Genomic DNA, 45,689 nt, shown 5'->3' with positions numbered 1-45,689 from the left:
GTATCGGGATCGAGCCGGAGTTCGCGGACAAGATCTTCGTGATCTTCCAGCGGTTGCACTCGAAGGACGCCTACCCGGGCACGGGCATCGGCCTGGCGATCGTCAAGAAGATCGTCGAGTACCACGGCGGCCGGATCTGGGCCGACACGACCGTGGACGAGGGAAGCGCGCTCCGCTTCACCGTTCCCGTACTCCAGACCGGCGACTGCGGCGAAACCGCTGACCAGCCGAGCCCGGAAGGGCTGCCGTACGTGGCCGGTGTTCCGGCGGACGACAGCAGGCGCAGCAGGTGACCGGCACCCCGTTCGACGTGGACGCCTTCCTCGCCCGACCTCTGGTCGCCCGCGTGGCGACGAACGGGCCGACCGTGCGACCGGTCTGGTACCTGTGGGAGGACCGCGCGTTCTGGATCCTCACCGGGCCGTGGACGAAGCTGTTCGTCCGGGTCCGTGCCGATCCGCGCCTCGCCCTGATCGTCGACGAGTGCGACCTGGCCACCGGGGTCGTCCGGCAGGTCATCGTGCGCGGGCGTGGCGAGCTCCTGCCGTTCGACGTCCCACGCGGTAGACGTAAACTCGCCCGCTATCTCGGTGCGGACGAGAACCGCTGGGACGAGAGGTTCCGCCGTTATCTCCACGACGACCCGGCCAGCCGGGGTACCGCGTGGCTGCGGGTGTCCGTTGAATCCATGATCGTCGAGGACTTCAGCTATTCGGTCTGACCTGGTTGGCGTGCCGCCGGCCGGGCGGGGCAGGTGGGTAGGGTGCTCGCCATGATCGAGGACGACGCGTGCCGTTGACGAATCCGTGGCTGACCGGGCCTACGCCAACCAAGCGGCTCGATCGTGAACGGCTTGACGAGCGCATTCTCCACCTGCTGTCGTCGCAGAACATGTGCGTGCTCGCGACCACCGGTCCGGACGGGCCGCTGGCCACCCCGGTCCGGTACTACCCGCTCGGCTTCGCGGTGCTCTTCACCGCCGCGCCGCGTTCGCCGAAGATGCGGAACATCGCGGCCGATCCGCGTGTCTCCGTCGGTGTCTTCGCGCCGCTGGTCGGACTGGCCAGCAGCCGTGGGGCCCAACTGTTCGGCACCGCCCGGTGCTCGACCCGGGTCACCCGGACCGTGCGCGCTACTGGGAGGCGTTCCGGTGGGAGAGCGAGCACGCCGAGCGGGGACGATCGCTGTCCGAGCCGCCCGAGGACACCCTCGTGGTCGTTGACGCGGAGCGGATCGTCTACACCGAGCACTGGCTGCGACGGGAGGGATTCGCGCCCCGCCAGTTCTGGCGTCGCTGAGGACGCCGTTTACCGCGCTCGCCCGTGGGCCCCGGGGCGCGGCGACCGTCCGGTTGCCAGTAGAGAACGGCACCACGGGCGTGTTTCAATTTTCATATCGGCAAACTCCAATGATCACACCTGATCGGCTGGCGACTGTCGCTGACTCCTCGCGCCCTTCCTGACGAATTGCGTCCGGAGCGGATGGTCGGCGACCGGCTCGTCCTGACCCTGCCCGCGAACGCGAATGGGGCTTCTCATGAACTTGCGGGAATACCTGGACTCCCGGAGTTTCACCGTTCTGGTGGTGATTCCGCCGGACATCGACACGTTGCTGCGGTCGGTGAACCAGGTGGTGGTCCAGTCGGGAACGACGGTCACGGGCGTCGTCACGCTGAGCCCGGCGCTGCCCGGCTTCCTCAGCTTCACCATGGCCACCGGACATCCCGTGGTGGTGACCCTCCAGGGGACCCCGAGCAGTTGGCGCGTCGACGTCGCGTTGTCGGGTACGGCCGCGCTGTTCTACCTCCCGACCACGCCGCCGCTCGTGCCCGCGGAGCCGCGTTCGAGCGGTACGGGCGCGGGTCGGCAGGAGTGGCTGGAGCCGGTGGCCGGGCGGCTGCGGGTGGACGGCGAACTGGTCGTGCGGGTGACCGGGGCAGCCGGCCAGTCGGCAAAGATGCGACTGCTGCCGAAGAACCTGGCCGAGAACGAGCTGATCACGGTGCGGCTCAGCCCGTCGGCGATGCTGTTCGGCACGACCGGCGTCGGCATGAGCGTCACCGACGGCGTCATCCTGATCGACGACAACCCGGCGGTGTCGCCGAACGGCCTCGACCCGGCGTGGCGCGGCCTGTCGATCCCGGAGCTGAAGCTGTACGTGCCGCGCGGCGTTCCGCTCGCCGGCGGCACCACGGTCACCGCCAGCCTGGCGCTGACCAGCCCGGCGGGCGTGGACGCGACGGCCACCGTACGACTGCCGGCGGCGGACGGCCGTCCCGAGCTGACCGCTGTCGTCCAGTGGCGGGATCCCGCCGCGACCAGGCTGGGCGACCTGCTGCCCACGCTCATCGAGATCGTCGCGCTGCTGCCGGTCGACGGCATGAAGGTCCCCGCCGTCGGGGAGGAGCTGACCGTCGGCGGGGGAGCCCCGACCCGGCTCCGGGTCCGGTACGCCCGCGACCCCCGGCAGAGCCCGGTGGTCGTCGGGTTCACCGCAGCGCTCGAGGCCGACGGTGACCAGGGACTGATCACCGTACGCGCCGACCCGCAGTCGTCCGTGGCGCCGAAGGCGGTGATCACCGCTGCGGCGCTGGCCACGGCGGTGATGGCGGACGCGCCGAAGCCGCCGCCGCGTCCGGGCGACGACGGCAGCGGCGCGCTCCTGCACGACCTGCTCGTGGCCGCGCTCGGGCTCAGCGCCGTGCTCACGCAGCAGGGTCGGGTCGTCGTGCACGGGGTGACCATCGGTTACTCCACGGCCTCGGTGTTCGACTTCACCGTCGACTACAGCGCCGACATCGTGGTCAAGCCGCTCACGGTCGGTGGCGGCAACGGGTTCGGCGTCAGCATGGACCCGGCCCGGCCCATGCGGGTGCGCTTCCACGGCGTACGACTACGGGTCGACATGAACGCCAGCGGCCTGGACCGCTACACCCTCGACTACCGCTCCGCCCGGGTGGACGTCGAGGACCCGGGCGGCTGGCAGGTCGCGCACCTCGGGTCACTGTTCGACGTGCTGGGCACCCGGTCCGGCAAGGGCTCGAACTGGTTCGAGGTGGATCTGGCGTTCGCGCTGGACCTCGGGCCGGTGCGGGTCGAGGGCGCCACCATCCGGGCCACCGTCAGCGGTGGCTCGCTCGACGTCACCCTGCGCGGGCTCGCGGTGACGCTGGCCTTCCCCGGCGCGGGCGGCGGTCTGGACGTCATCGAGGGGCGCGGCCAGCTCAGGATCGTTTCCGACGCCACGACCGGCCGTCCGATCACCGACATCCGGCTGGCGGCGAGTGTTCCGCCGCTGAACCTCGCCGCCGACGCGTACCTGATGACCGCCGACCACGGGCCCGACGGCAACCAGATCCTGGTCGTGTTCGCCATCGACCTGCCCGGGCCAGTGCCCCTGGGCCCGACCGGCCTCGGCGTCTTCGGCTTCCTGGGCGTCTTCGGCACCAACACCGCGATCACGCTGCGACCCGGCGACGACATCGTCGTCCAACAGCTCTCCTGGGACCCGCGCCGGGCCGGGGACACCCGCTTCGCGCCGGGCAGCACGACGCTGGGGATCGGCGCGGTGCTGGGCACCGTGCCGGACCTGGGATTCACGTTCTCCGCCCGGGCGATGTTCGCGCTGAGCGTGCCGGACGTGGCCGTCAACGCCAGCCTCAAGGGCACCCTGCTCGCGCCGAGGGCGCGGCTCAGCGAGGTCGGCACCGCGCCCGACGGCGACCTGATCAACTACCTCGGCGGTCTCGCGTACGGCGACGACGGGCTCACCATCGGGCTGCGTGGCAGCTACCGGGTGCCGGTGCTGTTCGACCTGACCGTGCCCGTCGGCGCGCACTTCCCCCGGCACAGCCGGGACTGGTTCCTGCGGGTGGGCGGCGACAACAAGCTCGGCCGGGGCGCGCCGGTGCTGCTGACCATCCTGCCGGACATCCTCGACGAGCACGCCTGGGCGTTCTTCATGGTCGCCGGCAACGGCCTGCCCGACCTGTTCGACGACGGCCGCGACCTCGGCGGCTACTCCGTGGGCATGGGTGCCGGTTGGCACCGCGACCTGCGCTTCGGCCCGCTCGGCCTGGAGATGTCCGCGTCGGTGGTCGCGGGGATCGGCACCATGCCCTACCCGGACGAACAGGGACAGTCGCTGGTCCTCGCCGCCGACGGCCGACTGTCCGGCTCGCTCGACCTCGGCCCGGTCTCGGTCGCGGCGAGCGCGGCGCTGAAGGTGCAGGTGGGGCCGGGCCTCCGGCACATGGTCGACTTCCACGTCTGCGGCGAGGTGGACCTCGTCTTCTTCTCCATCGGCGGCTGCGTGGACTTCCACCTCGGCGACGAACCCGGCCCACCGCCGACCCCGCTGGCCAGCCCGCTGACCGGGGTCGCGCTGTCCGACCGCAACGGCCGTACGGTCGCCGAGGCGGCCACCGACCCCGACGACGCCCCGGTGGTGTGGCCGGACGTGGTGCCGGTGCTGGCCTTCAGCGTCGGTCCCCGCACCGAGGGCACGCCGAGCGACCTCGGCCCGTTCCGGTTGGTCGACCCGCACCCCAGCACCGGTGAGGCCGGGACGTCGGAGCTGCGTTACCAGTACGTCCTCACCCACCTGACCATGGTCAGCGTCACCGCCGACGGCGAGACCACGGTGCCGGGCAACCCGGACGCCACCTGGTGGATTCCGGCCGCCGACCAGAACTCGCCCAATCCGCTGACCACCGCCCGGCACCTCAGCCTGCTCTCCACCGACCCGGTCCCGTGGTTGCAGACCCTGGCCGACGGCGGCGTGAGCCTGCCGGAGGACCCGCTGGTCCCGCTGCGCAACCTGTGCGGGCCGGCGTTCACCGCGCAGGCCGGCTGGCTGCTCGGCGTCGATGCCAGACGGACCGCTGCCGGCTGGGAGATTCCGCCGGAGGCGGGGTCGGCCAGCCGGTTCCGTGGGCGGTTGGCGGCACGGGTGACGGTCACCCTGGACGGCGAACCGCTGCGGGCGTCCTGGTTCGCCTCGGTCGGTCTCCCGGCCCCGGTCAATCCCGGCGGGCCCCGCAAGGTCGCCGCCGCCACGCCGGACCGGACGTTCTCCGGCGGGCTGCTCCTGCCGCATCCGCTCCAGGGAGAATGGCGCATCGCGACCGGCGCGCCGATGCTCGCCCTCGCGCAGTTCACCTTCGACGAGCCCATCGCCCAGTTCCGGGTGTGGCTGCGGGTGCGGACGACCACCACCGAGGACACCATCCGGGTGTACTCGCTGGGCACCTCCGCCCAGTGGACCCGCGCGCAGACCCTCAACCCGGACCCCAGCCACCGCGTCTACTGCTACACCCCGCCGTCGAACACGCTGGAGGGCGGCTTCCGGCTGTACTACCACGCGCGCAGCCGGGTCGAGGTGCTGGGCGTACGCGGGATCAACCTGACGGCGCAGAACGACGCGGCCGCGGTCAGCGCGAGCCGGGCGCAGGCCGCCGCCGCGGGCCGGGCGGAGGCGGAGCGGCCGCTGGACGACGGGACGAACCTGCTCCGACCCGGCACCCTGTACAAGATCAGCAACACGATGATGGTGCGCGGCCCGGAGGGCGAGAAGGCCCTGCCGGGCACGGACTACTACTTCCGCACCGCGCCGGAGTCCGGTACGCGAAGCGTGCCACCCCAGTTCGCCGTCAGCGCCTTCGCGCCGATCTTCCGGACCGTCGACCGGTTCGACCCGACCTACCTGGAGCGGTACCTGTTGGGCTACCTGCCCGGCGACGGCACCCGCTTCTGGTACCACGACGACCCGGTGGCGGCCAGCTTCACCCGGAAGCACATCACCGCGCTGGCCGGACGCTACGGGTACGACACCCTGCTCCGGCTGCGCCGAACCGACACCCAGCCGGCGGCCGCCCCACCTCCCGACCTGGTCACCGCGCGCCTGGTCACGCTGCTCGGTGCCTGGCAACTCGCCCGGCCCGACCAGCGGCTCCACACGCTGGCGCTCGAATCGAGCGGGGCATGCCGGCGCCCGGCCGTCGGCGCGTCGCTGGTGCCGGAGGCGTCCCTGGAGCCGAACGCGACCTACGACCTGGCCACCTGGTTCCGCAGGCAGGGGCAGACCACCGGCGGGGTCGGCCTGCCCGGCGTGGTGTTCACCACCTCCCGCTACGCCTCCGCGCTCGAACAGTTCACGGACCTGGGTTTCGTCAGCACCGGCACGGCCGGCCTCGCGGGCGACCTGGCGGTGTCGGCCCCCACGACGCTGCCCCCGCCTGGCGTCGGCGACGGGGTGTTCGCCCGCGTACTGCGCGACCTCGGTCTCGATCTCCGCCCGGCGCCCCGGGCCCGGACGAGCGCGCTGTGGATCCGCAGCGGCTCCGGTTGGCTGCTGTCCGGGGTGCTGCTGGAGTCGCCGGAACCGCTGGAGCGGCCGGACATGGGCCGGGAGCCCGGCGCCGACGGGAACGCCCCGCCCCGGGTCCGGTTGGGATCGCTGAGCGCTCCGAACCCCTTCAACCAGGTCTGGCGGGACGGCTCCGGGTGCCGCGTGCTGCTGCGCACGACCTCGCCCGCGGTCCCCTCCGCCGGGCTTCGGCTGAGCATCGAGGAGAACCGCCCGCTCGCCACCGGCGGCACGACCACGGCCACCACGTACCTGCTCTGCTCGTGCAACACCACCCCCCGCTTCGCCCAGGAGATCTGATGTCGGACAAGGGACTCTCGCGTCGTAGCCTGCTCGGCGGGGCGATGGCCGGCGGCGTGGCATCGGTGGCGGCCACGAACCCGGCCCCCGGCAAGCCGCTGGCGGCGGAACCCATGGCCGCCGGGCAGTCGGCGGTGGCCCCGAGCCACCTGCTGCGCGCGTCGGCGATCACCACGACGAGCGACCCCTGGCTGCCCGACGGAACCCATCTGCGGGTGAACGTCTCGCCCCGGATCGGGCTCCCGCTGCACCCGCTCACGGCGTTCCGCATCGACGTCGTGCCGATCTACACCCGACCGGACAAGCTGGAGACCTCGACGCAGCACGTGTGGCTCAACCCCGACCTCTCGGTCGCCGCCACCGGCGGTGGGATCCGGCACACCGGTTCCGGCGACGTCCACTACCTCGTGCTCCAGGGCTGGCAGTGGACGTTCCGGGCGGTGCGGTGCTGCTTCGTCCGGCTGCTCACCCAGGCGGGCAGCGCCTTCCGGGTCGACGTGCTGGACCCGACGGCCGAGCTGCCCGACGCCGAGCCCCGGGTGCTGGCCACCCGCACCGCCCCGTCGTACGAGTTCGGCGGCACCGACATCACGCTGCTGCGCGTCAGCGGTGCGGGCGTGGTCGACCTGGTCGAGATCGTCAGCACCGAGTCGCCGTACATCGTGATCGACCCCGCCCAGGCGGTCTCCTTCGGCCTGCCGGTCGGCTCCGGCCCCTGGTACGCCCCGGAACCGGCGACCGATCCGGTGGCCGCCGCCCGGACTCGGGTGGAGCAGGGTGCGGCCAAGCGGATGGGCCCTCCGGACCGCCCGGACGGCGCGGTGGTCCCGCTGACCCCGGCCGACGAGGTGAACCGGGTGCAGGCGCTGTCCGGGGCGTCGTCCGGCCTCGACTACTGGCTGGCGCGGGCCTTCACCGACCCCGTGACGCCGCCACTGGACGCGAGGGTCAGTCTGGCGGGCGGCCCGGTCGAGGACGCCTCCGGCACGATCTCCCCGCTCAACGCCCTCCTCGCCGCGGCCGTCGACCCGGCCGTCGCCCGCCACCTCGGGCTGGCCACCCGGGTGAACCCGCCGACCAGCGCGTCGGTCTGCACCCTGTGGATGGTCGCCGGACTGTGGCTGCTGCCGCTGGACCGGCCGCACGACGCCGGCACGCTGCGCTCGCTCATCACCGGTTTCCCACCGCCGACCACCGTCATGTCCGCGCTGTACAGCCGGTACCCCGCACTGTCGGCGCTGGCCACACAGCGGGTGACCCAGCTGCGGGCGGCACACCCCACGGACGGCTGGACCACCGTGCCGCTGATGGTGCCCGCGGTCGCGGCCAAGGCCACCCCGGACCGGCCCGCCGCCCCCCGCACGCTCGCCCTGCCGCCCGCCGCCTGGCGGGTGACCACCGGCGAGCGGCTGTGGACCCAGCGGATCCCGCTGCTCGGCCCGGCGGCCGGTGGCATGCTCGGCCTGGCGAGGCTGAGCCCCGCCCCGGTCTCGTTGCACGGCACGATCCGGGTCGGATCGGTGGACCGGGCCCGCGCCATCGTCGCCCACTGGGACCGGCACCACGACGACGCGGGCGCGGTCACCGACCTCGCGGTGACCGGCCCGTCGAACTCCTGGGGGCTGTGGCGCGCCGACGAGTTCGGCCGGTGGAGCGACCGGAGCACGGTCGCCGCCCCGGCGCCGGCCGTCGCCGGACCGCCCACGCCGACCGTGGAGGCCGAGTTCCGACCCGCCACCCCGGGCGGCGGCCTCCAGCCACGCTCGCCCGGCGCGCTACGGATCCGGATCGGTGTGCCCGGACCGAGCCTGCCGGGTGCGTTGCCGTCCCGGGACGTGACCAGCCCGGGCGGGGCGCCGGTGACCTCCGCCCTGCTGACGGTGGACGGCGTGCCACAGCCCGCGATCCCGGTGCCGGCCGGCGCGACGTCGGTCGTCGCGACCGTGGCGGTACGCGAGTTGGGCGTCGGCGACACCGCGGTGATCCCCGTGATCGCGAATCTGGTGGACGCGGCCGGCCGGCTGTCCGGCCCCGCCGAGGTCGACCGGACGGTGCACGATCCCCGGGCCTATGCGCCGCTGCGCGTCGCGCCGACCCTGCTCTTCGCCGCCGAGCGGAACCCGGTGGGGGACAGCGAACTCGGTCTGGAGTGGAGCGGCGGCGCGTGGGGATACCGGGTGTACCTCGGCGACGAGCGGAGGCTGGGCGGCACCGGCGCCGGCCCGCGGTGCGAGCGGGCAGCCGAGGTCTGGGCGCGCTCCGGTCAACTGGCCGACCGGCGCCGGTTCACCCTCGTCACACCGAAGCCACTGCGGGCCGCGCCGGACGGAGTCGTGCGCTTCACCCACCGGCTACCCGGGTCGCTGCGCAACGTGCAGTTCGTCCGGGTGGTTCCGGTCACCAGCGCCGGCGTCGAGACCGCGTTCGAGACGTGTGGGCTCACGCCGGTCGCGGTGCCCGTGCCGGACCGCCCGCCCGCGCCGGTCGTGCAGGTACGACCGCGCAGCGACGGCCGGGTCGATGTCACCGTCACCGCCACCGGACTCCGCGACGACCTGCTCGCCGGGCTCACCGGGCCGCCACAGGCCCGGCTGCGGCGCGGTCGCCTGGCCAACAGCGACCCCGAGTACATGCCCGTCGTGCAGACCGGCATCCCGCTCGTCGAGGGCCCCGACGGCACGTGGTCGGCCACCGTCGTCGACGGACCGACCGCGGGCTTCCCCGGGTACGTCCGGCTGACCTGGCTGGCCGAGGTCCGCTACCCGGCCGAACCGCACCTGCCGGCTGACGCGCTGCCCGCCGGCAGCGACGTCCAGCCGATCGGGGGTGTACCGGCGGGCCCGCAGGTGTCCGGCTGGGGCCCGGCGTCCCCGCCCACGAACACGGTGCTGACCCCCGAGGTCCAGCTCGTGCCCCGGGCCACCGTCCGGCCGGGCCAGGGGTACAACGAGATCCTCGTGACGAACGCACCGGTCTCCCACCGGTACGCGATCGCACCGCACCAGGTGGTGGTCCACCGGTTCTTCGCGTCCGGGCCCTACCCGAGCGTCGCGCTGCCCCCGGTGCCGATCACCGCCACGACGACGGTGGTGCGCGACACCACCGTCAACCCCCGCCCCACCGGATACATGGTGGTGATCACCGATCCGTTCGGTCGGTCCACACCCCCCGTGTACGTCCAGTACTAGTGCGAGGGGCGCGCGATCCGCTGGTGCGGAGGACCTGCCTCCCACTGCGAACGACACGCTCGACGCAAGTCGGTCACGTCAGGTCCGGGCGGGTCAGTTCGGCGAACCAGCGACCGCCGGACCGGAACACCTCGCCGATCGCCAGTCCCGCCACCGACGCGGCGTCCGCCACCGCACCCGTGTCGAGCCACGCCCAGCGGAAGACCGGCCCCCGGTGCGACCCGGTGGCCACGTGGGCCTGCCCCTGCCAGACGCCCGAGCCGGGTGGTTCGAGTTCGACCAGCACGGTGCCGGACGGCCGCAGCAGCGACCGGCACCGCCGCAGCAGCGCGACCGGATCGCCCCCGATGCCGATGTTCCCGTCGAGCAGCAACGTGTGTGCCCACCGTCCCTCCGCCGGCAGTGGGCCGAACAGGTCGGCCTGCACGGCGACCGCGCCCCGCGCCCGGGTCGACGCCACCGCCCGGGCCGACACGTCCACCCCCACCGCGCTCAGCCCGGCCCTGGTCAGCGCCACGGACAACCGGCCCGGACCGCACCCCAGGTCGAGGGTGGGACCGGCGCAGCGGGCGACCACCGCCGCTTCCGCCAGGCCGGCCGCCCGATGCCACCGGTCCACCGGCAGCCGTCGGCGGGGCCCGTCCGCGGGAACCAGCCAGTACACGGTCCCGGGCCGGTCGCGCAGCGCGGAGGCGAAACCGTCCCCGGTCACGCCCGTACCACCATGGCGCGACGTACGGCCGCGACCTGGCGGGCGAACCGGCCGTCCGGGGCCGCCGCCGCCACGACCCGCGCGTCGGACCAGTCGTCCACGTCCCGCAGCACGGGCAGCGGCACGGCCCGCAGCCCGCGTCCGGCCAGCGCGGACCAGGTCGACCGCCCCGTCTCCGGGGTCGACATCGGCACCCCGCGCAGCACCACCGCCTGTCGGGGGTCGCGTAGCCCCAGCGCCCACCAGCCGCCGTCCTCGGCGCGTCCGAGCACCGCGTCCGCGTCCGCCAACCGGCGTACGGCGGCGGCCAGCCGCGCCGGGGTCAGTTGCGGGGTGTCCATTCCGATCTGCACCACCGGGCGCCCCGGGAACGCCTCGGCCACGTCGAGATGAGCGTGCGCGAGCCGGTCGGCGAGATCCGTTCCCCGCTGCGGCAGGACCGACCAGGTGGCCAGGGCGGCGGTCAGCCCGGCGCCGTCCTCGGCGTCCGCCAGGTTCCCGGCCAACGCCAGCACGGGGGTCACCCCCGGCGTGTCCCGGACGGCGTCCAGGGTGTCGCGCAGCGCGGCGGCGGCCAGCCGGGCGGCCTGACGGGGCGTCGCCGGCGGGCAGAGCCGGGTCTTCACCAGGCCGGGCACCGGCGCCTTGGCCACCACCAGCAGAACCGTCACCGGGGCTCCCGCATGTCGCGCAGCACCGCGGCGAAGTCCCGGGTGGCCCGGAGGGTGCCCCGCACGGAGCCGGAGACCTTGGAACGGGTGCCGGCGGCGCGCGGAGCGTAGGTGACGTCGAGCTCGCGGATGCGCCAGCCCGCCGCCGCCGCCCGGATCAGCAGCTCGAGCGGGTAGCCGAAGGCCCGGTCGGTGACTCCGAGAGCGAGCAGCGCCTCCCGCCGGGCCACCCGGATCGGGCTGAGGTCACGCAGCGGCACGCCCCGTCGCCGCAGCAGCGTGGTGACCAGCGCCGTGCCCACCCGGGCGTGCCAGGGCCAGACTCCGACCCGGACCGGTCGGCGGCGGCCGACCGCCAGGTCGGCCAGCCCGTCGGCGACCAGGGCCACCAGGGCGGGTAGCTCCCGGGGCGCGAAGGACCCGTCGGCGTCCAGCACGCAGACCAGCTCGGTGTCGGCGGCCTCGATCCCGGCGTGCACGGCCGCGCCGTACCCCCGCCGTGGTTCGTGCACCACCCGCGCGCCGTGCCGGGCGGCCACCTCGGGGGAGCCGTCGCGGGACCCGTTGTCCACCACGATCGCCCGGTATCCGGGCGGCAGCGCGGTCAACACAGCGGGCAGGGCGGCGGCCTCGTCCAGGCACGGCAGCACCACGTCGATCGGTGTCGGCATACCGCCGACGCTAGGGCCGACCCGGGCCGCCCGGGCCGGATTCGACCTGACGGACCGCCTACCGAAGCGACACTTCTCACCATCGTGTGACGTGCCGACGACTCGGCTGACGGGGCGCGGGCCGGACCGTACCGTCCGGTCGACATGAGAACCGGTGTGACACCTCTCCGCGCGCCCGGCTCCGACCGCAGCCCGACCCGCTACCGGGGTGACCTGGTCGTGCTGGGCGTCGAGGCGGCCCTGCTGGTCGCCGCCGTGACGGTGGGCGTGGCGCTCAACCGCGCGGGGGTGGGTCTGCACGCCGACGCGGCGCCGCTCTACGCCACCTGGAGCCCGCACGTCGGCTGGGGAACGCCGGTGGCGCTGGCGGTCGCGGTCGCCGTGGTCGGACCCGGAACGCGGTGGGCCCGGACCGCCCGATGGGGCCCTCTCCTCGGCGTCGGCTACCTGGCGGCGGTCGGCTGGACGCTCGCACTCGCGCTGGTCGACGGCTGGTCGGCGGGGCTGACGACGCGGCTGACCCCGCAGGCGGAGTACCTGCACGAGGTGCCCGGGGTGACGGACGTCCGGCGGATGCTGGCCGGGTTCGCCGACCGGATCCTGGACTTCCAGCCCGACTCGTGGTCCACCCACACCGCCGGCCACCCACCGGGCGCCCTGCTGGTGTTCGTCGGGCTGGACCGGGTCGGCCTGGGCGGCGGCACGGCGGCGGCGCTGGCCTGCGTCCTGGTCGGGGCGAGCGTCGTGGTGTCCGTGCCGATCACCCTGCGGGCCCTCGGCGCGGGCGAGGCCGCCCGGACGGTGCTGCCGTTCCTGGTGCTGCTGCCCGGAGCGGTCTGGGTGGGCGCCTCCGCCGACGGTGTCTTCACCGGTGTGACGGCCGCCGGTCTCGCACTGCTGGCCGCGCGGGGACGCGTGACCGTGTCGGCCGGCGGCGTGCTGCTCGGCTTCGCGCTGTACCTGTCGTACGGCTTCGTGCTGCTCGCGCCGCTGGCCCTCGTCGTGCTGGCGCTGCGCCCCGCAGGGCGGGGTGTCGCGTTGCTCGCCGGCACGACCGGTGTGGCCACGGTGGTGGCGGTGTTCACCGTCGCCGGCTTCCACTGGTGGCAGGGGTACGACCGGGTGGTCGAGCGCTACTACCAGGGTTGGGCGGCCGACCGCCCCTACGGCTACTGGGTCTGGGCCAACCTGGCCGCGTTGCTCCTCTCCGCCGGGCCGGTGGTCGGGCCGGCACTGGGCCGTACCCTGCGTTCGGCACGGAGCACCTGGCGGGCGGGAGCCGCACCGGTGGAGCCGCCCGCACCGGCTCCGCCGGTCGGCGGCCCGGGACCGGTCGGCCGCCCGCTGGCGCGCGACCTCGTTCGTCACCGCCGGCTCGCGTTCGTTCCCCGGATCGAGGCGCTCGGACCGACCGTTCTGCTGCCGGCCGCCGCGGCGCTGGCGGTGGCCGCCGCCGACCTGTCGGGCATGAGCAAGGCCGAGGTGGAGCGGATCTGGCTTCCGTTCGTGGTCTGGCTGCTGGTCGCCGCCGCGCATCTGCCGGCCCCGGCGCGCCGCTGGTGGCTGGCTGGGCAGGCGCTCACCGCCCTCGCCGTCAACCACCTGCTGTTCACCGTCTCGTGAGCCGACGGAATCCCGCTTCCGGCCGCCGTCCGGTCGGGGCCGCCGGTGGGCGGACGCCGCTCAGGCCGGGACGGCGGCAGCCTCCCGCAGCGGGTCGGTGGCGAAGGCGGTCACCCCGTCGACGAAGCCGACCCGGGCGGTGTAGCCGAGCAGCTCGCGCGCGCAGGCGGGATCGGCGACCACGTGCCGCACGTCGGCGGTGCGGGTTCCGCCGACCACCACCGGCGCCGGCCCGCCCATCGCCGCCGCCAGGGCGGTGGCCAGGTCGCCGACGGTGTGCGGCTGACCGGAGCAGACGTTCACCGGCACCAGACCGTCCGGGGTCGGGGCGGTCAGCGCCAGCACGTTCGCACGTGCCACGTCGGTGACGTGCACGAAGTCGCGTCGCTGCCGGCCGTCCTCGTAGACCCGGGGCGGCCGGCCGTCGGCCAGCGCCGACCGGAAGATCGACGCGACCCCGGCGTACGGGGTGTCGCGGGGCATCCGGGGGCCGTAGACGTTGTGGTAGCGCAGCGCCCACACCCCGGCCCCGGTCTGCCGGCTCCACGCGGCGGCCAGATGTTCCTGGGCGAGCTTGCTGGCCGCGTACGTGCTGCGGGGCTCCAGCGGGGCGTCCTCCGGCACGAGCGCGTCGGTGAGGGTGCCGGCGCACACCGGACAGGTGGGGTCGTACCGGCCGGCGGCCAGATCGGCGTGGCGACGGGGTGCCGGTCGGACGATACCGTGCCGGGCACACGTGTAGCGGCCCTCACCGTAGACCACCATGGAACTGGCCAGCACCAGCCGGGACACGCCGGCCCGGTGCATCGCCGCCAGCAGCACCGCCGTGCCGTAGTCGTTGTGGCTGACGTAGTCGGGGGCGTCCGACGGGTCCAGCCCGTGCCCGACCATCGCCGCCTGGTGGCAGACGGCGTCGACCCCGGCCAGCAGATCGTCCAGCAGCCCCGGATCGCGGACGTCGCCGACGACCGGATCGTGCCGGCGGAACCACTCGGGCAGCCCGCCCCCGTGCGTCTGCGGCAGCAGCGCGTCCAGGCACACCACCCGGTGCCCCTCCGCCACGAGCAGGTCCGCGACCTGCGATCCGATGAACCCGGCGGCGCCGGTGACGAGTACCCGCATTCCCGTCACGCTAGGACAGACCGGCGGCCACCGGTGCCGGTTCGGCCCGGACGTCGGCAACTCGTGGCAAGCGGACGGTACGCCCCGGCTAATGCCGCAAAGTCCGCCTGCGACCGGCGTTGACGGCTAGCGTCCTGAACCAGAGCCCGTCGCATCCGGTTCGACGCCCTCACCTGGAGGATCCGTGCCCGACCCGCCGTCCCACGATCCCGCCGGGGGAGCCGACCACGGTGAGCCGGGACGCGCGTCCGACACCTCCGGCCGGTCGGCCGAGATGGCCGGCACGCAGGTGTACGCCTACCCGGCGCGGCTGTGGCGTGCGCTGGACCGGCACCGCCCGCCGGGAGCCGCCGCCACCGCCGACGCCTGGCGCAGCCCGGTACGCGGCCCGTGGTTGACCTCCGTGCTCGGCGTCGTCCTGCTCGCCGCGCTGCCGCTGGTGATCGTCACCGGTCTGCTGGACTGGATCGCGTACGGTCCTCGGCTCGGTCAGGCCCTTCCCGGCGACGTTGGCTGGCTGCGTCCTCCCATCTTCGACTGGCCGACCCGTCCCGCCTGGCTGTTCCGGGTCACCCAGGGCCTGCACGTGACGCTGGGCATCATGTTGGTCCCGGTGGTGGTGGCGAAGCTCTGGTCGGTGGTGCCCAAGCTGTTCGACTGGCCGCCGGCCCGTTCGGTGGCCCAGGTGCTCGAACGGCTGTCGCTGCTGCTGTTGGTGGGCGGAATCCTCTTCGAGATGGTCACCGGCCTGCTCAACATCCAGTACGCGTACCTGTTCGGGTTCGACTTCTACACCGCGCACTGGTACGGCGCCTGGGTCTTCACCGCCGCCCTGGTCACGCACGTGGCGATCAAGCTTCCTCGGACGGTCTCCGCGCTGCGTGGTCCGGGCATGGCGCGTACCCCGGTGGGGGAGACGACGCCGGAGCCGGCGGATCCGGACGGGCTGGTGGCCCGACGGCCCGGCCCGCCGACGATGAGCCGGCGTGGTGTGCTCGCCCTGACCGGGGGCGGCGCGTTGCTGTTGGCGGCGCTGACCGTCGGGCAGACCCTGGACGGCGTGCTGCGCCGGACCGCGCTGCTGCTGCCCCGGGGCCGGCAGCCCGGCGAAGGGCCGAACGGCTTCCCGGTCAACCGGACCGCCGCCGCGGCCGGTGTCCGACCCGCCGACACCGGGGCCGAGTGGCGGCTGACGGTGCGCGGCGGCGACCGTACGGTCGAGGTGGACCGTGGCGGCCTGCTCGCGATGCCGCAGCACACCGCGGACCTGCCGATCGCCTGCGTGGAGGGCTGGTCGACGGAGCAGACCTGGACCGGGGTACGGCTACGGGACCTCGCCGCCCTGGTCGGCGCACCCGGCGACGCCCTGGCGAAGGTCGAGTCCTTGGAACGGGCCGGGCTGTTCCGTCAGGCCCGGTTGCACGCCGACCAGGTCCGCCACCCCGACTCGCTGCTCGCCCTACGGGTCAACGGGGTCGACCTCTCGGCCGACCACGGCTACCCCGCGCGGATCATCGTGCCGGCGCTGCCCGGCGTGCACTGCACGAAGTGGGTCCGGAGAATCACCTTCGAGGAACGGCCCGGTGACTGAGTTCCGGCGTGGCTACGGTGCCGCGCCGTGGCACCTGCTGCTCCTGCTCGGCTGCTTCGCGGTGACCGGCTGGATCGCGCTGCGGCTCTCCGGGGAACCGGCCGCGGGCCGGATGCTGCTCTGGTTCCTCGGCGCGGTCGTCGCCCACGACCTGATCCTGTTCCCGGTCTACGCGCTGGCCGATCGGATGCTTCGCGCCGGGATGGGGCGTCCGGACCGCCGCTCCGCGCTGAACCACGTACGGGCACCCGCGCTCGCCTCCGGGTTGCTCCTGCTCGTCTACCTTCCCGGCGTCCTCGGACTCGGCGGGGACACCTACACGGCCGCGAGCGGCCTGACCCCGCAGCCGCTGCTGGCCCGCTGGCTGGCGGTCAGCGCGGCGATCTTCGCGGTCAGCGCGATGCTCTATGTCTTGCGGCTTCGTCGACGCCGGGAGGCGGGGTCCCGTCCGGGAACGCGGCGTTGACGGCGGCTTCGACGTGCAGTCGGGAGGTCGGGAAGACGGCAACGGGGCTGTCGGCAGGCGATATCAGCAGTTCGATCTCGGTGCAACCGAGGATGACGCCCTGTGCGCCGGATTCGACGAGGCGGTCGATGACCTGCTGGTAGGTCTGCCGGGACGTCTCGCGGACGTCGCCGAGGCACAGCTCGTCGTAGATGATGCGGTGCACCTCGGCGCGGTCCTCCGGTTCGGGGACGATCACGCGCAGGCCGTGGCGGGTGAGCCGATCGCGGTAGAAGTCCTGTTCCATGGTGAAGGCGGTGCCGAGCAGTCCCACGGTGTGCAGGCCGGCGGCGGCGACCGCCTCGGCGGTCGTGTCGGCCAGGTGCAGCAGCGGAATGCTGACGGCGGCCTGGATCTGGTCGGCGACCTTGTGCATGGTGTTCGTGCACAGCAGCAACAGGTCGGCCCCGGCGGCCTGCACCGCCGCGGCGGCCTGGCCGAGCAGGCGACCCGCCTGTTCCCACTCCCCGGTGCTCTGGAGGCCCTCGATGTCGGCGAAGTCGACGGAGTACAGCACGCACCGTGCCGAGTGCAGGCCACCGAGACGGTCCCGGACCAGCTCGTTGACCAACCGGTAGTAGTGGGCGCTGGACTCCCAGCTCATTCCGCCTAGCATCCCGATCGTCAGCACGTGCCCTTCCTACCACCGGCAGTCCGGGCGTCCGTGCTCGGGCTTTCTCTACGTCGGCTTGCGCTGGGCGCGTCGTGCCAGCTCCACCACGCGCGCAGGCACAGGAAGAAGCGGTCAGAAGTAGTCGAGCAGGTGGGCGGGACCACCGACCGCGAGCAGGTCGAGGAGGCGGGGATCGGCGCCCGGACCGTGTCGCAGCTGACCGGCCTGGACGAGGCTCTCGGCGTCGGTGGCGCCGGCATAGAGCCGGGCGAAGCCGGGCACGCTCAGGTGCAGCGCCGGTTCGCCGGTGGCGCGGGACAGCTCGGCCGCGCCGTCGGCGACCTCCAGCCGCCAGGCACCGGTGTTCCAGTCCGCGAGGTCGTCGTCGAGGGTGAACTCGACGCTGCCGCGCGCGTACGGCGGCCAGCCGCGCTCCCGAACGGCCCGGGTCACCTCCACGGGCCGGTGCATCCAGGGCTGCTGGCGGTGCTCCCGGAGCGTCTCCAGGGGCAGCTGGGCGGTGACCGCGTCGCCGTCGAGCAGGCGCATCCGCAGCGTGGGGGCGACGCTGCGCCAGCTGGCGAGGACGCCGACGAGTTCCCGGGCCGCGTCGGGGGTGGTGGCGAGGACATCGAAAACAGTCAGCACGGAATCCGGGCCGTAGCCACGCCCCCGGTCCCAGCTGACGTAGCCGACCAGGTCGCCGTCGTGTTCGACGAGGGTGACGCCGTCAGCGGGCAGGTCGGTGGTGGCGCCGAGGTGGTCGAACAGTTCGCCGCGGCGGGTGAGCAGGCCCCGGCGGTGGCGGGCGACGCGCTCGTAGAGGTCGGCGACGGCGGGCATGTCCTCGGCGGTGGCGGCGCGGACGGTCAGGTGCGGAGCGGGCCGGTACCGGGGCAGGTTGGCGGTGACCAGGTCGACGGTACGCAGCGCGCCCGCCACCTCCCAGCCGCAGGCCCGGTAGGGGCCGATGATGGTGGGGAACAGTGCGCTGACGGCGGCCCCCCGCTCGCGGGCGCCGCGCAGCAGAGCGGTGAGCAGGGCACGGGCGACGCCACGGCCACGTGCCTCGGGAGCGACGGCGACACCGGCGACGTCGGCGGCGGACACGGCCCGGCCGGACCACCACTGTTCGTGGTGCAGGTCGACGGCCTTGCCGAGCAGACGTCCGGCCGGGTCGAACGCCCCGTAGCGGGTCGTGCCGGGCGTGGTGGGACCGGCGGCGTCCGGCGGGGGTTGCGGGTCGTAGCCGAAAGCCCGCGCGCCCAGGGCCCAGGCGGCGGGCATGTCGTCGGGGGTGAGCTCGCGGACGGCGACGGTGGACTGCACCAGCCGACGATAGCCACCGCTCATCCGGCGTCGAATCGATTTTTCCCTTGCCGTGACGGTCCCGGTGACGGGCCGGCTCCACTCCACAGCGCAGGCCACCACGGCGTCACGCTGACCTGGCCGCAGTGCTGTCGGCTGTCGACCCGGACAGCCTGTCCGATCAGAACGACGGATCGGGTGCGGCGTCAGCCAGTTGATGTCGGGGCGAGCAATCGCATCGGCGTCTGATCACGGTGCACGACGGCAGCCGACATCCGGTCCGTGCCACTCGACGGGTGCGTCCAGCCTGGTTCGTGCAGCCCCTAACCGGCGACCGGATCCTGCTCGTCGCTCACGTGACGCGCTGGTCACGCCGCCTGCGCGGCCGGCCTGGGCAGCTCGCGCGTTGTTCGTAGCGGAGACAGCAGCGCGGGAAGGAAGGCGACGGTCATCCCGGCTGCGCCGATCCACAGCACCGCAGGCGCGCCGAGCAGGCCGCCGAGCGTGCCGCCGAGCAGCCCGGCGATCGGCATGCCGCCCCACTGGACGAAACGAACGGTGGCGCTCATCCGGCCGAGCAGCCGTTCGGGTGTGACGGCCTGCTGCAGGCCCACCTGACCGATCAGGCGGACCACGCCGCCTGCGGAGACCAGAGCCAGCCCGGCCACGGCGAGCCAGAGCGGCCAGCCGGATTCGGCCGCCGGCATCAGGGCGGCTGCCGGTGCCGTGCACAACGGGGCCATCCAGATGGACGGGCCGGCGCCGATCCCGGCGATCACGCGACGGGCCAGCAGCGCGCCGGTGAACCCGCCGCCGGCCATCACGGACAGCACCAGGCCGATGCCGAACGAGCCCAGGCCCAGATGCCGGGAGAGGAACACCAACAACATCGTCTGGTACGTGACGAGGAAGAGGCTGAAGACGCCGTCGGTGAGCAGCATCGGCCGCAGCAGCGGGTGGCCGAGTACGAAGCGCAGTCCCTCCGCGACCTCGCGCGCCAGGTGCCGGGCAGCGCCCGCCGGTGGCCGCGCCTCCGGCGTACGGATCCGCAGCACGCCCAGGGCGGACAGCAGCAACCCGGCAGAACTCGCGACCAGCGTCAGCGGTGCTCCCAACCAGCCGACCAGCGGCCCGGCCACACCGGGGCCGCTGATGCTGACGGCGGAGCGGGCCGCAGCGATCTTCGCGTTGCCCTCCACCAGGTGCTCGCGGGCGACCAGCGCCGGCAGGTAGCTGGTGTAGCTGACGTCGAACAACACGGTCAGCAGGCCGTGGGCCAGCGCGACCGTGAACAGCAGCCAGATGGTCAACGCGTCCGCCCACCAGGCCATCGGTACGAGCAGCAGCAGCGTCGCCCGCAACAGATCCGTGTAGACCATGACCGGGCGCTTGCGCCAACGGTCGATCCACGCCCCCGCCGGCAGCCCGATCAGCAGCGATCCGGCCGTGGTCATCGCGGTCAGCACCCCGACCTCGAACTCGTCCGCGTCGAGCCAGACGATCGCCACCAGCGGCAGCGCGAGGAACACGAAGCGGTCGGCGAGTTGACCGGCCACGGTGGCGCCGAAGAAGCGACGGAAATCAGGCTCGCGAAGCAGGCCTAAACCGGCTGATCGAGGACCCTCTCCCTGAGTTCTCCGCGTCGGCACGCCGATTTCTATCACAAGGAGTCACGGTTTGCCTCCTCTGTGGACACTAGCGGTCTCCGGTCGTACGAGCGTGGTGCGAGATGGCCCCCGGGCCGTCGGTGGTTGCCCGCCCTCCGGTGCTGGTCTGAGGGCGGGCGCTCATCCGTGGAGTACGGTGGGCCGGGCTGCGGTCAGCCCGGCCCGGGGAAGCCGTGGGTCAGCAGTAGAGGTTGGCTCCGGCCGGCACGCCGAGCATGCCGACGAACTGCTGGTACTTGGTGACGCGGCTCTGCACCTGGCCGGGGTTCCCGCCGTTGCATTCGATCGAGCCGTTGATGCTGCGGATGGTCTCGCCGAACCCGGCCCCGGTGACCATCGCGTTGTGGGCGGTCATGGTGCCGGGCCCGTTCTGGGTCATCCAGTACCAGATGGCGGTCTTCCAGGCCACGGCAGCGTCGTTCTGCACCAGCCAGGGGTTGGTCAGCAGGGGCAGCCCGAGGGCGTTGCCGGCGGCGTTGTAGTTGAAGTTCCAGCTCAGCTGGATCGGCCCGCGCCCGTAGTAGGCGGCCTGCCCGGCGGGGCATCCGTAGGGTTGGCCGGCGTCGCAGTAGTGCGGGTAGTTCCCGGTGTTCTGCTCCACGATGTGGACGAGTCCACCGGTCTCGTGGTGCACGTTCGCCAGGAAGGCCGCCGCCTCCTGCCGCTGGACCGTGGTGCTGCCGGTCCTGGTGAACGCCGGGTAGGCGCTGAGGGCGGCGACGAGGCCGGAGTACGTGTAGAAGGAGTTCCGGCTCGGGAACATCTGGTTGAACTGCGCCTCGGTGACCACGAAGCCGCCGGGGTTGGGGGGCGGGGTGGTGGGCGGCTGGCTGCCGCAGGTGTACGGCTCCCAGTACCAGGTGCTGATCACGGGGTCGTAGCCGGGATTGTCGTGCTTGGCCCGGTAGTACAGGCCGTTGGTGTACCGCACGATGCTGCCGGCGGGGTACCAGGTGCCGGCGACCCAGTTCGGGTGGTTGCAGGTCCCTCCCGGCGGTGGCGTGGTACCGCCGTCGCAGGCGCCGAGATCCTGCCAGACGCCGGTGGTGCCGGGCGGCGCCTCGTTCTGGGTCCACCACTTCGCCTGGTAGTTGCGCCTGTTGTGGGAGACCTGGTCCCCTTGCCAGTAGACGGCCGAGGACTGCCACGACGCCGCGCAGGCGGCTGCCGACGCAGGGGTCGACGGGATGATCACCGTGAGCCCACCGGCGACAACCAGTGCCGCGAGCGCGACCATGGCGCGCAGTCTGGACATGCGGTCACTCCTTCCTGGGGTCAGCGGGCCGACGAGAGGGCCACATAGATGTAGGTGACTGTAACATGTTCTGTTCACAAACTTTACTATTCTTGCCGGCTGGGAGGGCCCGGCTCCAGGCGTCGCATCTCCCGGGTGCCTCCGGGCCGGACAGCCGACGCGACAGATCCGCGTGCCGGCACGGTTCGAACATGAGCCTGGCGTGACTCGCGGCGGAGCGCTATGCTCCGCCGCGATGACTCCTTCTTCCAGATTGGGGGTCCGGTTCGTGCAAGGTGAGTGCTGATGCGCTCCCCGGCCGCGAACGCGGATTCCCGACTTTCTCTCTGGCGGCGCGTACGCGAGTACGCCGTGCCGCCCTCGATGATCGAAGCCGCGACCACTCGTCGTCGTGTCGGTGACTGGGCCGGCGCCTGTGCTGCCGCTCGCGTCGACGTCGACCTGGACCTGCGTGCCGTGGCTCGCCGCCACGGCCGGGACATGGCCACCCGGCTGCGGGCCGACCTCCGGCACCTCGCACCCGACCTGCTGCGCTGGCACATGCCGAGGGTCGCGCCTGACGGGCTGCTACGTCCGGGCCTGACCGTCTCGCTGGCGCGGTACGGCCCGGCGGAACACGCTGACGCCGAGCCGGTGCACCTCGTCGCCCGGACGGCACCCGGCTGGGCGGATGCGGGCCAGCGGATCAGACTGGCGTTGTGGGACGCATCCCGCGACGAGGGCGACCGTCCTCATCCGCATGCGCGTCCCGATCGTCGGTTCCGCCTCGACCTGCACCGTCACCTGTGGGACGCGCGGCGGGCCGAGGAACTGCGGAGCCGGTCGGGCGTACCGGAGCTGGCCGCCGGCAACGCTGCCGTGGTGCGCCCCGATCCACCCTGGGACGCGTTGCGGGACCGGGGTTACGCGGTGCACCGGTGGGCGGCCGAAGCAGCGGGGCTGCTCCAGGCCGAGGGTCGCACCAGCGGCGCCGTGGTGGTGCGGATCGGGCCCCGACGCCGTCTGGTCCTGGACGTCATCCCGCCGGGACCGGATCCACGGTCGTCGCCCGCGCCGCGGATCGCCGGGACGTCGCGCGCTGGCGGCGTCGTCGGGCTGCCGGTGCTGCCCGACGCGGCGACCTGGATGACGCCTGACCTGGAGCTGTTGCGCAACGGGCTGATCGAGGTCGACCGGCTTCACCCGTTGGTGGCCAGCGCGCTGGCACCCGGGCAGCCGGCCGTCCCGACGCCCCCGGAGCAGGACCCGGACCCGGCGGCAACGCCACGTCTCGTGGCCTGCCGGGGGGACTGGCACCGTATCGGCCTGGTGAACGGCGTACTCCAACCCCTGGACCACGACCCGGCGGAGATCCGCCGGGAGGAACTGCTGGCCGCGCTGACCGGCACCCCGCTGCCCTGCCTGCGGGCGATCGACGAGGCACACCGCCGACCGGAGTGCCTCCCCGACATTCGCGCCCGCCTGGACCACGGGGACACCGCCGGCGCGCTGGCCACCGTCGAAGCCCTGCTCGGACCCGACGCGCTCCTGCGCAGCGGGGATCTGCGGGAGGAACTGGAAACCGCCGCGTCGCGGCGGATCACGTACGGGCTGTTCCGAGCCGGGCTGATCGAACAGGGACCTCCTCCCTGCTCCCGGGACTGGCAGCTCAAGCGCGGCAGCCGCGCCCACCCACGTCACACCACCGCCCGCTGACCAGCGGGATCCAGCTACCCCTCCGCCCGGCTCCGGGCCGGCCCATCACGACCTCACAGGTGATCTCAGATGCCTTTCGTCCGTAACTTGATCGACAGCGCTTCCACGTCGCAGCTCGACACCACCCCTGCGCCACAGCTCGACGTCGCGGCCGAGCTGCTCGCACTGCTGTCCGACACCACCACCGAATCCCGTTCCGATCCGCAGTTGGAGGCGCTGACCCTGGCCGTGGCGGCGGATCTTCCGGTGCTGCTGTGGGGTGAGCCGGGAATCGGCAAGACCGCCGCGCTGACGCAGCTCGCCGCCTCCCTGGACCTACCGCTCACGACGGTGATCGCCAGCGTGCACGAGCCGTCCGACTTCTCGGGGCTGCCGGTCGTCGGCGACGACCCGGCGACCCAGGGCGTTCCGATGGCGCCGCCGGACTGGGCCGTACGCCTGGTGCACGCCGGTCGCGGACTGTTGTTCCTGGACGAGCTGTCCACCGCCCCGCCGGCCGTGCAGGCCGCCCTGCTCCGTCTCGTGCTCGAGCGGCGGATCGGCAGCCTGCGTCTGCCGGCCGGGGTCCGTATCGTGGCCGCCGCCAACCCACGGTCGTCGGCGGCCGACGGCTGGGAGCTGAGCCCGCCGCTGGCCAACCGTTTCGTCCACCTTCAATGGACCCACGACCCCGAGGTCGTCGTACGCGGTCTGAACGGGACCTGGCCCCGGGCCACGCTGCCCCGGCTCGACCCCGAGCGACTGCCGGACGCCGTCACCTTCGCCCGCCGTGCGGTGTGCGGGCTCCTGTCGGCCCGCCCGGGGCTCGTGCACCGGCTGCCCACCGGTGAGGCTGGCCGCGGTGGGCCGTGGCCGTCGCCCCGGAGCTGGGAGATGGCCCTGCGGCTGATCGCCTTCGCCACCGCGGCCGACACCTCCCGGGAAGTCCTGTCGATGCTGGTCAGAGGCACCGTGGGCGACGGCCCCGGACTGGAACTGCTGGCCAGCCTGGACCGGATGGACCTCCCCGACCCCGAGGCGCTGCTCGCCGACCCGGCCACCGCCGTCCTGCCCGAACGCGGCGACCTGCGTCAGGCCGTCCTGGACGCCGTGGTGGAGGCGGTACGCCGGCGTCCGGAGGGGTCCCGCTGGGATGCGGCCTGGGCACTGCTGGGCCGGGCGCTGGAGACCGGCACCCCGGATCTGGTGGTCGTACCCGCGTCCACCCTCGCCCGGTTGCGGCAGGAGGACTGGGACGTGCCGGCGTCGATCGAACGGCTCGCCGGGGCGGTGTCCCTGTCTCGCCGGGCCGACCAGACGGCGGCCCGGGTAGCGGCGGTCGCGGGGACGGGCCGATGACCTCCGACCCCGCCGGGACGCTCGACCGGAACAAACTCTTCACCGCCCGGCTGCACGCCGTCCGCGTTCGGCCCTACCTGGCGACGGCGCTGTTCGCCCTGCACGTGGTGGAGTCGCGGCGGGTGCCGACGATGGCGGTGGACCCGCACTGGCGGTGCTACGTCTCGCCCACGTTCGTGGCCCGGACCCCGGTGGAGGAGCTTGCCGGAGCGTGGGTACACGAGGTGTCGCACCTGCTCCGTGACCATCACGGGCGCGGCGACCGGGTCGCGCGGGAACGCGGGCTGACGGGGCCGGGGGAGCGGCTGCGGATGAACATCGCCGCGGACTGCGAGATCAACGACGATGTTTTCGGTGACGGGCTGGCCCGCCCCGAAGGTGTCGTCGAGCCCGGCTCCCTGCTGCTGCCCGAGGGACAGCTGATGGAGGACTACCTGCGACAGTTCCGGCTCGGACCGCGTACCCAGCACCTGGCCTGGCTGGACTGCGGCAGCGGCGCGGACGGGCTGGCGCGGGAATGGGACCTCGGACCGGACGGCGGGCACGCCCTCAGCCGTCAGGAACGGGACGCGGTGCGGTTCCGGGTGGCCGAGGGCATCACCGGCCGGCCGGGAAACGTCCCCCGGGGCTGGCAGCGGTGGGCGGAACAGGCGTTCCACCCGCCGCAGCCGTGGCGCGAGCTCCTGGGGGCGGCGGTACGCTCGGCGGTCTCCGCGTCCGGTGTCGGCGAGGACTACACCTACGGCCGGCCGTCGCGGCGCTCCGCCGGCGTCCCCGGCGTCATCCTGCCGGCGCTGCGGCGCAGGCCACCACGGGTCTGCGTCGTCATCGACACCTCCGGCTCGGTCAGCGACGCCGAACTCGGCAGTGCCCTGCTCGAGGTCGCCGCGATCTCCCGGGCCGTCGGCGGCCGCCGCGACCTGGTCACCGTGCTGCCCTGCGACGCGGCGGCCCAGGTCGTACGCCCACTGTGCCGAGCCGAGGACATTCCGCTGGTCGGCGGTGGGGGTACGGACCTGCGCGCCGGGTTCGCCCGCGCGCTGCGGGACAGACCATGCCCGGACGTCATCGTCGTGCTGACCGACGGGCAGACACCCTGGCCGGCTTCACGACCGTCCTCCCGGGTCGTCGTGGGTCTGTTTCCCAGAGCCAGCCGATGGGACGAGAACGACCCCGACTACGTTGCGGACTCACCGCCCGCATGGGCCCGCGTGGTCACCATCGGGTCCGCTCCCACCGCTCGGTGAACCCAAGCCGGAACGGTCCCGGCGGATCGGGGTGCGCCAGCGCCGATCCGGGGCCCCGGTCAGGTGGAACGTCAGCCGACGATGACGACGTCGAGACGGCGCGGGCCGTGCACACCCTCGATGCGGTGCAGTTCGATGTCGCTGGTGGCGCTCGGGCCGCTGACGAAGGTGAGCGGCCGCGTCGGGTCCAGCCGGGCCAACGCCTCGGGGACGAGACCGACGACCTGGGCGGCGTCGACCACGCAGACGTGGTGGTCGGGGATGAGCGACAGGACCCGCCGGCCCTGGCCCGGACCCGCGTCCAGGACGAGGGTTCCGGTGTCGGCGATCGCGACGGCACAGCCGGTGACCACGGCGTCGGCGGCGTCGAGGTCGCCGACGGCCAGCGGCGGCTGGTCGGCGAGCACCGTGGCCCCCGCTGTCGTCGCCCGCCACCGGGCCAGCCACTCCGGTGGTGTCCCGGTGGGGACGACGAGGCGTCGTACGCCGTCGAGGGCGTCGGCGACGGCTGTCCCCACCTCGTCGGCGTCGCACCTGCGTACCCCGGCGTGGTAGTCGCGGAGCCGGTCGGCCAACTGGTCGAGCAGCTCGGCGTGTCCCGGGGGACGGGTGTCCGCCCGGCGGTATCCGCGCGGCACCTCGATCCCACCGACCTGGTCGGTCGTGGCCTGCCGGATGCGGTCGAGGATGCGGTCGCGGGTGTTCACGGCGTACTCCTGTCGTCCGGGCCGGACCGGCCTCTGTCGTCCGGGGCGGACCGGCTCCCGTCGTCCGGGGCGGACCGGGCCCACCATTCCCGGAAGGTCTGTGCCGGTGGCGCGGGCAGGTCCCGACCCCGGGTCCAGGCCGCGCCCGGTCCAGGCAGCCGGCGGATCCGGGGGTGCGGGTCCCCCCGCCGGCTCTGCCAGCGGGCCAGGAGCCGGCCCGCCCGGCTGAGCCGCTGGGCGAGCGCGAGCCGGCGGGGATCGCGCAGGATCCACGCCAGCGCGCCGAGCCCGGCCGCCTCGGCCGACGGCGGTCGCCCGGACCCGCGTCGGGCGTCGGTCGCCCGGGCCCGCAGGTGGACCAGCATGCTCGGGATGTCGATGCGGACCGGACAGGCGTCGAAGCAGGCGCCGCAGAGCGACGACGCGAACGGCAGCGAGGCGTTCGGGTCGCCGCCGCCGGTGATGCCGGTCAGTTGCGGGGAGAGCACGGCCCCGATCGGTCCGGGATAGACCGACCCGTACGCGTGGCCGCCGACGCGCTCGTAGACGGGACAGACGTTCAGGCAGGCCGAACAGCGGATGCAGTGCAGGGCGGCACGGCCTTCCGGGTCCGCGAGGACCCCGGTCCGACCGTTGTCGAGCAGCACCACGTGGACCCGCTGCGGTCCGTCGCCGGGCGTCACCCCGGTCCACATCGAGGTGTACGGGTTCATCCGTTCGCCGGTGCTGGACCGGGGGAGCAGTTGGAGGAACACCTCCAGGTCCTGCCAGGTCGGCACGAGCTTCTCGATGCCCACGACGGTGATGAGGGTTTCCGGCAGCGTGAGGCACATCCGCCCGTTGCCCTCGGACTCCACCACCGACAGGGTGCCGGTCTCGGCGACGGCGAAGTTCGCCCCGGAGATCGCGACCCGTGCCCGCAGGAACGTACTGCGCAGGTGCCGGCGGGCCGCCTCGGCCAGCGCGGCCGGCTCGTCGGTGAGCGCCGGGTCGACGTCGGGCATCTCCCGCAGGAAGATGTCCCGGATCTCCCGCCGGTTGCGGTGGATGGCGGGGACCAGGATGTGGCTGCCCTCGTCGCGGCCGAGCTGGACGATCAGTTCGGCGAGGTCGGTCTCCACCGCCCGTACGCCCGCTTCGGCGAGCGCCTCGTTGAGGCGGATCTCCTGGGTGACCATGGACTTGACCTTGACGACCTCGTCGGCGCCGGTCTCCCGGACCAGCTCGGTGACGATCCGGCAGGCTTCCGTGGCGTCCGCCGCCCAGTGCACGGTGGCGCCCCGGGCGGTGGCGGCGGACTCGAACGTGGTCAGCAGTTCCGGCAGCCGGGCCAGCACGTCGGCCTTGATGGCGCTGCCGGCGAGCCGCAGTTCCTCCCAGTCCGGCACCTCGGCGACGACCGCGCGCCGCTTCTCCCGGATGGTGGCCGTGGCGTTGCCGAGATTGCGGCGTAGCTGGGTGTCGCGCAGCGTGCGTGCCGCGGCGGCCGGGAACGGCTGGTCGCCGCGGAGCCGGGAAGCGGGGGCGGCGGGCGCGCCGGGCATGCCGAGGAACGTCCTCACTGGGTGGCCTCCGTAGCCAGGATCTCCGCCAGATGTACCGCCCGGATCTCGCCGTGCGGGTTCGAGGTGGTCAGCCGGGCCAGGCCACCACCGATGTGCAGCAGGCACGACGCGTCACCGGCGGTCACCACCCGTGCGCCGGTCGCCCGGACGTGCCGCAGCTTGTCGGCCAGCATGGCCGTGGAGGTGTCGGCGTTCTTCAGCGCGAACGTGCCGCCGAAGCCGCAGCACTCCTCGGCTCCGGGTAGTTCGACGAGGTCGATGTCGCGCACCTGGCGCAGCAGCCGCAGCGGCCGGTCCGCCACACGGGTCATCCGTAGCGAGTGGCAGGTCGGGTGGTACGTGACCCGGTGCGGGTAGCGGGCGCCGACGTCGGTGACGCCGAGGACGTCGACCAGCAGTTCGCTCAGCTCGTACGTCCGCGCGGCGACGGCCCGGGCCCGGGCGGCCAGTTCGTCGTCGCCCGCCGCCTGCGCCACCGCCGCGTGCTGGTGCCGGATCGAGCCGGTGCAGGAACCGGACGGTACGACCACCGCCTCGGCGGTCTCGAACGTCTCGACGTGCCGGCGGATCAGGGGGAGTGCCTGGCGCGGGTATCCGGAGTTGACGTGCATCTGCCCGCAGCAGGTCTGCGCCGGGTCGAAGGTCACCTGGTGGCCGAGGCGGCGCAGGAGACGGACGGTGGCGACGCCGACCTGCGGAGCGATGGTGTCGGCCAGGCAGGTCACGAAGAGGGCGATGCGCACGGGCTAAATGGTCAGGCCATTTCGGTCGTGGTGCAAGCCCCGAATGTCTAGACTCACGCCGTGACGCCGGAGCAGCTCTTCTCGCCGGTCGCGGGCGCCCGCCCCCACGAGGCGATCCTCGACCAGGTCGAGCGGCTGCTCAGCGCCGGCCTGATCCGCCCCGGCGACCGGCTGCCCAGCGAACGCGTCCTCGCCGAGCGGCTCGGCGTCAGCCGTCCCACCGTCCGGGAGGCGATGCGGACCCTGGAGGCGCTCGGCGTCGTCCTCCCCGCGCAGACCGTCGGGCGGGGGAGTGCCCCGGTGGTCGCCGGCCGGGCCGACACCGCGCTCGGGACGGTGCTACGCCTCGCGATCGCCACCAGTGGCCTGTCGGTACCGGACATCGTCGACACCCGGGTCCTGCTTGAGCGGCACGCGGTGTCCCGACTGGCCCGCGCGCCCGAACCCCGGCTCGGCGTGGCCGAGGCGCTCCTGCGGGAGATGGACGAACCCGGACTGACGCCCGAGCGGTTCCACGCCGCCGACGTGCGGTTCCACATCGCGCTCGCCGACGCGGCCGGCAACCGCGCGGTGGCCCTGACGATGTCGTCGCTGCGGCACGCGATCGAGAGGTACGTGCTGGAGCTGGTCGACGGCCTGGACGACTGGCCGGCCGTGTGCCGGCGGTTGCGCGTCGAGCACCGGGGCATCCTGGCCGCCGTCGCCGACCGTGACGCCGACGAGGCGGCCCGCCGGGTCGAGGCGCACATCCGTGCCTTCCACGACGTCGCCACCGGAGTCCGCTGAGCGCCGGGATCCAACTGCGACCGGCGTCGCCGGCCGGCTGAATCCTCCGGTTCGCAGAGCGCCGGACGTCCGGCGGCACTGCGGCATCGACCTGCTGGTGGGGCGCCTCGATGCCTTGACAGTCGCCGTAACACGGTTGATACTTCCAGGCTAAGTGAAACGATTCATAACGTCGTGAAGATCACCGAGCGACGCCGAAGAGCAGGGGAAACCGTGGACATGGCCGAGGTGGTGAGACCCTCCTCCGCGCCCCGAGCGGAACGGCCGCCGGACGGCGCGGCGGACCGGAGAGCCCGGCAGACGCCGCGTCGGGGCGGGCGGCGGGCACACGGCGCGGTCGCCGTTCTCCTCCTGCCGTTCGTCCTGCTCTTCCTGCTCTTCTATGTGGCGCCCATCGGTTACGCGCTCTACCAGTCCTTCTTCAAGGTGCAGCGCGACGGGACGTTCGGTCGTCCGGAAACCGTCTTCGGCGGCTTCGAGCAGTACGTGCGGGTCTTCGAGAACGAGGCGTTCCGGGAGAGCGTCGGCCGGGTGCTGGTGTTCGGGATCGTCCAGGTGCCGGTGATGCTGGGACTGGCCCTGATCTTCGCCCTGCTGCTCGATTCCGGCCTGCTGCCGTTGAAGCGTTTTTTCCGGCTGGCCTACTTCGCGCCGTACGCGGTGCCCGGCGTCATCGCGGCGATCATCTGGGGAGTCCTCTACTCGCCCGCGCTGTCGCCGTTCAGTTGGGTCACCGAACGCGTGCCGTTCATGTCCGGGTCGCTGGTCCTGTGGTCGCTGGCGAACGTCACCACCTGGATGTTCACCGGCTACAACACGTTGATCATCTATGCGGCTCTCAAGGCGGTGCCCCAGGAGTTGTACGAGGCCGCCCGGCTGGACGGCGCCGGCGACATCCGTATCGCACTCTCCATCAAGGTGCCCATGGTGCGTCCGGCGTTGGTGCTCACCGGCGTCTTCTCCATCATTGGAACGCTGCAACTCTTCACCGAACCGCAGGTCTTCCGGTCCCTGACCACCGCCGTGACCGGCAGCTACACGCCCAACCTGGTCGTCTACAGCACCTCCGTGATACCGAACTTCAACCTCGCCGCCGCGTTCTCGGTCGTCCTGGCACTGGCCACGTTCGCGTTGTCGTTCGTCTTCCTCCGGATCACCCAGAGGGGATCGTCGCTGTGACCATGACCGGACGGACCCCGGCACCCGCCCCGGAGCGGGGCGGGTCGACCATCCCGTACTCCCGGAAGATGCTGCCGCTGCTGGTCATGGTGGTCTTCGCCGGCTACATGCTCGCGCCGCTGTGGTGGCTCCTGATCGCGGCCAGCAAGAACCGCGCCGACCTGACCTCGACCAACCCGCTGTGGTTCGCCGACTTCCACCTCGTCGACAACCTGCGCGACCTGTTCGCCTTCCAGGACGGCCTGTTCGTCCGCTGGATCCTCAACAGCGTCCTCTACGCCGGTGTCGGCGCGCTCGGCGCGACCGTCATCGCCGGGATGGCCGGCTACGCCCTGGCGAAGTTCGAGTTCCCCGGCCGGGAGGTCGTCTTCAACGTGGTGCTGGGCGGTGTGCTGCTGCCCGCCACCACGCTCGCACTCCCGCTGTTCCTCCTGCTGAGTCAGGCCGGCATGGCCGACACCCTGTGGGCGGTGCTGCTGCCCAGCCTGGTCAGCCCGTTCGGCGTCTACCTCAGCCGGGTGTACGCCGCCAGCAGCGTCCCCGACGAACTGCTCGAAGCCGCCCGCGTCGACGGAACCGGCGAGGTACGGGCCTTCTTCCGGGTGGCGGCGCCGCTGATGACGCCCGGTCTGGTCACCGTGTTCCTGTTCCAGTTCGTGCAGATCTGGAACAACTTCTTCCTGCCCCTGATCATGCTGCGGGACGAGTCGCTCTTCCCGGTCACGCTCGGCCTCTTCGCCTGGAACAGCCAGGCGACCCAACAGGCGCCGGAACTGCGCACGCTGGTGATCGTCGGCGCCGCGGTCTCGGTCGTTCCCCTGATCATCGCATTTCTCTCCCTGCAACGGTTCTGGCGGTCCGGACTGACCACGGGCGGAGTGAAGTAACGCGCCCTGACCGCCGGCCTGGACAGGTATCCCACCCCCGAATGAAGGAAAGAGGGTTCGATTGTGGATCGCTGGATGAGGCGCGGCGCCGTGGGTGGCGCGTTGGCGGTGGTGCTCGCCGTCGCCGGCTGCGGGGGCGGCGACGAGCCGGATGACGCGGCACAGGCGTGCGAGCCCGCCGGCAAGCCCGTCACGCTGGAGTACTACTCCTGGGTGCCGGGAATGGACAAGGTAATCGACATCTGGAACGCCAAGAACCCCGACATCCAGGTCAAGTTCGTCACCGGCCCGGCCGGACCCGACGGGGCCTACCAGAACTTCTTCAACGGCATCAAGGCCGGTAACGCGCCGGATCTCGCCCAGGTCGAGTACGACTCGCTGGCGAGCTTCCGCCTTCAGGACGGCCTGGTCAACCTGGCCGACTGCGAGGGCGTACCGGAGGTCAAGGACAAGTTCGTTCCCTGGACCTGGCAGCAGGTCTCCTTCGGTGAGTCCGACGCGGTCTACGCGATGCCGCAGGACATCGGCCCGATCGGCATGTACTACCGCGCCGACCTCTTCCAGGCCGCCGGGCTCAAGCCGCCGACGACCTGGGAGGAGTACTACGCGGCGGCGAAGGTGATCAGCACCAAGGGCGGCCACATCCACCACTTCGCCTCCGGCGACGTCAACTGGTTCCTCGGTCAGATCTGGCAGGCCGGCGGTCGCTGGTTCTCCGTCGACGGCGACCAGTGGACCGTGAACCTGACCGGGCCCGAGTCGCAGCAGGTCGGCAACTACTGGCAGCGGATGCTGGACGAGGATCTGGCCCGGCCGATGGCGAGCTGGTCCGACGAGTGGTGGAACGCGATGGACACCGGTCAGATCTGGACCTGGGTCAGCCCGTACTGGGCCAACGCCCTGCTGTCCCAGAACGCGCCGAAGACCAGCGGCAAGTGGGCGGTCACCTACATGCCGCAGTGGACCGCCGGCCAGCGGGCCGCCGGCAACTGGGGCGGATCCACCACCGCCGTGCTGCGCTCCGCCGAACACCCCTTCGAGGCGGCCAAGTTCGCGACCTGGCTGAACAGCGACCCCGAGGCGTTGCAGGCGCTCAACGAGAACGGCGGTCTCTACCCGGCGACGGTCGAGGGCCAGCGGATGCCCGCGCTGGCGAAGCCGCTGCCCTACTTCGGCGGCCAGGACATTTCCGGCATCTTCGCCGAGGCGGCCGGCAACGTCAACCCGGACTTCCCCTGGGGCCCGACCATGACGCAGACCTACAGCGACGTCCGGGACGGGTTCGCCGGCGCCGTCGAAGGCAACGGCAACCTGAACTCCGCCCTCGAATCCGCCCAGAAGTCCACCGTCGACGCGCTCAAGTCGCAGTCGATCCCCGTCGCGGGCGGCTGAGCCGACCTTCCGACTTGATTCGTCAACCCGCCAGCACGGTTCACGAAGGAGACCTGAATTGATGTCGTTGAAACGCGTCCTCCACGGTCGGTTCCGCCGGCACGTGGCGGTCGCCCTGACCATCACCGTCGTCGCCGCCGGCGTGGCCGGCTCCGCCAACGCCGGCCCCACCCGCAAGACGAACCACGTCGCGGGCACGATCGGCGCCAAGGCCGCCACCAGCCTGCCCTGTGCGCCCACCCAGCAGCTGCGGGACATCCGCATCCACGACCCGTTCATCATGCCCGACCCGGTCAGCGGCATCTACTACCTCTACCAGGGCAACACCGTCCGCCGGAGCCTCGACCTCAAGAACTGGTGCGCGCCACAGACCGTGTTCACCAACCCGCAGGGGTCCTGGGCGAACGCGGCCCACGGCACGTGGGCCCCGGAGGCCTGGTACCACAACGGCAAGTACTACTGGTTCGCCACCCTGCACAACCGTGACCGGGTGCTGGCCACCGCCTCGACCAACGGACAGCACTGCGGTGACTGCGGCCAGGTCTGGCAGAACCAGCACTGGCGTGGCACGGTCATCGCCGCCGCCGACTCGCCCATGGGGCCGTTCGAACTGCTCAACCTCGACTCGCCGGTCGCCCCGTCGAGCCACATGACGCTCGACGGAACCCTCTACGTCGACCCGGAGGGGCAGCCGTGGATGGTCTACGCCCACGAGTGGGTCCAGAAGATCGACGGCACGATCGAGGCCATCCGGCTGGAGCGTGACAGTGCGGGCAACCTGACCGGTCGCGGCCAGGGTGACCCGATCTACCTGTTCAAGGGCTCGGACGCCCCCTGGTACTACCAGGAGGGCATGGTGAACGCGGGGCAGCTGCCGCCGTACGTCACCGACGGTCCCTCGTTCTACCGCACCAACAGCAACGAGCTGCTGATGTTCTGGACCAGCTACCGGAAGCACAACAACGAGTACGTGGTGACGCTGGCCCGCTCCAGCTCCGGCGACCTCAAGGGTCCGTGGACCCAGGAGGACGTGGTGATCACCGAGAACAAGGGGCACTCGATGCTCTTCCGCACCTTCGCCGACAAGGGGAACCCGCACGGCAAGATCATGATGTCGCTGCACAACAACATGAACGGCGGCAGCGTCATGCGGACCGAGCTGTACGAGATGCGGGAGACCGGCCGCAGCCTCGTGGTGGACAAGCAGCGGACCGACCTCGACGGCGACCCCGTGTCGCACTGGGTCTGGCCGCGGCCCTGACGCCACACCGCACCGGCGGGTGACCGGACACCCGCGATCGACAGCCGGCCCGGACCGGGCGCGCCATGACGGCACGCCCGGTCCGGGCCGGCGGCTGGTTCAACGAAGGGGCGAGCATGACGCGATGGATCGACTGGCCGACCGAGCCCGACCGACCACGGATGGGCTACGGCGCCGACTACAACCCGGACCAGTGGCCGCGTGAGGTGTGGGACGACGACGTCGCCGCCATGCGCGAAGCCGGGGTCAACATCGTCTCGCTGGCGATCTTCTCGTGGTCGCGGATCCAACCCGCGCCGCACGAGTGGGACTTCGCCTGGCTCGACGAGGTGATGAACCTGCTGCACGACAACGGCATCGCCGTCGACCTCGCCACGGCCACCGCCTCGCCGCCGCCGTGGCTGACCGCCCGGCATCCGGAGATCCTGCCGGTCAACCAACGCGGCGAGACGGTGTGGCCCGGTGCCCGGCAGCACTGGCGACCGACCTCACCGGTGTTCCGGGAGCACGCCCTGCGGCTGGTCGACGCCCTGGCCCGCCGGTACGCCGACCACCCGGCGCTCGTCGCCTGGCACGTGTCGAACGAACTCGGCTGCCACAACGCGTACGACTACTCCGACGACGCGGCCCGCGCGTTCCGGGACTGGCTGCGCGACCGGTACGGCACCCTCGACCGGCTCAACCACGCCTGGGGCACGGCGTTCTGGTCCCAGCGGTACGGCGACTGGGAGCACGTCCTCCCACCCCGGCTGGCCGCCGCGCACCCCAACCCGACCCAGCAGTTGGACTTCAGGCGCTTCTCCTCCGACGCCCTGCTCGACCACCTGCGCGCCGAACGTGACCTGCTGCGCGCGCTGACCCCCGGCGTGCCGGTGACGACCAACTTCATGGTCACCGGTCAGGTGGACGCCCTCGACTACGCCGCATGGGCCGACGAGGTCGACTTCGTCGCCAACGACCACTACCGGCGTCCCGGCCCGCAGAGCTTCGAGGAGCTGTCGTTCTCGGCCAACCTGACCGGCAACCTCGCCCGTGGTCGCCCCTGGTTCCTCATGGAACACTCCACCAGCGCCGTCAACTGGCAGCCGGTGAACCTGGCCAAGCGGCCCGGCGAACTCGCCCGTGACTCCCTCACCCATGTCGGGCACGGTGCCGACGCGGTCTGCTTCTTCCAGTGGCGGCAGTCCGTGGCCGGCGCGGAGAAGTACCACTCCGCGATGCTGCCCCAGGCGGGTCGGGACAGCGACGTGTTCCGGGCGGTCACCGCGCTCGGCCGTACGCTGGCCGACCTCGCCCCGGTCGTCGGCTCCGTCCGGCGGCCGGCCCGGGTGGCCATCCTCCAGGACTGGGACTCGTGGTGGGGGAGTGAGCTGGACTCGCACCCCACCAGCCGGCTCGACTACCGGCAGGAGGCGCTCGACTGGTACACCGCCCTGCTCGACACCGGCACCCGGGCGGACGTCGTACCCGTCGACCACGACCTCGACCGGTACGACCTGGTGATCGCCCCGGTGCTGTACGTCGTACCGGCGGGATCGGCCGCCCGGCTCCGGGCGTTCGTCGAGGGCGGGGGACACCTCGTCACCACGTACTTCTCCGGCATCGTCGACGAGAACGACCACCTCTGGCCGGGCGCCTTCCCGGGTGCCCTGCGGGACCTGCTCGGGCTCCGTGTCCAGGAGTTCGGCCCGCTGCTCGACGACACCACGGTGACCCTGTCCGACGGCGGCACCGGCTCGGTGTGGACCGACCACGTCGACGTCGTCGACCCGACCGTCGAGGTGCTGGCCAGCTACGTCGACGGGGAACAGGCCGGCCGCCCCGCGATCACCCGCCGGCAGGTCGGATCCGGTTCGGCGACCTACGTGTCGACCCGGCTCGGCGTCGCCGGTCTGCGCCGGCTCCTCGACCCGGTGCTCGCCCGCGCCGGTCTGCGGGGCGAGGTCGCCGAGCTGGGCGGACGCGTCGAACTGGCGGTGCGCACCGACGGCGTCCACGAGTTCTGGTTCCTGGCCAACCGGACCGACGAGGACGTCGTCACCGGTATCGAGGGGGAGGTGCTGGTCGGTACCGACGGAACGTCGACGGTACCCGCCCGCGGTGTGCTGGTGCTGCGCCGTCCGGCGTGACCCCGGCGGCGGCGCCCGGCCCCGGGAGGAGCCGGGCGCCGCCGAAGCCGCCAGGCGGTCAGGCGGTCAGCCGCCGCTCGGCCGCCGCCCAGGCCGCCTCGTGCCCGCGTGGCTCGTACCGCACCACGCGCTGCGTCCGGGCCACCAGCGAGCGCAGCTCGGCCAGGCCGCCGCTGACCGCGCCGACCGCGCGTGCCTGCACCAGCACGTTGCCCAGCGCCGTCGCCTCCACCGGCCCGGCCAGCACCGGCAGCCCGCAGGCGTCGGCGGTCAACTGGCAGAGCAGGCCGTTGCGGGCGCCGCCGCCGACGACGTGGACCACGTCGAGATCCCGCCCGGACAGTTCCCGCGCCTGGCGGGCGGTGCGCCGGTAGGCCAGCGCGAGGCTGTCCAGGATGCAGCGGGTGACCTCTGCCGGCGTACCCGGAACGGGCTGGCCGGTGCGCCGACAGGCGTCGGCGATGCGGGCCGGCATGTCCCCGGGGGGCAGGAACACCGGGTCGTCGCAGTCGACGACCGCGGCGAACGGGGGAACCTCGGCGGCGGCGGCCAGCAGCGCCGTGAGGTCCGGCCGCTCTCCGGCCGCCGCCCAGCCGCGCATCGCCTCCTGCAACAACCACAGCCCCATGACGTTGCGCAGGTAGCGAACCGTGCCGTCCACCCCGGACTCGTTGGTGAAGTTGGCCAGCCGGCTCGCCCCGGTCAGCACCGGCCCGTCCAGTTCCACCCCCACCAGCGACCACGTGCCGCAGGAGACGTAGAGGAACCGGTCGTCGCGGGCGGGAACCCCGACGACGGCGGAGGCGGTGTCGTGGGAGCCGACCACCGTGACCGGTACCGCCCGGCCGGCCCCGACCTGCCGGGTCACCGCCGGCAGCAGCGCCCCGGCGGGCTCGCCCGGTTCCCGCAGGCGGGGGAGCAGCCCGCCGGGGAGCCCCAGCCGCTCGACGAGGTCGAGCGCCCAACCACGCCGACGGACGTCGAGCAGTTGGGTGGTGGAGGCGTTGGTGATCTCGGCCCCGATCGCACCCGTGAGCCAGTACGACAGCAGGTCCGGGATGGGCAGCATCGTGCGGGCCGCGTCCAGCAGCCCCGCCCGTTGGGCCGCGACCAGCTGGTAGACGGTGTTGAAGGGCAGCGCCTGGATCCCGGTGACGTCGTACAGGAGGTCGGCGCCGAGCCGCGCCGACACCTGCGCCAGCACGCCGTCGGTCCGCCGGTCCCGGTAGTGCACCGGGTTGCCGAGCAGGCGCCCGTCCCCGTCGAGCAGGCCGAAGTCGCACCCCCACGAGTCGATGCCGACGCTGGCCAGGTCCGGGTGGTCGGCCAGCGCCGCGCGCAGACCGGCGAGCACCTCCGCGTACAGGCCCAGGGCGTTCCAGTGCAGGGTGCCGCGCACCTCGACCGGATCGTTGCCGAACCGGTGGACGGCGGTGAGGTCGAGTTCGTCGGGGCCGACCCGCCCGGCCATGACCCGGCCACCGGAGGCGCCCAGGTCGACGGCCGCCACGACGGCGCGTCCACCGGTCGGCCGGGTCAACGGAGGAAGGCGGCGGCTACGCCGGCGTCGACCGGCACGTGCAGCCCGGTGGTGTGCGACAGTTCCCCGCCGGTCAGGGCGAAGACCGCGTTGGCCACGTGCTCCGGCAGGACCTCCCGCTTCAGCAGCGTGCGCTGGGCGTAGAAGGCGCCCAGCTCGGACTCGGGTACGCCGTACACCGCCGCCCGCTGCGCGCCCCAGCCGCCGGCGAAGATGCCGGAGCCGCGTACGACGCCGTCGGGGTTGACCCCGTTCACCCGGACGCCGTGGGCTCCCAGTTCGGCGGCGAGCAGCCGGACCTGGTGCGCCTGGTCCGCCTTCGCCGCCCCGTACGCCACGTTGTTCGGCCCGGCGAAGATCGAGTTCTTGCTGGAGATGTAGACGATGTCGCCCCCCATGCCCTGGCCGACCAGGATCCGGGCGGCCTCCCGGGAGACCAGGAAGGAGCCCTTGGCCATCACGTCGTGCTGGAGGTCCCAGTCCTGCTCGGTGGTCTCCAGCAGCGGCTTGGAGATCGACAGTCCGGCGTTGTTGACGACCAGGTCCACCCCGCCGAACGCGAGGACCGCCTCGCGCAGCGCGGCGGCGACCGCCTCGGCGTCGGTGACGTCGGCCTCGACGGCGACCGCCACGTCGGCGCTGCCGATCTCCTGCGCGACCGCGTGCGCGGCACCGGCGTCCCGGTCGGCGACGACGACGCAGGCGCCCTCGGCCGCGAGCCGGTGGGCGGTCGCCCGGCCGATCCCGGACCCGCCGCCGGTGACGAACGCGACCCGGGTCGCGAGCGGCTTCGGACGGGGCATCCGGCGCAGCTTCGCCTCTTCGAGGGCCCAGTACTCGATCCGGAACTTCTCGACCTCGTCGATCGGCGCGTACGTCGACACCGCCTCCGCCCCGCGCATCACGTTGATCGCGTTGACGTAGAACTCGCCGGCGACCCGGGCGGTCTGCTTGTTGGCGCCGTAGCTGAACATGCCGATTCCGGGTACGAGCACGATCGCCGGGTCGGCGCCCCGCATCGGCGGCGAGTCGGCGTCGGCGTACCGCTCGTAGTAGCCGCGGTAGTCGCGGCGGTACTCCTCGTGGAGTTCCCGCAGGCGGGCGACCACGTCGTCCAACGGGGCGTCCGGCGGCAGGTCCAGCACCATCGGCCGTACCTTCGTGCGGAGGAAGTGGTCGGGGCACGAGGTGCCGAGGGCGGCGAGCCGAGGGTGCTCGGCGCGGGACACGAAGTCCAGGACGGTGTCGCTGTCGGTGAAGTGGCCGACCTGGGGCCGGTCGGTGGAGGCCAGGCCGCGGATCACCGGCGCGAGCGCCGCCGCCCGTGCCCGCCGCTGGGGCCCGGGCAGCGGTTCGTATCCGGGGATCGGCGCGCCGAACGGCTCGGGCCGTCCGTGGGTGGCCAGGAAGCCGGCGGCCGACCGGATGATCTCCAACGAGCGCGCCTCGCACTCCTCGCTGGTGGCTCCCCACGCGGTGATGCCGTGCCCGCCGAGGATCACCCCGATCGCCTGCGGGTTGTCGCGGGCGACGGCGGCGATGTCGAGCCCGAGCTGGAATCCGGGACGCCGCCACGGCACCCAGACGACGCGGTCGCCGAAGATCTTCCTGGTCAGCTCCGGCCCGTCGGCGGCGGTCGCGATCGCGATGCCGGAGTCCGGATGCAGGTGGTCGACGTGCGCCGCGTCGACCAGGCCGTGCATCGCCGTGTCGATCGACGGCGCCGCCCCGCCCCGCCCGTGCAGGCAGTAGTCGAACGCGGCCACCATCTCGTCCTCGCGCTCGACTCCGGGGTAGGCGTCGACGAGCGCGCGCAGCCGGTCCAGCCGGAGAACCGCCAGCCCGGCCGGGGTGAGCGTGCCGAGGTCCCCGCCGGACCCCTTCACCCACAGCAGGTCGACCGGCTCGCCGGTCACCGGGTCGGCGGTCCGCCCCTTGGCGGAGGTGTTGCCGCCGGCGTAGTTGGTGTTGCGCGGATCGGCGCCGAGCCGGTTCGACCGCGTGACCAGATCATCCACCGTGGACATGTTCAGGCCCCCCATCCCGCCTGCTCGCCGCCGACCCGCTCGGCCCTGACCCTGTCCAGATAGCCCGACCGCCGGTAGGCCCCCACCGGGTCCGGGTCCAGCCCCATCTCGGCGCGCAGGTCGCGCAGGAGCGGGCGTACGTCGGTGTGGTAGGCGTCCATCAGTACGGCGTTGGCCTCGAGCACGTCACCGGAGCGTTGCGCCGCGACGAGCGCCTCGACGTCGACCAGGAGCGCCTTCGCTGTCGCCTCCTGGACGTTGAGCACCGAACGGATGACCGCCTCGACCTTCGGCTCGATGTTGTGGCACTGGTCGAGCATGAAGGCGATGCCGTACTCCGGCCGCAACGCGTCGGCCTGCACGATCTCGTGCATGATGCGGAACAGCTCGAACGGGTTGGCGGCACCGGCCATCAGGTCGTCGTCGGCGTAGAACCGCGAGTTGAAGTCGAACCCGCCGAGCCGTCCGGCCCGCAGCAGGAACGCGACGATGAACTCGACGTTGGTGCCCGGCGCGTGGTGTCCCGTGTCGATCACCACCTGGGCCCGCTCGCCGAGTTCCAGGCAGTGCGCGTAGGCCGTTCCCCAGTCGGGCACGTCGGTCGTGTAGAAGGCCGGCTCGAACAGCTTGTACTCCAGCAGCAGGCGCTGGTCGCCGGTGAGCCGCCCGTACGACTCACGCAACGCCGCCGCGAGCCGGTCCTGCCGCTGCCGCATGCTGTCCTGGCCGGGATAGTTGGTGCCGTCGGAGAACCACAGCTTGAGGTCGCGTGACCCGGTCGCGTCCATGACGTCGACGCACTCGAGCAGATGGCCGATGGCCTTGCGGCGTACGTCGTGGTCCGGGTTCGTGACCGAGCCGAGCCGGTAGTCGTCGTCCTGGAAGACGTTGGCGTTGATGGTGCCGAGCTGGACCCCCTGCTCCCGGGCGTACGCCGCCAGGGCCGCGTAGTCGTCGACCCGGTCCCACGGGATGTGCAGCGCCACGGTCGGTGCCACGCCGGTGAACCGGTGCACCGTCGCCGCGTCGGCGATCTTCTCGTACGGGTCGCGGGGCACGCCCTCCTGCCGGAAGACCTTGAACCGGGTTCCGGAGTTGCCGTAGGCCCAGGACGGTGTCTCGATCCGTTGTCCGCGTAGGGCGGACATGACCCGGGCGCGCGTGGCGGGGGCGATGTCGGTCATGCTCGGCCTTCCCATTGGTCCTCCAGGTGGAACACCTCGTCGAGGACGAGGAAGCCGCGGTCCGGCCGCCCGTCCGGCAGGTCGACGAAGAACGGCGCCATCTCCGCCTGCCAGCGCGCGTTGACCTCGGTGCGCTCCATCGCGGCGACCGCCGCGTCGAGGTCCTCGGTCACGAAGTAGCCGACGAGCAGCCCGTCGTCGCGCAGGAACAGCGAATAGTCCTGCCAGCCCGCCGCCCTGAGGGCCGCCAGCATCTCCGGCCAGACGGCGGCGTGACGGCGCCGGTACTCCGCCAGCCGGTCGGCTCTCACCTGGAGGGTGAAGCAGATCCTGCCCATGCCGCACCTTCCACTGTTGTGAAACGTTTCATGGTTGGGCAAAGGATATGTGGCCCGGCTTGCAGGGTCAAGAACTCCGCACATCGGCCGGCTCCTGCCACGGGAAGGAGCCGTGCGGCGACTCTCCGTACCGATTGCCCGCGAGCGGCGGCCGGCGCTGACGCCAGGTGTCCGGTGCGCCTACCGGGAGTGCGGCCGGTGTGCCCGGCTGAAATGAACGCGGTGGTGGCGGGGTGCTGGTGGTGCCGGTGGTGGCGGTGACCGTGTGAGCGGAAAGCGGCCGTCAGGTCCGGGTACGTCGTTTCCGGCGGTGGGTGCTGGACGCCCGGACCACCAGTTCCGGTTGGAACACGACGTGCCGGTGGCTGTGTCTGGCGTTGTCGACCGATTCTTCGAGGAGCAACTGGGCGGCGGTACGGCCGAGTTGCTCACGGGGCTGGCGTACGGAACTCAACGGAACCGCGGCGGCGGCGGCGAACTCGATGTCGTCGTAGCCCACCAGCGCGATGTCGTCGGGCACCTGCACGCCGTGCGCGGTCAGCCCCTGCAGGACGCCGAGCGCCAGCAGGTCGTTGGCGCAGATGACCGCCGTCGGTCGCCGGTTCGCCGGCAGCGCGACCAGGGCGTCCGCGGCCTGACTGCCGGCCGCGACCGAGAGGGTCGGCGTCGGGTGGACCTCGAAATGCACCTTGTCGTCACGTTCGGCGAGCGCGGCGGCGGCGCCCGCGTGGCGGTCGGAGACCTGGCGGATGTTCATCGGACCGCCGACGAACAGGATGCGTTTGTGGCCGTTGTCGGCGAGGTGTTCGGCGGCCAGTCGGCCGCCGACGATGTCGTCGACCGCCACCGAACACCGGCTCGGGCGGCCGGACCCGCGATCGACGAGCACGACGGGAATGCCGTGGTCGACCAGGGCGTCGACGCGGGCGTGGTGCCCGTCGGAGACGGGGGTGATGAGCAGCCCCTGGACGCGCTGTTCCTCGAGCATGTCCAGGTGACGGGTCTCCCGGCTGACGTCCTCGCCGCTGTTGCAGACCACCAGCATCCCGCCGGCTTCCTCGATGACGGCCTCGGCTCCCCGTACCACGTCGGTGAAGAACGGGTTGGAGATGTCGAGGACGACGATGGCGACGGTACGGCTGCGGCCGGCCCGCAACTGCCGGGCCGAGTCGTTACGCACGTAACCGAGCGTCGCGATGGAGTCGAGCACCCGCTGGCGGGTTGCCGGCGAGACCAGGTCCGGCCGGTTGAGCACGTTGCTGACCGTGCCCAGTGACACACCGGCGTGCTGCGCGACCTGCTTGATGTTGGCGGATGCCATCTTCCCCTCAACTGTTGACATTGATCCCGGCATGTCCGGCTCCGAGGCCGACATGAGCATCCGATGGATGAAACGTACCAGCAGAAGGAGCAGTAAAGCAGGTTGCCGTGGGCTGGTTCGGAACGGGGACTGTCGGGCCGCTCCGGCGTGTCGGAGGTCGCAGGCCCCGGTAACCCGTCTCGGCCGTCGGCCCGGACTGTCAGAGGCTGGTGTGAAGATCGTCGCCGTGACTGGATGGATCTACAACGACCGCCCTGAGGGCGTGCGGTTCCTGGCCGAGCGGATCGCGGATCCGGGCCGTGGGGCGATCGAGGACGAGATCTGGGACTGGGTCGTGCGGGGCGAGGACGACGCCGACGAGTTCGTGGAGTTCTTCGACGTCGACGAGCAGCGGCACGGCGCCACCGACGAGGAGCTCAGGGCGGCGTACGAGACGGCGTTGGCCGCCCGGCGGGAGCAGCAGCGTGGGTGGGGTGAGGTGCGGAGCAACCTCACCCGTGCCTTCGACGACCTCACCGAGCTCGGCGTGGTGGCCAGGGAGAACTTCACATGCTGTGGCACCTGCGCGGCTGCGGAGATCCACGACGAGCGGGACGGCTCCCGACACTGGCACGGGTATCTCTGGTACCACCAGCAGGACACGGAGTCGCTGATCACGAGCGAGGACGGCGAGGTCTACCTGGGCTACGGCGTCTACCCGCCGGCGGACTTCGACGAGGACGCCTACGCCGCCCTGTCGGAGGCCGAACAGCAGGCCCGCTACCAGGCCGACCTGGAGCGGTTCCTGGACGAGGTCGCCTTTCCGGTGCTCCGCCAGCACGGCATGCGGGTGGAGTGGAACCGCAAGCAGTCCCGGCGCATCCGGGTCACCGGCGCCCAGTGGTACGCGTCCCTGACCTGACCGAAACCGGGACAGCCGGCAGCCTCGGCCGTCCGGGGCCGCCGGCTGCCCGGCTCACCACGTCACGGGCCCGGGAGGCGTCCCAGGTCGTGACATGCAGGGGAGGCATGGGCCCGACGGTAGCCGACGGCACGGCCCGCCCTGGCGAACTGGACTACTTGAGCTGGCCGGCGGTCAGGCCCGACTGGACCTGGCGCTGGAAGGCCACGTACACCAGCAGCACCGGCACCACCGCGATGGTGAGACCGGCGAAGAGCTGGGCGTAGTCGCCCGCGTAGCCCTGGCTGACCGACAGCGCGGCCAGGCCCTGGGCCAGCATCCACTTCGAGTCGTCGCCCTGTAGCAGCACCTGCGGCAGCAGGAACTGGTTCCAGTGGCTGAGGAAGTTGAAGATGGCGACGCTGATCATCCCTGGGCGGGCCATCGGCAGCATCACCCGGAAGAACAGCCGGAAGTGACCGCAGCCGTCGACCAGCGCCGCCTCCGCCACCGACGTCGGCAGGGTGCGGAAGAACGCGGTGAGGAAGAAGACCGTGAACGGCAGCGAGTACGCGGCGTAGACCAGGACCAGCCCCGTCCAGGTGCCGAACAGCCCGGCGTTGCGCACGACGAAGAACAGCGGCACCAGGGCCAGGAAGACCGGGAACATCAGGCCGCCGACGAACAGGTAGTACGCGAGCTGACGGCCCCGGAACTCGTACCGGGCGAAGACGTACGCGGCGGTGGCGCCCATCAGCATGGTGAGCGCGACCGAGCCGGTGACGACGACCGCGCTGTTGAGGAAGTACTGGCCGATGTGGGCGGTGGTCCACGCCCGGACCCAGTTGTCGAGGCGCAACTCGCCGGGGAGGCCCCACGGGTCGGCCAGGATCTCCGCGTTGCTCTTGAACGAGCTGAGGAACATCCACAGCAGCGGGAGCACGGTCAGCGCGCTCCAGAGCAGCAGGAAGCCGTGCGAGAGGACGTTCACCACGCCCAGGTCGCGGCGTACCGCCGGGTCGGAGCCGGTGGTCCGGCCCTGGCCGGCGGCGACGTCGGTGGGCTTGTCGATGGTGGTCATGAGAGCTCGATCCGTTCCCGCCGGCTGACCCGCAGCGCCAGCACGGCCACCGACAGGGTCAGGAAGAACATCACCACACCGATCGCCGAGGCGTAGCCGAACTTGGTCTCGCTGCCGAACGCGGTGTCGTACAGCCGGACGCCGATGACGTCGGAGGAGAAGTTGGGGCCGCCGTTGGTCATCAGCTGCACCAGGATGAAGCCGTCCAGCGCGGCGATGGCCAGGTAGATCCAGGCGACCTGCACGGTGTCCCAGAGCAGCGGGATGGTGATCCGGCGCAGCGTCGTCCAGCGCGACGCGCCGTCGATCAGTACCGCCTCGTAGATCTCCCGGGGGATCGCCGACATGGCGGCGCCGAAGAGCACCACGTAGAACCCGACGTTGGCCCAGATCATCACCGCCAGCACGCACCAGAACGCGGTACGCGGGTCGCCGAGCCAGGCCGGCGCGGGCAGTCCGACCGCACGCAGGATGCCGTTGAGCAGCCCGGCGTTGGGCTGGTAGACCTCCTTCCACAGCGCCGCGATGATCACCACCGAGAGCACCTGTGGGAAGAAGTAGACGGTGCGGTAGAGCGCGTTGCCGCGTACCCCGGTGACCCCGGCCCGGCCCCGGCGTCCGCCCATGCTGAGCATGGTGGCGAAGAACAGGCCGAGCCCGATGGTCAGCACCGGCACCAGGGCGAGCAGGATCGCGTTGTTCTTCAACGCGTTCCAGACGTAGTCGTCGTGCCACAGCGCCCGGAAGTTGGCCAGGCCCACCGGGTTGGCCTCGGCCGAGTAGCCCAGCCAGTCGGT

At 72.5% G+C, this 45,689-nt stretch carries 35 protein-coding genes and 1 pseudogene (1 of these 36 running past the window's edge); 18 read left to right on the top strand and 18 right to left on the bottom strand.

What is annotated here, in order from left to right; translation table 11 throughout:
* The 5 genes and pseudogenes from QSK20_RS28605 to QSK20_RS28585 form a co-directional block, all read left to right on the top strand.
* A partial coding sequence (locus tag QSK20_RS28605) for a sensor histidine kinase (protein WP_285791720.1) occupies window positions 1-293 on the top strand: 293 nt, incomplete at its 5' end.
* Complete coding sequence (locus QSK20_RS28600) at window positions 290-721, top strand: pyridoxamine 5'-phosphate oxidase family protein (RefSeq protein ID WP_285791719.1); 432 nt, start codon at window positions 290-292, stop codon at window positions 719-721. The genes QSK20_RS28605 and QSK20_RS28600, both read left to right, overlap by 4 nt.
* 68 nt (window positions 722-789) lie before the next feature.
* A pseudogene (locus QSK20_RS28595) lies at window positions 790-1,298 on the top strand (pyridoxamine 5'-phosphate oxidase family protein).
* 238 nt (window positions 1,299-1,536) lie between these two features.
* Window positions 1,537-6,666 carry a hypothetical protein gene (locus QSK20_RS28590; RefSeq protein ID WP_285791718.1) on the top strand — a complete coding sequence of 1,710 codons (5,130 nt, stop codon included), beginning with the start codon at window positions 1,537-1,539 and terminating at the stop codon, window positions 6,664-6,666.
* Entirely contained in the window at window positions 6,666-9,854 is a 3,189-nt protein-coding gene (locus QSK20_RS28585) for a hypothetical protein (RefSeq protein ID WP_285791717.1), read from the top strand. Before QSK20_RS28590 ends, QSK20_RS28585 begins: the two co-directional genes overlap by 1 nt.
* Window positions 9,855-9,927: 73 nt before the next feature.
* Here QSK20_RS28585 and QSK20_RS28580 read toward each other — a convergent pair whose 3' ends face one another.
* From QSK20_RS28580 to QSK20_RS28570, 3 genes are read right to left on the bottom strand one after another with little or no spacing between them, the layout of a single operon-like run.
* The gene (locus QSK20_RS28580; protein ID WP_285791716.1) at window positions 9,928-10,566 is read right to left on the bottom strand and encodes a class I SAM-dependent methyltransferase; all 639 of its coding nucleotides are present in this window, start codon (window positions 10,564-10,566) and stop codon (window positions 9,928-9,930) included.
* Window positions 10,563-11,237, bottom strand: coding sequence for a TIGR04282 family arsenosugar biosynthesis glycosyltransferase (locus QSK20_RS28575; RefSeq protein WP_285791715.1), 675 nt, complete (start codon window positions 11,235-11,237; stop codon window positions 10,563-10,565). The genes QSK20_RS28580 and QSK20_RS28575 overlap by 4 nt, the downstream gene beginning before the upstream one ends.
* Window positions 11,234-11,908 carry a glycosyltransferase family 2 protein gene (locus QSK20_RS28570; protein ID WP_285791714.1) on the bottom strand — a complete coding sequence of 225 codons (675 nt, stop codon included), beginning with the start codon at window positions 11,906-11,908 and terminating at the stop codon, window positions 11,234-11,236. The genes QSK20_RS28575 and QSK20_RS28570 overlap by 4 nt, the downstream gene beginning before the upstream one ends.
* A 144-nt stretch (window positions 11,909-12,052) precedes the next feature.
* Between QSK20_RS28570 and QSK20_RS28565 the strand changes: the two genes are divergently transcribed.
* The gene (locus QSK20_RS28565; RefSeq protein ID WP_285791713.1) at window positions 12,053-13,531 is read left to right on the top strand and encodes a hypothetical protein; all 1,479 of its coding nucleotides are present in this window, start codon (window positions 12,053-12,055) and stop codon (window positions 13,529-13,531) included.
* Between the two features lie 60 nt (window positions 13,532-13,591).
* Here QSK20_RS28565 and QSK20_RS28560 read toward each other — a convergent pair whose 3' ends face one another.
* On the bottom strand, window positions 13,592-14,653 hold the full coding sequence (locus QSK20_RS28560; protein WP_285791712.1) for an NAD-dependent epimerase/dehydratase family protein: 1,062 nt from the start codon (window positions 14,651-14,653) through the stop codon (window positions 13,592-13,594).
* A gap of 274 nt (window positions 14,654-14,927) precedes the next feature.
* On the opposite strand from QSK20_RS28560, the gene QSK20_RS28555 reads away from it, so the two are divergent.
* Together QSK20_RS28555 and QSK20_RS28550 are read left to right on the top strand one after the other, a co-directional pair.
* Window positions 14,928-16,244, top strand: coding sequence for a molybdopterin-dependent oxidoreductase (locus tag QSK20_RS28555; RefSeq protein ID WP_285791726.1), 1,317 nt, complete (start codon window positions 14,928-14,930; stop codon window positions 16,242-16,244).
* Window positions 16,237-16,710: a hypothetical protein gene (locus tag QSK20_RS28550; RefSeq protein ID WP_285791711.1), complete on the top strand. Its 474-nt coding sequence runs from the start codon at window positions 16,237-16,239 to the stop codon at window positions 16,708-16,710. The genes QSK20_RS28555 and QSK20_RS28550 overlap by 8 nt, the downstream gene beginning before the upstream one ends.
* Here QSK20_RS28550 and QSK20_RS28545 read toward each other — a convergent pair.
* From QSK20_RS28545 to QSK20_RS28530, 4 genes are all read right to left on the bottom strand, one after another.
* Window positions 16,637-17,353, bottom strand: coding sequence for an aspartate/glutamate racemase family protein (locus tag QSK20_RS28545; RefSeq protein WP_285791710.1), 717 nt, complete (start codon window positions 17,351-17,353; stop codon window positions 16,637-16,639). The two genes, QSK20_RS28550 and QSK20_RS28545, sit on opposite strands and share 74 nt — an antisense overlap.
* Before the next feature lie 141 nt (window positions 17,354-17,494).
* Window positions 17,495-18,715 (bottom strand): GNAT family N-acetyltransferase, encoded by a 1,221-nt coding sequence (locus QSK20_RS28540; RefSeq protein ID WP_352232325.1) that lies wholly within the window; start codon window positions 18,713-18,715, stop codon window positions 17,495-17,497.
* Window positions 18,716-19,038: 323 nt separating this feature from the next.
* The gene (locus tag QSK20_RS28535; RefSeq protein WP_285791725.1) at window positions 19,039-20,319 is read right to left on the bottom strand and encodes an MFS transporter; all 1,281 of its coding nucleotides are present in this window, start codon (window positions 20,317-20,319) and stop codon (window positions 19,039-19,041) included.
* 196 nt (window positions 20,320-20,515) lie between these two features.
* Window positions 20,516-21,592, bottom strand: a complete 1,077-nt coding sequence (locus QSK20_RS28530; RefSeq protein ID WP_285791708.1) for a glycoside hydrolase family 19 protein — start codon at window positions 21,590-21,592, stop codon at window positions 20,516-20,518.
* Between the two features lie 285 nt (window positions 21,593-21,877).
* Between QSK20_RS28530 and QSK20_RS28525 the strand changes: the two genes are divergently transcribed.
* The 3 genes from QSK20_RS28525 (at window position 21,878) to QSK20_RS28515 (ending at window position 25,872) form a co-directional block, all read left to right on the top strand.
* Window positions 21,878-23,287: a hypothetical protein gene (locus QSK20_RS28525; RefSeq protein WP_285791707.1), complete on the top strand. Its 1,410-nt coding sequence runs from the start codon at window positions 21,878-21,880 to the stop codon at window positions 23,285-23,287.
* Window positions 23,288-23,377: 90 nt separating this feature from the next.
* A complete protein-coding gene (locus tag QSK20_RS28520) occupies window positions 23,378-24,625 on the top strand; it encodes an AAA family ATPase (RefSeq protein WP_285791724.1) in 1,248 nt (415 codons plus the stop codon).
* Window positions 24,622-25,872, top strand: a complete 1,251-nt coding sequence (locus QSK20_RS28515; protein ID WP_285791706.1) for a vWA domain-containing protein — start codon at window positions 24,622-24,624, stop codon at window positions 25,870-25,872. Before QSK20_RS28520 ends, QSK20_RS28515 begins: the two co-directional genes overlap by 4 nt.
* 71 nt (window positions 25,873-25,943) lie before the next feature.
* Here QSK20_RS28515 and QSK20_RS28510 read toward each other — a convergent pair whose 3' ends face one another.
* The 3 genes from QSK20_RS28510 to QSK20_RS28500 are packed head-to-tail and all read right to left on the bottom strand — an operon-like array spanning window position 25,944 to window position 28,887.
* Complete coding sequence (locus tag QSK20_RS28510; protein WP_285791705.1) at window positions 25,944-26,579, bottom strand: LutC/YkgG family protein; 636 nt, start codon at window positions 26,577-26,579, stop codon at window positions 25,944-25,946.
* Window positions 26,576-28,123 (bottom strand): lactate utilization protein B, encoded by a 1,548-nt coding sequence (locus QSK20_RS28505; RefSeq protein ID WP_285791723.1) that lies wholly within the window; start codon window positions 28,121-28,123, stop codon window positions 26,576-26,578. Before QSK20_RS28505 ends, QSK20_RS28510 begins: the two co-directional genes overlap by 4 nt.
* A gap of 14 nt (window positions 28,124-28,137) precedes the next feature.
* Window positions 28,138-28,887: a (Fe-S)-binding protein gene (locus QSK20_RS28500; protein ID WP_285791704.1), complete on the bottom strand. Its 750-nt coding sequence runs from the start codon at window positions 28,885-28,887 to the stop codon at window positions 28,138-28,140.
* Window positions 28,888-28,947: 60 nt separating this feature from the next.
* Here QSK20_RS28500 and QSK20_RS28495 point away from each other — a divergent pair, with 60 nt between their 5' ends.
* The 6 genes from QSK20_RS28495 (at window position 28,948) to QSK20_RS28470 (ending at window position 36,521) form a co-directional block, all read left to right on the top strand.
* Window positions 28,948-29,673: a FadR/GntR family transcriptional regulator gene (locus QSK20_RS28495; RefSeq protein WP_285791703.1), complete on the top strand. Its 726-nt coding sequence runs from the start codon at window positions 28,948-28,950 to the stop codon at window positions 29,671-29,673.
* Window positions 29,674-29,892: 219 nt separating this feature from the next.
* The gene (locus QSK20_RS28490) at window positions 29,893-30,852 is read left to right on the top strand and encodes a carbohydrate ABC transporter permease (RefSeq protein ID WP_285791702.1); all 960 of its coding nucleotides are present in this window, start codon (window positions 29,893-29,895) and stop codon (window positions 30,850-30,852) included.
* Between the two features lie 2 nt (window positions 30,853-30,854).
* Window positions 30,855-31,739 (top strand): carbohydrate ABC transporter permease, encoded by an 885-nt coding sequence (locus tag QSK20_RS28485; RefSeq protein ID WP_285791701.1) that lies wholly within the window; start codon window positions 30,855-30,857, stop codon window positions 31,737-31,739.
* 75 nt (window positions 31,740-31,814) lie between these two features.
* Window positions 31,815-33,131: an ABC transporter substrate-binding protein gene (locus tag QSK20_RS28480; RefSeq protein ID WP_285791700.1), complete on the top strand. Its 1,317-nt coding sequence runs from the start codon at window positions 31,815-31,817 to the stop codon at window positions 33,129-33,131.
* A 61-nt stretch (window positions 33,132-33,192) separates the two neighbouring features.
* Window positions 33,193-34,392, top strand: coding sequence for a glycoside hydrolase family 43 protein (locus QSK20_RS28475; protein ID WP_285791699.1), 1,200 nt, complete (start codon window positions 33,193-33,195; stop codon window positions 34,390-34,392).
* Between the two features lie 116 nt (window positions 34,393-34,508).
* Window positions 34,509-36,521 carry a beta-galactosidase gene (locus QSK20_RS28470; protein WP_285791698.1) on the top strand — a complete coding sequence of 671 codons (2,013 nt, stop codon included), beginning with the start codon at window positions 34,509-34,511 and terminating at the stop codon, window positions 36,519-36,521.
* Window positions 36,522-36,579: 58 nt separating this feature from the next.
* On the opposite strand, the gene QSK20_RS28465 is transcribed toward QSK20_RS28470, so the two are convergent.
* The 5 genes from QSK20_RS28465 to QSK20_RS28445 form a co-directional block, all read right to left on the bottom strand.
* Window positions 36,580-38,061: a rhamnulokinase gene (locus QSK20_RS28465; RefSeq protein WP_285791697.1), complete on the bottom strand. Its 1,482-nt coding sequence runs from the start codon at window positions 38,059-38,061 to the stop codon at window positions 36,580-36,582.
* Window positions 38,058-40,088: a bifunctional aldolase/short-chain dehydrogenase gene (locus QSK20_RS28460; RefSeq protein WP_285791722.1), complete on the bottom strand. Its 2,031-nt coding sequence runs from the start codon at window positions 40,086-40,088 to the stop codon at window positions 38,058-38,060. The genes QSK20_RS28465 and QSK20_RS28460 overlap by 4 nt, the downstream gene beginning before the upstream one ends.
* A gap of 2 nt (window positions 40,089-40,090) precedes the next feature.
* Window positions 40,091-41,272 carry an L-rhamnose isomerase gene (gene rhaI / locus QSK20_RS28455; RefSeq protein WP_285791696.1) on the bottom strand — a complete coding sequence of 394 codons (1,182 nt, stop codon included), beginning with the start codon at window positions 41,270-41,272 and terminating at the stop codon, window positions 40,091-40,093.
* Window positions 41,269-41,610, bottom strand: a complete 342-nt coding sequence (locus tag QSK20_RS28450) for an L-rhamnose mutarotase (protein ID WP_285791695.1) — start codon at window positions 41,608-41,610, stop codon at window positions 41,269-41,271. Before QSK20_RS28450 ends, rhaI begins: the two co-directional genes overlap by 4 nt.
* A 283-nt stretch (window positions 41,611-41,893) precedes the next feature.
* Window positions 41,894-42,931 carry a LacI family DNA-binding transcriptional regulator gene (locus QSK20_RS28445; protein WP_285791694.1) on the bottom strand — a complete coding sequence of 346 codons (1,038 nt, stop codon included), beginning with the start codon at window positions 42,929-42,931 and terminating at the stop codon, window positions 41,894-41,896.
* Between the two features lie 226 nt (window positions 42,932-43,157).
* Here QSK20_RS28445 and QSK20_RS28440 point away from each other — a divergent pair, with 226 nt between their 5' ends.
* Complete coding sequence (locus tag QSK20_RS28440; RefSeq protein ID WP_285791693.1) at window positions 43,158-43,832, top strand: DUF6891 domain-containing protein; 675 nt, start codon at window positions 43,158-43,160, stop codon at window positions 43,830-43,832.
* A gap of 154 nt (window positions 43,833-43,986) precedes the next feature.
* Here QSK20_RS28440 and QSK20_RS28435 read toward each other — a convergent pair whose 3' ends face one another.
* Entirely contained in the window at window positions 43,987-44,892 is a 906-nt protein-coding gene (locus QSK20_RS28435; RefSeq protein ID WP_285791692.1) for a carbohydrate ABC transporter permease, read from the bottom strand.
* Window positions 44,889-45,689, bottom strand: the 3' portion of a protein-coding gene (locus tag QSK20_RS28430) for a carbohydrate ABC transporter permease (protein WP_285791691.1). Its footprint extends 108 nt past the window's final position; only the last 801 of its 909 coding nucleotides appear in the window; its start codon lies beyond the right edge, outside the window — the gene reads right to left on this strand; the stop codon is at window positions 44,889-44,891. Before QSK20_RS28430 ends, QSK20_RS28435 begins: the two co-directional genes overlap by 4 nt.

Source organism: Micromonospora sp. NBRC 101691, assembly GCF_030269285.1.
Taxonomy (GTDB): Bacteria; Actinomycetota; Actinomycetes; order Mycobacteriales; family Micromonosporaceae; genus Micromonospora; species Micromonospora echinospora.
Note: the sequence above shows the minus strand (reverse complement) of the source record. Positions and strands in the feature narration are given on the sequence as shown.

Coding starts and splice junctions, on each gene's coding strand:
- QSK20_RS28590 (WP_285791718.1), top strand. CDS start 1,537: ATGAACTTGCGGGAATACCTGGACTCCCGGAGTTTCACCGTTCTGGTG.
- QSK20_RS28585 (WP_285791717.1), top strand. CDS start 6,666: ATGTCGGACAAGGGACTCTCGCGTCGTAGCCTGCTCGGCGGGGCGATG.
- QSK20_RS28570 (WP_285791714.1), bottom strand. CDS start 11,908: ATGCCGACACCGATCGACGTGGTGCTGCCGTGCCTGGACGAGGCCGCC.
- QSK20_RS28565 (WP_285791713.1), top strand. CDS start 12,053: ATGAGAACCGGTGTGACACCTCTCCGCGCGCCCGGCTCCGACCGCAGC.
- QSK20_RS28560 (WP_285791712.1), bottom strand. CDS start 14,653: ATGCGGGTACTCGTCACCGGCGCCGCCGGGTTCATCGGATCGCAGGTC.
- QSK20_RS28555 (WP_285791726.1), top strand. CDS start 14,928: ATGGCCGGCACGCAGGTGTACGCCTACCCGGCGCGGCTGTGGCGTGCG.
- QSK20_RS28545 (WP_285791710.1), bottom strand. CDS start 17,353: ATGAGCTGGGAGTCCAGCGCCCACTACTACCGGTTGGTCAACGAGCTG.
- QSK20_RS28540 (WP_352232325.1), bottom strand. CDS start 18,715: ATGAGCGGTGGCTATCGTCGGCTGGTGCAGTCCACCGTCGCCGTCCGC.
- QSK20_RS28530 (WP_285791708.1), bottom strand. CDS start 21,592: ATGTCCAGACTGCGCGCCATGGTCGCGCTCGCGGCACTGGTTGTCGCC.
- QSK20_RS28525 (WP_285791707.1), top strand. CDS start 21,878: ATGCGCTCCCCGGCCGCGAACGCGGATTCCCGACTTTCTCTCTGGCGG.
- QSK20_RS28515 (WP_285791706.1), top strand. CDS start 24,622: ATGACCTCCGACCCCGCCGGGACGCTCGACCGGAACAAACTCTTCACC.
- QSK20_RS28505 (WP_285791723.1), bottom strand. CDS start 28,123: ATGCCCGGCGCGCCCGCCGCCCCCGCTTCCCGGCTCCGCGGCGACCAG.
- QSK20_RS28490 (WP_285791702.1), top strand. CDS start 29,893: ATGGCCGAGGTGGTGAGACCCTCCTCCGCGCCCCGAGCGGAACGGCCG.
- QSK20_RS28485 (WP_285791701.1), top strand. CDS start 30,855: ATGACCGGACGGACCCCGGCACCCGCCCCGGAGCGGGGCGGGTCGACC.
- QSK20_RS28480 (WP_285791700.1), top strand. CDS start 31,815: ATGAGGCGCGGCGCCGTGGGTGGCGCGTTGGCGGTGGTGCTCGCCGTC.
- QSK20_RS28475 (WP_285791699.1), top strand. CDS start 33,193: ATGTCGTTGAAACGCGTCCTCCACGGTCGGTTCCGCCGGCACGTGGCG.
- QSK20_RS28470 (WP_285791698.1), top strand. CDS start 34,509: ATGACGCGATGGATCGACTGGCCGACCGAGCCCGACCGACCACGGATG.
- QSK20_RS28460 (WP_285791722.1), bottom strand. CDS start 40,088: ATGTCCACGGTGGATGATCTGGTCACGCGGTCGAACCGGCTCGGCGCC.
- rhaI (WP_285791696.1), bottom strand. CDS start 41,272: ATGACCGACATCGCCCCCGCCACGCGCGCCCGGGTCATGTCCGCCCTA.
- QSK20_RS28450 (WP_285791695.1), bottom strand. CDS start 41,610: ATGGGCAGGATCTGCTTCACCCTCCAGGTGAGAGCCGACCGGCTGGCG.
- QSK20_RS28445 (WP_285791694.1), bottom strand. CDS start 42,931: ATGGCATCCGCCAACATCAAGCAGGTCGCGCAGCACGCCGGTGTGTCA.
- QSK20_RS28435 (WP_285791692.1), bottom strand. CDS start 44,892: ATGACCACCATCGACAAGCCCACCGACGTCGCCGCCGGCCAGGGCCGG.